The organism is Streptomyces sp. NK15101, from assembly GCF_020400725.1.
GTDB lineage: Bacteria > Actinomycetota > Actinomycetes > Streptomycetales > Streptomycetaceae > Streptomyces.
The window spans coordinates 1-57,671 of sequence record NZ_JAINVG010000003.1 but is presented as its reverse complement, the minus strand read 5'-3'; the positions used below and the strand labels follow the sequence as shown (position 1 = coordinate 57,671).

Below are 57,671 nucleotides of genomic sequence, written 5' to 3'. Positions count from 1 at the left end.
CGCCATCGGGGCGCGCGCGAAGTCGGCGTAATAGCCCTGGGACTCGCCGGTGAGCGCGGTGTGCAGGGCGTGGTGGAAGTCGTCGTTCCACTGCGCGTGCACACCGAGACCGCCGAGCGTGCGCGGGGTGGTCGTGCGCGGATCGGCGAGGTCGGACTCGGCGATCAGGAAGTGCTGGCGGCCCTGCTCCTTCGCCAACTCGTCCACGGCCGCCGACAGTTCCTCCAGGAAGGTCAGCGCCCGCGTGTCGGCGAGGGCGTGCACCGCGTCGAGCCGCAGCCCGTCGATCCGGTAGTCCCGCAGCCAGGCGAGCGCGCTCCCCAGGAAGTACGCCCGGACCTCGTCCGAACCCGGTGCGTCCAGGTTCACCGCCGCGCCCCACGGCGTGTGGTGGGTGTCCGTGAAGTACGGCCCGAAGGACGGGAGGTGGTTCCCGGACGGGCCCAGGTGGTTGTGCACCACGTCGAGGACCACGCCCATCCCGAGGCCGTGCGCCGCGTCCGTGAACCGCTTCAGCGCCTCCGGCCCGCCGTACGGCTCGTGGACCGCCCACGGAGCCACCCCGTCGTACCCCCAGCCCCGCACCCCGGGGAACGGGCACAGCGGCATCAGCTCCACATGGGTGATGCCGAGGCCCGCGAGCTCCCCGAGCCGCGCGGCCGCCGCGTCGAGCGTGCCCTCCGGGGTGAAGGTGCCGACGTGCAGCTCGTACAGGACGGCGCCGCGCAGCCGCAGCCGCGGGGACTCGTGGAGCCAGGTGTACGCCGAGTGGTCGACGACCGCGCTCAGGCCGTCGGGCCCGTCGGGCAGCCGGCGCGAGCGGGGGTCGGGCAGCACGGGCCCGCCGTCGAGCGAGAACCCGTACCGGTCGCCGTCCTCGGCGGGCACCACGCCCGTCCACCAGCCGTCCCGTTCGGCGTCCCGGTCCAGGGGGTGGGTGGAGCCGTTCAGCTCCAGCGTCACCCGGTCACGGGCGCTCGGCGCCCACACCTCGAAGAGCACGGGAATCCCCTCGTCGACGGTCCAGTCACTCCACCACCGCGACCATCCTGGCAGTCAGGACCCCGACTCGCCCGGCGCGTCCCACACGTAGTTGATCGCGCGCTCGAACGTCACGTAGCCCGCCCGGGCGAAGGACGCCGCCATCGGAACGTTTCCCAGGTCCGTCGCCGCACGGATCCGGGGCACGTCGGCGGCGGCCAGGACCCGGGTCCCCTCCGCCAGGATGTCGTCGATGTACCCGTGCCCGCGGTGGGCGGGCACCACACCGACGTACGCGATGATGTGGTGGTAGTTGTTCCGGGCGGGCACGACGAAGCCGACCGGCTCGCCGCTTCCCGGCAGTTCGGCGACGCGCCACCACTCGCGCGGCGAGGAGTGGAGCGCGAGCTCCTCGTCGAAGTGCAGCTCCGCCGCCTCCCGCGCCGAAAGGCCCGAGGCCAGATCGGCCCGGCCGTGCGCGTCGAGCGTGCCCTCCATCACCGGCGTCATCAGCGCGAGGAGGTCCTCGCGGTCCCTGACGGGACGGAACTCCAGCCGGTCCGTCGGCTCCGGCACGGGGGTGCCGGGGCGCCACTCCAGGCGCAGCCGCTCGACCAGCGGACGGGCGCCCGTGCGCTCCAGGACCGAGAACAGGGACTCCAGGAGCGACCGGGTCTCCGGGACCTCGCGCCAGTCCGCCGGCATGAACCGGCCGTACTCGGGGCGGCGCGTGCCCGCCGGGATCACCGCGGCCGTCGCCGTCGCCAGGAGCCGCAGGCCGACCTCGGCGCGCTCCTCGGCGGACAGCTCCGGCGCGAGGTCGAAGAAGTCGAGCGCCTGCGGTCCGGCGCCCGCCGTGTGCGTCCACCAGGCGAGCCGGCCGAGGAGCCGGTCGCCGTCGAGCGCCACCCACATCCACGAGGGCAGGCGACGGCCGGCGGCGAGGTCGTCGGCGAGCTCGTGGTCGAGCGAGTAGGTGAGGCGGAGGAAGAGGTCGAGCTCCTCCGGCCCGGCGAGCGGGCGGACGTACAGGTCGGGGACGAGGGAGGAGGAGACCGCGGCGGCGGGGTCGTGCGGGTCTTGCTCGTGGTGCTCGTGGTGCGGGTCTTGCTCGTGGTGCGGGTCGGGCTGGTGGTGCGTGGACGAAGAAGACGTGGTCACGTCCGGGTTCCCCCTGGGATCTCTGGTGCGAGGACCGCAGACCGTAACAGCGATCCCGCCCCGGCCGTTACGGAGTTTCCAGCTCAGCGGCCCTTCTGGACACGTCGGGGGCGACGGACCGACAATCTCGGGTGTGACGACCCCTTTCGAGCTTCCGGCGAACTCCCCTCGGCTGACCGACGCCGAGCGGGACCGCGCGCTGGTGCTGCTCCGTGAGGGTGCCGCCCAGGGCCGCCTCTCGCACGACACCTTCCTCTTCCGGATGGAGCGCGCGCTCCAGGCCCGCAGGCCGGACGAACTCGCCCTGCTCACCGCCGACCTGCGGACCGAGGGCACCTGGACCCGGCGGGTGGTCGGCGCGGTGGAGCGGATGTCCGCGTTCACGGCGCGGATCGGGCGGGCCTGGAGCGCGGAGCGGCTGCCGAAGCTGCTGCTGCCCCATCCCGGCCCGCACCCGCTGCGGATCGGGCGGGACCCGGTCAACGGGCTGCGGCTCAGCCACGAGACGGCCTCCCGGCTGCACGCCGAACTCTCGTTGCAGGGCGGCATGTGGGTGCTGCGCGACCTCGGCTCGACGAACGGCACCACCGTCAACGGGCGGCGGGTCACCGGCGCCGTGGTCGTGCGGCCGGGGGACGTGGTGGGCTTCGGCCAGATGTCCTTCCGGCTGTCGCACGACTGAGCCCCCGCATTCACCCGTTCGGCGGTATGCGACGGGCGGTGCGGCCCGCGCGGTGATGGGCTGGGCAGACGCGCGCCACGATCTCCGGCCGCGGCACCCACCGCCGATCGACAGGGGGCGAGATGAGCGACGCGTCGAACCGCGAGCCGGACCGGAGCATGCGGAGCGAGCGGCCGGAGGAGTCCGGGGACCCCTGGACACGACTGCCGCCGATGGCTCCGGCGAGACCTTCGGCCGCGGCCCCCGAGCAGCCGGCCCGGGCCGGCGGGCCACCGGCCGGCGCTCCCGGCGCTCCGCCCCGTATCCCCGGCACCGGCGGTCCGGCCGCCCCCGGACGCGTGCGGACCCTGGTCGACCCGGCCGCCGCCGGGCTCCTCCCGCCCGGCGGACGGACCGTCGCGCCGAGCCCCCTCACACCCGGCGCCACGCTGGACCCGCACGGGATCCACCGGACCCTGCGCGAGGAGTTCCCGCTCACGTACGACCCGCTGCTGCGGGCCTGGGTCCTCAGTCGGTACGCGGACGTGGCCACCGCGCTCACCGACGAACGCTTCACCCACGGGCACCGGCCCGGCGACCCGCCGTGCGCGCGGGCCCACGTCGACGTCGACGTCGAGGCCCTGCGCGCCGTCACCGAACGCACCGCCCACGTCCTGGCCCGCCGGATCGCCGAACGGTCCCAGGCCGACCTGGTCGCCGACTTCTGCCACTGGCTGCCGGCCGGCACCGTCGCCGCGGCCGTCGGCGTGCCCTACCGCGACATGATGCGGCTCGTCCGCGGCCGGGCGGCGGGCGCGCTCGCCGGGGAGTGCGGCGGCCAGATCGCCGTACGGGAGAAGGCGCTCGCCTCCTTCCTCGGCAACGTCCTCGCCGACCCCGACCAGGTCGCGGCCCTCCGCGACGCGCCCGCCGGCCTCGTCGCCCGGGCCTGGACCGAGTCGTTGCGCCGGGACCCGCCCGTGCAGATCGCGGTGCGCCGCACCAGCGCCGAGGTGCCGGTGAGCGGCGGCGTCGTCCCGGCGGGCGCGTCCGTCGCCCTGCTCGTCGGCTCGGCGGGCCGCGATCCGGAACGCTTCCGCGAGCCCGACCGCTTCGACCCGTTCCGCGACGACCCGGGCCAGCTCACGTACGGGGCGGGCTTCTGCCCGGCGGTCCTCCTCGCCGGGTTCGAAGCGGAATACGCCCTGCGCGCCCTCTTCGCGGCCATGCCGCGGCTGCGCCTCGCCGACGGTTTCCGTCCCACCTTCACGGGCCTCATCACGCGCGCCCCGCGGAGCCTGATCGTCCGCCCGGGCGGCTGAGCGTCCCCGACCGCTGTTAGGGTGACGTGCGCTCGTCAACGGGCGCCCGTTCCACCACTTTCCACGGGGATTCAAAAATGAAGATGCGTCATGTCCGCGCGATCGCCGTCTTCGGCATCGCTGTCGTCGCCCTGACGGGTGCCCGCGGCTCCCACGGCGCCAGCTGCGGCGGCAGCAGCAGCTCCGGCAGCCACAGCAGCGGCAGCGACCACAGCGACAACGACGGCACCACGGGCAGCAGCTCCGGCGGCTCCGTCTCCGGCGGCTCCGGCAGCTCGAACAAGGCCGTGCGCGACGTCACGATCGACGAGTGCAAGTACGACGAGGCCACCAAGAACCTCGTCGCCCGGGTCACCATCAAGAACGACGGCCTGCTGGACTACGACTACGACGTCACGATGAAGTTCACCGGCGACGCCGGCGGCACCGCCGTCCCGGCCACCGCGACGAAGACCGCCGTCGCCGTCGCGGCGGGCGCCTCCCAGAGCGCCGAGCTGACCACCCCGTACACGGGATCCGGCGACGGTTCCGAGTACACCAAGTGCGAGGTCACGCGGGCCTCCCGCTCCTGATCGGTTCCGGCTTCCGGTCAGGACCCGGTCCGCGGGCGCGGACCGGGTCCTGCCGGCCGGAGGGCCGGACCGACGCGAGCAGGAAGACGCCGGAGAGGATTCCGGCGGTGGCGGTGCCGGCCGTCCCGCCCCGTCACTCCGTCCGGGCCAGCAGCGCCACCGGCCGCTCCTCGAACAGTTCCGCCAGCTTCACCTCCGTCGCCGGGCCGCCCGTGAACTCCCGCACGCCGTCGAGCGCGTCGACCCACCGCCCCTCGGGCAGCACCAGCTCCGTGTCCTGCCAGCCGCCCGCCTGGGCGAGCCGCAGGGAGAGCCGGGTCACGGCCGTGACCACCCGGCCGGAGCGGGCGAAGGCCAGACAGTGCGCGGCCGCGGGGCCCTCCGCCGCCAGCGGGACGTAGGTGCCGTCCGCCCCGAAGGCCTCCGGGTGCGCGCGCCGCAGCCGCAGCGCCGCCCGGACCAGGGCCGTCCGCTCGTCCTCCGGGCCGACCGCGAACGGCGCCCGGTTGTCCGGGTCGACCAGCGCCCGGTACTCCCGCTCCGTGTTCTGGTACAGCTCCGGCACCCCCGGCATCGTCAGCTGGGCGAGCGCGGCCCCGAGCGCGTGCGCCCGGATGTGCGGCTCCAGCGCGAAGGCCGCCTCCGAGGCCGCCCGGAGCGGGATCCGGCCGGGCCCGGCCGCCGCGAACTCGGCCACCGCCCGCTCGTACTCCTCGTCCGGCTCCGTCCAGCTGGTCCTGAGCCCCGCCTCCCGCACGGACTTGAGGATCGCGGGCACCAGCCGGTCCGGGTCCGGGGCGCCGAAGCCGAAGGCCGTCTGCCAGGCCGTCCACGCCACGTGCGGATCGGGCGCGGGCACCCCGGCGACCTCCGCCAGGAGCTCCGCCCACACCTCCGGGCACTGGGCGAGCACCGCGATCGCGGCCCGGACGTCCGCGCTGCGCTTGGTGTCGTGCGTGGAGAGCACGGTGCCGGTCCCGGGCCAGTCCCGGGCGATCCGCAGGCAGTACGCGTGGAACTCCTCCACCGGCACCGCCGGGCGCCCCGCGTCGCCGCCGACCTCGTTCGCGGAGAGCAGCGGGGTGTACCGGTAGAAGGCGGTGTCCTCCACGGACTTGGCCCGCAGCGCGGACGAGGTCTGCGCGAACCGCGCGCGGAACGCCCGGTGTTCGGGCCCGTCGCCCCGTCTGCCGAGCGCCAGGTCCCGTACGACGTCGACCGCCGCCGCCTCCTCCGGCACCGCGAACGCGGCCTTCGCACCGCGCGCCGCCTCCGGGGTCAGCACCTCCTCGCCGCCGGTCCGGTAGGGGCGGTAGACGGGGACGCGGACGAGGAGCTCCCGGACCGCGGTGCGCAGCGCCCAGGGGGCGTGGTCCCGGAGCTCGGGGTCGGCGGCGCAGATCCGGCCGGCGATCCGGGTCAGCGCGGCCGTCTCGGCGGCCAGGTCATGGCCGACCACCTCGTACGCGGCGCGGTGCGCGGTCGCCTCCCAGCGGCCGCCCCGGTCCCCGGTCCTGCCCACGAACTCGCGGTAGAGGTCGGCCAGTTCGTCCGCCCCCACCGGGTCGGTGAAGACGCCGTCGAGCTGCCGCAGCGCGTCGTACCCGGTGGTGCCCGCGACCGGCCAGTCGGCGGGCAGCGTCTCGGGTCCCGTGAGGATCTTCTCGACCACCGTCCAGCACCGCCCGCCGGTCGCCGCCGCCAGGTCCTCCAGATAGCCCTGCGGATCGGCGAGTCCGTCCGGGTGGTCGATGCGCAGGCCTTCGACCACCCCGTCCGCGACCAGCTCCACGATCTTCGCGTGGCTCGCCGCGAACACCTCGGGGTCCTCCACCCGCACCCCGATCAGGTCCGAGACGGTGAAGAAGCGGCGGTAGCCGAGCTCGGTGCGGGCGAGCCGCCACCAGCCGAGCCGGTACCACTGGGCGTCGAGCAGCTCGTCGAGCGGCAGCCCCTCGGTGCCCGCGCGGAGCGGGAACTCCTGGCCGTCCAGGTGCAGGGACCCGCCGGAGACCCGGAACCGGTCCCGCACCTCCGGGAGCCGCGCGGGCAGCACGGGGAGCAGCACCCGGCCGTCCCCGGCGCGCCAGTCGATGTCGAACCAGCGGGCGTACGGCGAGTCGGGGCCCTCGCGGAGCACGGCGCGCAGCGCGTGGTTGTGGCGCGGGGAGGCCGCCATGTGGTTGGGCACCAGGTCCACGACGAGCCCGAGGCCGTGCGCCCGCGCGGTCGCCGCCAGGGCCCGCAGCCCCTCCTCGCCGCCCAGTTCGGCCCGTACCGAGCGGTGGTCGGTGACGTCGTAGCCGTGGGCCGAGCCGGGCACCGCCTCCAGGACGGGGGAGAGGTGCAGATGCGAGACCCCGAGGCCGGCCAGGTACGGCACGGCGCGCTCGGCGGCCGCGAACGGAAACTCCGGCTGGAGCTGCAGCCGGTAGGTCGAGGTGGGTGGAATGGGCGTCATGCGAACGTACGTACCCCGTCGGGAGGCTTCTGTGTCATCGCCCCATGCACCCGTTCGAGTGCATCGCGTTACGTTCGCGTGATGCTTCGGACGTATCGCGACACGCTGTCCCTGCTCGGCCCGGCCCTGCCGGTCGTCTCCTTCCTCGGCCGGCTGCCCACCGCGATGTGCCAGCTCGGCAGCCTCCTCCTGGTCGCCGAGACCAGCGGGTCGCTCGCCACCGCGGGTCTCACCGGCGGCGCGCTCGCCGCCGGACAGACCGCCGCCGGACCCGTCATCGGCCGGCTCGCCGACCGGCACGGCCAGCGCGGGATCGTCCTCGCGGCCTCCCTCGCCAACGCCGTCGCCGTCACCGCCCTGGTCCTCGCCGCCCTCGCCGGGGCCGCCACCGGCCCGCTCATGGCGCTCGGAGCGCTCGCCGGTGCCACCGTCCCGCAGGTCGGACCGCTCGCCCGGACCCGCTCCGTGGCCCTCGCCCGCCGCTCCGGCGCGGACGACCGGCTCGTCGGAGCGGTGCTCTCCTTCGAGGGCACCCTCGACGAGGTCTCCTTCGTCCTCGGCCCGGCCCTCGTAGGACTCGCCGCCGCCCTCGCCCACCCCGCCGCCGCGCTCCTCCTGGCGGCGCTGCTGCTCGCCGTCTGCGGGACGGCCTTCGCCCTCCACCCGACGGCCCGGGCCCTCGCGCCGGCCGTCTCCACCCGTACGGGTGCCGCCGAACGGACGCGGCTGCCGGGATCCGCCCACGCCCTGCGCGCCACGATGGTCCTCCAGGGCGCCATGTTCGGCGCCTCGCAGGCCGGGATCACCGCCCTCACCGAGGAGCTCGGCGCGCCCGCCCAGGCCGGGCTCGTCTACGCGGCCATGGGCGTCATGAGCGCGGCCGTCGGCCTCTCCATGGCCGCCGTGCCCGCCCGGATCGGACTCACGACCCGCTGGCGCGCCGCCACGGCCGGGCTCGTCGTCCTCTCCGCACCGCTGCTCCTGGTGGACTCCCTGATCGCGCTGTACGCGGTCGTCGTCGTCCTCGGCGCGGCCTACGCCCCGCACCTGATCACCGTCTTCGGGCTCACCGAGCGGACCGTGCCGGCCGCCCGGCTCGCCGAGTCGATGGCCTTCCTCACCAGCGGGATCGTGGGCGGCCAGGCCCTCGCCCTCGCCCTCTCCGGCCGGCTCGCCGAAGGCCACGGCGCCCCCGCCGCCTTCGCGGTGGCGGTGGGAGCGGCCGCGGCCTGCGCGGTGCTGTCCTGGACGGTGAGGGCCGCGTCTCCCGTACGGGAGCTCAGGCCGGCCGCCTGACCCCCGTACGGGAGCTCAGGCCGGCCGGCGCAGCACGGTCAGGCTGAGCGGCGCCAGCGTCACCCGCTCGCCGCCCTCGAGCTCCGGGCCCTCCCGCGGCGGCATGCCCTCCGGGTCCGAGGTGTCCACCACCATGCGCCAGCAGCGCCCGTGGCTGTCCGGCACCGCGAACTCCAGCTCCTTCGAGGAGGCGTTGAACATCAGCAGGAAGGAGTCGTCGGCGATCCGCTCGCCCTGCGGGCCGGGCTCCGAGATGGCGTTGCCGTTGAGGAAGACGGTCAGCGCCTGGGCGTGCGCCGCCTGCCAGTCGCGGGAGGTCATCTCCTCGCCCTCGGGCGTGAACCAGGCGATGTCGGTCAGCTCGTCGTGGGTGCCCTCCACCGGCCTGCCGTGGAAGAAGCGGCGGCGCCGGAAGACCGGGTGCTCCCGGCGCAGCCGGACCATCGCCTGGGTGAACCGCAGGAGCGTGGCGTCCGCCTCGCCGTTCTCCTTCGGCCACCGCACCCAGGAGACCTCGTTGTCCTGGCAGTACGCGTTGTTGTTGCCGCCCTGCGTCCGCCCGAACTCGTCGCCGTGGCTGAGCATCGGCACGCCCTGCGAGAGCATCAGCGTGGCGAGGAAGTTGCGCATCTGGCGGGCGCGCAGCTCGGCGATCCCGACGTCCTCGGTCTCGCCCTCCGCCCCGCAGTTCCAGGAGCGGTTGTAGCTCTCGCCGTCCCGGTTGCCCTCGCCGTTCGCCTCGTTGTGCTTGTCGTTGTACGAGACGAGGTCGCGCAGGGTGAAGCCGTCGTGGCAGGTGACGAAGTTGACCGAGGCGAGGGGGCGCCGCCCGTCGTCCTGGTACAGGTCGGAGGAGCCGGTCAGCCGGGAGGCGAACTCGGCGAGGGTGCGCGGCTCGCCGCGCCACAGGTCCCGCACGCAGTCCCGGTACTTGCCGTTCCACTCGGTCCACAGCGGCGGGAAGTTGCCCACCTGGTAGCCGCCCTCGCCCACGTCCCACGGCTCGGCGATCAGCTTCACCTGGCTGACCACCGGGTCCTGCTGCACCAGGTCGAAGAAGGAGGACAGCCGGTCCACCTCGTGGAACTGGCGGGCCAGGGTGGCCGCCAGGTCGAAGCGGAAACCGTCCACGTGCATCTCGGTCACCCAGTACCGCAGGCTGTCCATGATCAGCTGGAGCACGTGCGGGGAGCGCATGAGCAGCGAGTTCCCGGTGCCGGTGGTGTCCATGTAGTACCGGCGGTCGTTCGCGAGCCGGTAGTACGAGGGGTTGTCCAGGCCCCGGAAGGAGAGCGTCGGCCCCAGGTGGTTGCCCTCGGCGGTGTGGTTGTAGACCACGTCGAGGATGACCTCGATGCCCGCCTGGTGCAGCGCCCGGACCGCCGACTTGAACTCCAGGACCTGCTGGCCCCGGTCGCCCCAGGAGGCGTAGGCGTTGTGCGGGGCGAAGAAGCCGATCGTGTTGTAGCCCCAGTAGTTGGAGAGCCCCGCGTCCACGAGCCGGTGGTCGTTCACGAACTGGTGTACGGGCATCAGTTCGAGCGCGGTCACGCCCAGGTCCTTCAGATGGCCGATGACCGACGGGTGCGCGAGTCCCGCGTACGTCCCGCGCAGCTCCTCCGGAAGGTCAGGGTGCAGCATCGTCAGGCCCTTCACATGGGCCTCGTAGATCACCGTGTGGTGGTACTCGGTGCGCGGGCGCCGGTCGTCGCCCCAGTCGAAGTACGGATTGACCACGACCGAGGTCATGGTGTGCGGGCCCGAGTCGAGGTCGTTGCGCGCGTCGGGCCGCCCGAACGGGTAGCCGTACACCGCCTCGCCCCACTTGATCCGCCCCGACACCGCGCGCGCGTACGGGTCGAGCAGCAGCTTCGCCGCGTTGCAGCGCAGCCCGCGCTCCGGCGCGTACGGCCCGTGCACGCGGAACCCGTACCGCTGACCGGGCATCACGCCCGGCAGATAGGCGTGCCGCACGAACGCGTCGGTCTCGCGCAGTTCCACCGCCGTCTCCGAGCCGTCGTCGTGCAGCAGACACAGCTCGATCCTGTGGGCGGCCTCCGAGAAGACCGCGAAGTTGGTTCCCGCTCCGTCATAGGTGGCGCCCAAGGGGTACGCCTGTCCCGGCCAGACCTGCATGGATACGACTCTTCCTCTTCTGTCCGGGTTTTGTAGGTGTTCTTCGGCCAGATCCTGCCCGAAAGAGTGGCAACCTCCTAGGACTTCGCCCCGTCCTACCGGGTGACCGCAGACCAAGAGGGGGATAGAGGGGGAAATGTGTACGAAATAGCGCGCCGCCACCTGGGGAAGGTGGTGGCCGGAGCGGCCATGGCGGTGACGGGGACCGCCGTCGCGGTCGCGATCAGCCTGCCGGGCCCGGCGGGAGCGGACGAGGCGCCGGGCGGCCGCGGCGCTGCCGCGGCGGGTTCCTCCGCGGGGGCCGGAGCGACCGGTGCGGCGGGCGGGGCCGGTGCGTCCGGTGCGTCCGGTGCCTCCGGAGAGGGGGAGGGCGGCTCCGCGCCGCAGCCGGCCACCGTGGCCCCGCCCGCGGCCGAGGGGGAGAAGGGCGTCGGCGGCGACCCGCTCACGGACGACGAGCTCGCCCGGGCCGAGGCGCTGGCGCTGACCCCGCCCGCCGCCTCCGCCCAGCAGGACGTCACCGGCGGCCGGGGCCCCCAGCGCCTCGGCACCCGGCTCGCCGACCCGCGACCGGGCGACCCCGCGCGCCGCGCCGAGGTCCGCCTCTACGACTACGGCCGGGACGAGCTCGTCACCAAGACCGTCAACCTCGACACCGGCAAGGTCGAGAAGTCCGGAGCGCAGCGCGGGGTCCAGCCCTCCGCCCACCCCGACGAGCTGCGCGAGGCCCTGGAGCTGATCCTCGCGAGCCCGCTCGGCAAGGGCGTCGAGGAGGACTACGAGGACGCCACCGGCAAGAAGCTGACCTCCGGCGAGCAGCTGTGGTTCAACGGCGACGTGTACCGCCCCTACCGCGAGAGCGAGGTGCCCGAGCGGCTCGCCCGCTGCGGACAGCACCGGTGCGTCCGGCTCGTCACCAAGGTCCTCAACGGGCCCTGGATCGACACCCGGAACCTGATCGTCGACCTCTCCGCGAGGACCGTCACCCGCGTCGGCTGACCACCGGCCCGGCCACTCCACAGCCTCACGACACGTACGAGGGAGCACGTCCCCATGCCCACCCAGCGAATCCGGAGCCGGCGCACCCCCAAGCGGGGCGCCGTCCTGACCGCCGCCGCCCTGCTCGGCACCGCCACGGCCGCCGCCGGGCCCGCGACCGGCGCCACCGCCGCACCCAACCCGCCGGTCCCGACGCGCACGGCACCCGCCGTGCCCGACTGCTCGGCCGCGTACCGCATCACGCAGAAGCTCGACGGTGGCACCACCTGGCGCATGTGCTGGCGGTACGACACCGACGCCGGGCTCACGCTCGACCGCGTCACCTACCAGCCGCCCGGCGCCGCCGCGCCCATCCCCGTCCTCGACAGCGCCCGGCTCGCCCAGATCCACGTGCCGTACGACGACGGCGGCGCCGAGTACGACGACCTCACCGGAGCCGGCTTCGGCTACGGCCTGCAGAACCTCAAGCCGGCCGAGTGCCCCGGCGGCACCCTCACCACCGTCAAGGTGGCCGAGGTCGGCGAGGTCAAGGGTCTGTGCACCACCACGCGCGCACGCGGGCACGCGTACCGCATGGCCAGCGACAACGGCTCCAAGGTCTGGGCGGCCCAGGCCAAGGACCTGCTCGTCTACACCGTCAACAAGGTCGGCTGGTACGAGTACATCACCGAGTGGCGCTTCACCGCCGACGGCACCATCGGCGCCAACGTCGGGGCCACCGGCAGCCTCTCGCCCGTCGACTACAACGCCACCGACGGACGCGGCTGGCCCATCGGCAAGGGCGCCCGCGGCTACGCCACCAGCCACGCCCACAACGTCTTCTGGAAGCTCGACTTCGGCCTGGACGGCTCCACCAAGGACCGGATCGAACAGTTCGACTCCACCGTCACGGCGCCCGCCGCCGGCGGCGGCGGACCCACCGTGAAGACCAAGCGCACCGTCGTCACCAAGGAACTCGCCGGCGACGCCCGCAACATGCGCTGGTGGCGGGTGGTCAGCGGCACCGGCAAGAACGCCGACGGCCACGCCCGCTCCTACGAGATCGTGCCCGGCCACACCGACACCCACGCGGGCCGCGGCTTCACCAAGCACGACGTGTACTTCACCCAGTCCCGTCCCTGCGAGAAGTTCGCGAGCGACAACATCGGCGACTGCGCGCCCGGCGCCGGTGACAGCGTGGACAAATGGGTCAACGGTGAGACTCTGACCAAACCGTCCGTGTGGGTCAACATCGGGTTCCACCACATCGCCCGGGACGAGGACCAGCAGCCGATGCCGGTCCACTGGCAGGGCTTCCAGCTCGCGCCCAGGGACGTAACCGCTATGAATCCGCTCACTCCGGCCGATCTCGCCTCCCAGAACGGGCAGCCCGATCTGGGGAGTTGAGGAAGCAGCCTGACGATCCTGCTGCACCGCCTCCCGCTCGCGGAGTACCCTTCCTTGATCGTTGTCACATGGTCATCCTGTCCACCGGAACGGGTGTCCGGGAGCAGAAGGCGGTGCACGGGTGAGCTCGGGAGGTCTGGAGCTGCCCCCAGGCGACGCGGGTCACGAGGGGGGCCCGGCCGACCCGGCAGAGGCGCCGCCCGGAGCGGTCGCGCCGCCGGGCGTCGTCCTGCCGCCGGGCACGGCCGTGCCGCCCGGCACGGTCACCGTCGGGCGGCCGGTGGAGATAGGAGCGGAGCTCGACTGGGGCCCCGAGGCCTGGAGCGAGGTCCGCACCCGGGCCCAGCGCGCCGGCCGCGCCTACATCTGGCTGAACCTCGTCGAACAGCGGCTGCGGGCCGTGGTCGCCGCCGTCCTGCGACCCGTGTACGAACCGGTGCACGGCGAGGAGTGGGTGGTGGCCGCGGCCGGGCCCGCCGGTCAGGAGTGGGTCCAGCGGGCCGTCGCCGTCCGCGAGGTCTCCCGGCGCAAGGGCTACCTCCTCGACCCGGCCGACGACAACGTGCTGAGCTTCCTCACGCTGCCCCAGCTGCGCGAGCTGATGGTGCAGCACTGGCCCTGCTTCGAGCCCTACTTCGACGACCGGCGCGAGGTCGAACTCGCCCTCGACGAGCTGGAGGTCACGCGGAACGTGGTCTCCCGCAACCGGGCCCTCTCGCTGACCGTCCTCGCCCAGGCCGAACGGGCCTCCGCCCGCATCCTGGAGATCCTCGGCGGCGGCGCCGGAGTGCCGTCCGCCGACCGGCTGCCCGTGGACGCGGTCGAGGACCTCGTCGGCGACCGGTACGCGGACGTCGTCTCCGTCCACCCGGACCGGGTCCGGCTCCAGCGGCAGCTGCCCGCCGAGGACCTCTTCGGCGGCGCCCGCCGCCTCGACGCCACCGGCATAGGCCTCAACCTGCTGGTGCAGAACTTCTCCGGCCGCCGCATGGTCCGGCTCGCCGAGTCCGGCTGCCGGACCCGGCTCCTCTTCCTCAACCCCGCGAGCAGCGCCGTCAAGCGCCGCGAGCGGGAACTCGGCCTGAAGAAGGGCGAGCTGAGCCGCTCGGTCGAGATGAACATCCTGCACATGCGCCGGGTCCGCTCGAAACTGCGCGACCCGGGCGCCTTCCAGATCCACGTCTTCGACGAGACCCCGCGCTTCACCGCCTACCTGGTGGACGGCGACGGGCCGGACGGGGTCGGCGTCGTCCAGTCCTATCTGCGCCGGGCCCGGGGCATGGAGGCACCGGTCCTCGTCCTGCGCGGCGGCGGACGGAACGTCGTCCGGCACGGACAGTCCGCCCGTGACGGAGATCACGGACTCTTCGAGACGTACCGGGAGGAATTCGAGTCGGTCTGGCTCGACTCCCGGCCCGTCTCCTGACCCGTCCCCGGGGGCGGCCGGGGGCGTTGTCAGTGGTGCGTGCAAGGGTGGTCAGCACCACGGGGGAGATCACGTAAGGAGGACCCGATGGCTTGGCACGGCTCGACCCTTGTCGGCTTCGACCTGGAGACGACCGGCACCGACCCGCTGGAGGCCCGCATCGTCACGGCCTCGATCGTCGAGGTCGACGGCGACGGACAGGTCAGGCGACGGCGGGACTGGCTCGCCGACCCGGGCATCCGCATCCCGGAGCAGGCCTCCGCGATCCACGGCATCAGCACCGAGCGGGCGGCGGCCGAGGGCCGGCCGGTCCGCGAGGTCGCCGACGAGATCGCGAAGACCCTCGCCGCGTACTGGGAGGACGGCGTCCCGGTCGTCGCGTACAACGCCTCCTTCGACCTCACGCTCCTCGCCGCCGAGCTGCGCCGCCACGGACTGCCGTCGCTGGAGGAGCGGCTCGGCGGGACGGCCATCGGCCCGGTCGTCGATCCGTACACCATCGACCGGGCCGTCGACCGCTACCGGCGCGGCAAGCGCACCCTGGAGGCGGTCTGCGGGGAGTACGGCGTGGTGCTCGAAGCCGCCCACCAGGCCGCGGCCGACGCGCTCGCCGCCGTCCGGGTCGCCGTCGCGATAGCCGAGCGGCACCCGCAGGTGGCCGGCCTGGACCCGGCCGAGCTGCACGAGCGCCAGATCGGCTGGTACCGCGTCTGGGCCGAGGGCCTCCAGGCCTTCCTGCGCGGCAAGGGCGACGCGGAGGCGGTCGTCGACTCCACGTGGCCCCTGCGCGAGACGGTCGCGGCGGCGGTCTGACCCGCCGGGCGCATCAGCCGAGCGGCAGCCTCAGACGGGCGGCCACGCCGTCGACGGACGTGACGGTGGTCGTGCCGCTGTCGACGCCGGCGTCGGTGAGGGCGTCGGAGTAGAGCGCGTCCTTGCTGTTGACCACGAGCATGAGCCGGTGGCCCGCGGCCAGGTCGTAGCCCGCGGCCTGGAGCCTCCAGGTGACGGTGTGGTCCTCGCCGGCGGTCAGGTTCGTCAGGGTGAGGGGCTCGTGGGTGATGATGCGGGCCGTGTTGTCGGCGCTGACGTCGAAGAGATAGGCCACGATCGTCACCGAGGCGGCGCTGCCGCTGCGGACGGCGAGCCTGAGCTGGGGGACGCCCCGGATGCGGCGGGCCGCACCGTTCGCGGTCGCGTCCAGGGGGCCCGTGGTCCAGACGGCGAGGTGCTGCCGGTCGAACTTGTCCGTGGCGTAGGCCTTCGGGTTGCCCTTCCACTCGGCCTGGCCGGTGGCGATGATCGCGTCGACCGCGGTGGCGTCCGTGAGCTCGCCCGCGGTGAACTCCCGCTTCCAGCCGGTCTCCGCCTCCTGGGCGAGGCCGCCGTCACGGCTGTCGGAGCCGACCGACGTCAGGTACCAGTCCTCGGTGGAGGTGGTCACCTCCGACCAGGAGGACGCGGGCTCGCGGACGGCGGGCTCGGTGATGACGTTCTGGCCGGTCTCCGGGTCGGTCTCGGTCCGGTACGTGAACATGATCTGGTTGTGGACCGAGGGCCACTCGGGCACGCCGTTGGAGGCGCCGAGCACGTGGTGGTCGAGCCAGGCGAGGGCCTCCTCGACGGGCAGGTTCGGCCCGCTCCACGGGATCGAGAGACCGGCGCCCTCGGGAGCGGCGTGGTCACCGATCCACAGGTTCAGATGCTTGGGCACGGTCAGCCGCTCGAAGTGCTCGGCGACCTGGTTGACCGGGAAGAGCGTCTCGTGCCAGGTGTTCGAGAAGAACGTGGGGATGTTCCGGTCGTTGGTGACCTGGGCGTATTCGGCCGGCGCGCGCTCCGTGCCCCAGGCCACCACGGTGTCCAGGTTGCGTCCGGCCCTGAAGTCGGCGAGGAGCTCCCGGGTGGCCGCGTCGAACTTCCGCTCCTCGGGCCCGCCGGTGAAGTTCACCAGGGCGTCCACGGCCGCCAGGTGCCGGGTGTCGTTGTCGTAGAGGCTGGTGGCGAGATTGCCCCAGGTGCTGAAGGCGACGACGGCGTCGACGCGGTCGGCCGGGTCCTTCGCCGCGACGAGCTGGCTGATGCCGGAGCCGTACGACTCGCCGAGGAACGCGATCTTGCTCGGGGCGAGGTGCTGCTGCGCGTAGTCGATGACCGTGGAGCCGTCTGCCCAGTCCTTCGGTCCGGCGACGTCGATCGTGCCGCCGGAGGTGAAGAACGCGTCGCGGTGGCCGCCTCCGATCAACGGGTACGTCAGGCCGATGCCGCGCGGGGTGTACGCGAGGACGTGGTACCCGCGCTGCGCCAGCTGCAGGTACAGGTACGCGAAGATGGTCCAGCCGAGCGGTGTCCAGCCCGCCGGCACGATCACCACCGGGCGGGGTTCGTCGTCGTTGAGCTTGATCGTGAAGGCCGACAGCTCCACGCCGTTCGAGTCGATCCTCGGAAAACCGAAGGTCGCCTTCGCCCGCACCTGCTCCGTCAGCCGCTGGAGCTCGGGGGGCAGCAAAGCGCTGGTCGCCTCCCCCTTCAGCGTGGCGACCAGCGCCAGGGCCAGGTTGACGGCGTCCGGGTCGAGCTCGGTGGCGGAGGCGTAGATGCCGTGGTCGGCGAGCCGGGCCATCTGGGCGGGGGTTACCGCGCTGATCTCGTTGTCGTCCTGAGGGTTGCTCACGAGGCCGTCCTCTTCACTGTGGCCGACCAGTCGGCCGGCGCCGGGTACCGGGACGTCTTCGCCCCGCCTGCCTGAGGGCACGCGGGGCGAAGACGACGGCATCGTTCCAGCTCAGAAGGCACGTCGGCGTGGAAACCGGACACGGCTCCCGCTCCCCGTGACAGGGGCGGACTCACTCTCCGGGCGGGTTTGAAATCGGCCTCCGCCGGCCCCGCCCATGGAAACGGTCACCTTTCGCCGGCCGCCCGACGGAAGCGGTCACCCGGGATCAGCGACGATCGACCGGAACCGGACCGTCAGGAGTTCTCCTTGAGGAAGGACAGCAGCAGCTCGGAGACCTTCTCCGGCTGGTCCAGCTGCAGCCAGTGCCCCGCGTCCTCGACCCGCTCGTAACGCCAGCTCCCCGACACGTACTCGCCCGTCCCGGACATCGAACGCTCGGTCAGGAAACGGTCACCGGTCGACCACACGCCCATCACCGGGACCGTCTCCGGCAGCGGGACCACCGGAGCGTCGGCGCCGAACTGAGCCTCCGGCGGGATGCCCGCCCGGTAGATGTCCAGCGCGGCGGTCAGCGCGCCCGGCGCCCGCAGGGGCTCGATCACGGCCTCCGCGTCCGGGTGCTCGCCCAGCATCTCCCGCAGGTTGGCGAAGTCGTCCCGCGCGAGCCAGTCCTCGGCGAGCCCCGCCAGCTGGAACAGCAGCATGTACCAGGAGCGCTGCTTCTGCTCCCAGCCCGCCGACCGGATCGACGCCAGATGGCCCACGGACAGGATGCTCAGGCTCCGCACCCGGTCCGGGAAGAACTGGGTCACGGCCTGCGCGATGCCCGAACCCCAGTCATGGCCCACCAGATGGACCCGGTCCAGGTCGAGCCGCCCCAGGAGCTCGATCAGGTCGCCGACGTGCTTGCCCGGGTGGTACGCCGCCGGGCCGCCCCCGGGACGGTCCGAGGCGCCGAAGCCGCGCAGGGTCGGGGCGACGGTCTGGAAACCGGCCGCGTTCAGCGCCGGGACCTGGTGCCGCCACAGGTGGTGGCTGTCGGGGAATCCGTGCACCAGCAGCACGGCCGGTCCCTCCCCGCTCACCTCGACGTCGAGGGTCACCTCGGACAGTTCGACACGCATCTCAACACCCCGTTCGTCACCGGCCGGTTCGACGGGGAACATGATGTCAGAAGGGGTACCAGCGCACTTCGGGGTCGCCGTCCCGCAGCGAGGCCACCCGCCGCTCGAACTCGGCGAGCGCCTTCGGGTTCGTGGGCGCGTGCTGGGCCACCCACGCGCAGCTCGCGGTCTCCCGCGCCCCGCGCAGCACCGCGCACCCCTCCCACTCCCGGACGTCCCAGCCGTACGCCCCGGTGAAGGCCTCGTACGCCGCCGGGTCCAGGCCGTACCGGTCCCGGGAGAGGGCGAGGACCACGAGGTCGTGCTCGCGCAGGTCCGAGGAGAAGGTCTCCAGGTCCACCAGGACCGGGCCGTCGGGGCCGACGTGCACGTTCCGGGGGAGGGCGTCCCCGTGGATCGGGCCCGGGGCCAGGTGCGGGGTGAGAGCGGCCGCCGCCGGGGCGAAGGAGTCGCGCCGTTCCCGCAGGAACGCCGCGTCCGCCGGGTCGATCGCGTCCCCCGCGAGCCGCAGCCACCGCTCGACCCCGCCGAGCAGCTCACGGCGCGGGAGCGTGAACCCGGTCGGCTCGGGCATGGCGTGGACGGCTCGGAGCAGCGGGGCGAGATCACGGGGCTCCGTGGGCCGCACCGCCTCCGGCAGCCGGTGCCAGACGGTCACCGGATGCCCGTCCACCAGGCGCGGCTTCTCCTCGGCGGCCCGGACCGCCGGGACCCCGGCGGCTTCCAGCCAGGAGGCCAGCGCGAGCTCCCGCTCGGCCCGTTCGAACAGCTCCGGGCCCCGGCCGACCTTCACCACCAGGTCGCCCAGGGCGAAGACCGCGTTCTCGCCCAGGGCGAGCAGCCGCGCACCCGCGACCGGCAGCCCCGCCCCGCCCAGGATCTCCCGTGCCCGCGCCTCGTCCATCGACCTCTCCCTCACCCGTGTCTTTGCGCCAAAGTCTCCCATCCACGCAGCTCACCGCGCCCGTCGCCTTGACGGGCCGACGCACCGTCAGCACCATGGCGGGATTCCGGACGGCGGCAGCAGCGGTGTGGACGGGGGGCGGATCGTGAGCGCGGTGACCGCGACCGAGCGGCCGGAGGCCCCTCGATGAGCTCAGTGACCACGGTCAAGCGGCCCGGCCGTGCGCGCACACCCCGCGCCGCCCCCGCGGCACGGCCACGCGGCCCCGACTTCGGCGCCTGGTTCCTGGTGCTCCCGGCGCTCCTGCCGATCCTCGTCCTCAGCGTCGGACCGCTCCTCTACGGCATCGCGCTCGCCTTCACCGACGCCCAGTCCGGCCGCACCCAGGCCACCCGATGGGTCGGCACCCTCAACTTCCAGGACCTGCTGCACGACACCCTCTTCTGGGAGTCCTTCCGCATCGGCGTCGTCTGGGCCGTCGGGGTGACGGTCCCCCAGTTCCTGCTCGCCCTCGGCCTCGCCCTCCTGCTCGACCAGAAGCTCCGCTTCCGCTGGCTGGCCCGGGCCCTCGCCATCGTCCCCTGGGCGATGCCGGAGGTCGTCGTCGGCATCATGTGGCGCCTCGTCTACAACCCCGACGCCGGCATCCTCAACGAGACCCTCCGGAACCTGGGCCTCGGCGAGGGCCACGACTGGCTCTCCGGACTCACCACCGCCCTGCCCGCCGTCATCGTCGTCGGCGTCTGGGCCGGCATGCCGCAGACCACCGTCGCCCTGCTCGCCGGACTCCAGAACACCCCGCGCGAACTCCATGAGGCCGCCGCCCTCGACGGCGCCGGAGCCTGGCGCCGCTTCCGCGCCGTCACCTGGCCGGCGCTCCGGCCGGTGGCCCTCGCCATCACCGCCCTCAACCTCATCTGGAACTTCAACTCCTTCGCCCTGGTCTACGTCCTGACCAACGGCGGACCGGGCGGCCGGACCCGGCTCCCCATGCTCTTCGCCTATGAAGAGGCCTTCCGTTACGGGCAGTTCGGCTACGCCGCCGCCATGGGCTGCGTGATGGTCGCCGCCGTCTCGGTGCTCATCGCCCTCTCCCTCGTACGCCGACTGAAAGGGGACCAGGACCGGTGAGCGCCCTGCGGACGAGCGGGCCCGCGCGAGCAGGCCAGTACCTGGCCCTCCTCGCGTACCTGGTCTTCCTCGCCTTCCCCTTCCTCTGGCTGCTGTCCACCGCCTTCAAGCCCGCCCCCGAGCTGGCCTCGCTCCACCCCACCTGGATCCCGGAGGACCCCACCCTCGACAACTTCCGGCAGGCCTTCGACGAGCAGCCGCTGCTCGGGGCCGCCGCGAACAGCCTGCTCGCCGCGGTCTGCGCCGCCCTGATCGCGGTCGTCGTAGCGACCCCGCTCGCCTATGTGACGGCCCGCCACCGAGGCCGGCTCGCCGGCGCCGCCACCGGCTGGGTGGTGATCAGCCAGGCCTTCCCCTTCGTCCTCGTGATCATCCCGCTCTTCCTCGTCCTCAAGAACCTGCACCTGATCAACAGCGTCGCCGGGCTCGTCCTGGTCTACGTGGTCTGGTCGCTGCCCTTCGCCCTCTGGATGCTCATGGGGTACGTCAGGGCCGTCCCGGCCGAGCTGGAGGAGGCCGCCGCCGTCGACGGCGCCGGCCGGATCCGCACCCTCGTCTCGGTCACCGCCCCGCTGCTCGCCCCCGGCGTCGTCGCCACCGCCCTCTTCGCCTTCGTCACCGCCTGGAACGAGTTCTTCTTCGCGCTCGTCCTGCTCAAGTCCCCCGAGAAACAGACCCTGCCGGTCGTCCTCACCCACTTCCTCGGCGCCGAGGGCGTCGCCGACCTCGGCCCGCTCGCCGCCGCGGCCTTCCTCGCCACCCTGCCGTCCCTCGTCGTCTTCGGAGTCCTCCAGAGACGGATCACCGGCGGGATGCTCACCGGGGCGGTGAAGTCATGAGACGGATCCTCGCCCTCGCCGCCGCGCTCGCCCTGCTCCTCACCGGCTGCGCCGCCGGGGGAGACGGACCCGACGACGGGGTCGTCCGGCTCCGCTTCCAGTCCCTCGCCTGGCAGAAGGAGTCCGTCGACGCCAACCGGCAGCTGGTGAAGGAATGGAACGCCGCCCACCCCGACATCCGGGTCGAGTACGTCCAGGGCAGCTGGGACTCCGTCCACGACCAGCTCCTCACCTCCTTCGAGGGAGGCGAGGCGCCCGACATCATCCACGACGCCTCCGACGACCTGGCCGACTTCGCGTACGGCGGCCACCTCGCCGACCTGCGCCCCCTCCTCTCCGAGCGGCTGCGCGCCGACATCCCGGCCCGCGGCTGGGAGACCACCACCTTCGACGAGGGCGTCTACGGCGTGCCCTTCCTCCAGGAACCGCGCGTCCTCATCGCCAATCGGAAGATCCTGGAGTCCTCCGGCGTCCGCGTCCCCACCCCGGAGAAACCCTGGAGCTGGACCGAGTTCCGGCAGATCGCCCAGGACCTCACCCGCACCATGGGAGGCGGCCGCCACGCGGTCGCCTGGCCGCTCAAGGAGCCCGTCTCCGTCAGCCTCAACCTCGGGGTCTCGGCCGGCGGCCGCCTCTTCCACCGGGACCCCGACGGCCGGGTCACCGTCGACTTCACCGAGGCCGACGGCATCGTCCCCGGCACCATCCACGACCTGGTCGTCACCGACCGGACCGCCCCGCGCACCACGCTCGGCAGCGGCGGATCCGACACCCTGCCCGGCTTCTTCGCCGGCAAGTACGCCATGGTCCCCCTCGGTTTCGCCTACCGCCAGCAGATCGCGCAGCAGGCACCCAAGGGCTTCGAGTGGACGGTGCTGCCCGCGCCCGTCGGTGCCGAAGGCCTCGCCCAGGGCGTCTCCCCGCAGACCCTGTCCATCGCGGCGGACAGTCTCCACAAGAAGGAGGCGGCCCAGTTCCTCGACTTCTTCCTGCGCCCGGCGAACATGGTGCGGCTCGCGCGCGGCGACTGGATGCTGCCCACCGGCACGGCCGCGCTCGCCGACCCCTCCCTGCACACCGCCAGGGACGGCTGGGCGACCGGCGCGGCGGTGGCCGAACACCTGCGGCCCGCGCCCGCCCAGTCCGTGCGCGGCTACCCGGAGTGGAAGGACAAGGTCGCGACCCCGGCCTTCCAGGAGTACTACAGCGGCGCCATCGACGGTGCCGAACTCCGCAGACGCCTCGTCGAGGACGGCAACCGGGTCCTCGCCCGCTATCAGCGCAGATGACGGATTCGCGATTACGAAACCTTGTTGAATAAGTCACAGATGGGTGAAGGGTCTTCTCCGGAACCCCCGCATCCGACAGTGTTCGAACCGGCCACCGCGCCGCCCCCCACGCGGCACGGTGGCCGACTAGATTGAGCCCATGACGAAGACCTACGTGGCCCTGCTCCGCGGCATCAACGTGAGCGGGCACCGCAAGGTCCCCATGGCCGAACTCCGCAAGCTCCTCGAAGAACTCGGGCACACGGACGTCCGCACCTACCTCCAGAGCGGGAACGCCGTCTTCACCACCGACTCCGGCGCCGGCGAGGACGAGCTCAGGGGCTCGCTCGAAGACGCGATCGAGGAGCGTTTCGGCTTCCGCGTCGACTGCCTCGTCCGCGACGCCGACTACCTCGTCGCCGTCGCCGACGCCTGCCCCTTCCCGGCCGCCGAACTCGAAGGCAAGCAGCTCCACGCCATCTACTACTCCGAGGTCGCCGACCCCGAGCGGTTCGCCTCGATCGACCGCGAGGCCCACCTCCCCGAGGACTTCGCCCTGGGCGACCGCGTGCTCTACCTCTACACCCCCGAAGGCCTCGGGAAGTCCAGGCTCGGCGAGGCGGTCTCCCGCCCGTCCGTGGTGAAGGGCCTCGTCGCCACCGGCCGGAACTGGAACACGGTCGTCAAGCTCATCGAGATGGCGCGGGGCGACTGACCTCGAAGTGGCCCATTCGAAAGGGTGGGGAATGGCCCGTGGTGGCGGGCCAAATCATGGCTAGATTCAACGACATGACGATCGCAGAGACCACGCCCCGCCCCACCGTCGACTTCTACTTCGACCCCGTTTGCCCCTTCGCCTGGATCACCTCCCGCTGGATCCTGGAGGTCGAGGCCCACCGGGACATCGACCTCCGCTTCAAGGTCATGAGCCTGTACGTCCACAACGAGGGCAACACCCTGCCCGACTGGTACCGCGAGCTCGTCGACGCCTCCATCGGCCCGGTCCGGGTGGCCGTGGCCGCCGCCGCACAGCACGGCGAGGAGATCCTGCGCCCGCTCTACACCGCGTACGGCACCCGCATCCACGAGAAGAAGCAGAAGGACTTCGACGCCGTCATCGCCGAATCGCTCACCGAGCTCGGCCTCCCGCCGGAACTCGCGGCCGCCGCCCACGACCCGGCCCACGACGAGGCGGTCCGCCGCAGCCACGACGCGGGCAAGGACCCCGAGGCCGACGGCTACGTCGGCACCCCGACGATCCACGTCGACGGCACCGTCTGGTTCGGCCCGGTCCTGCGGGCGATCCCGCGCGGCGAGAAGGCGGCCGAACTCTTCGACGGCTTCCGGGTCCTCGCCGGCCACCCCGACCTGTTCGAACTCAAGCGGACCCGCACGGGGGGTCTGGACTTCAGCTAGTCGAAGGCGACGCACCCGATCGTCACGGGGACCCGGGGCGACCACCGGTCCGTGGCCTCGTCGTACCCGCGGGCATAGCCGTTGCTCGGGCCGGCGCAGGGGGCCTTCAGGCCGGTCGCGGTGTTGACCCAGCCTCCGGCGAGGTTCGGGTGGTTCTTGGAGAAGACCCACTTCTTGAAGGCGATGGTGCCGTTGTTGTACTTCACCACGAGGAAGACATGGCGGTTGAGCGTGAAGCAGCCGCCGTTGAGATGCAGACGGCCGCCGAACTCGTAGGGCGACAGCCACGGCAGGGTGGTCCCGCAATTCACGAGGGAAGGGGCGTTGGGCGTGCTCGCGGGCGCCGCCTGCGCCGATGCCGCGCCGGGGACGGCGAGGCTGATGGCGGCCGCTACGACCGCCGTCATGGCGGCGGTCGTGTGCCGCCGACGGTTCATTTTCGAATGAGTGAGGACAGTCATGTTCGTTCCTCTGGGCTGGATCCGAACAATCTTCTGTTCAGTCTAGTGACGACTACGGAAAGCCAGCAAATCGCGCAAAACGCCCATTGAATGTTCAATGGACGGGCCGTTCACGCTCAGTTGTCGCGAAAGTTCAAGACCAGGGCCGCAAGCGCTCCGTACGGTCGCGGCATGAACGAGATCCACCACCACCTCACGCTCTGTGCCGCCGAGGCAGGCCGGGTCGCCCGCGCCGTCACCGCCGAACAGCTCGGCGCCCCGTCCGTCTGTGCCGGCTGGACGGTCCGCGAACTCGCCAACCACCTGGTGCTGTACTCCGCCCACGGGCTCGAACACCGCGCCCTGCGCACGAAGCTCCCGGACGAGACCACCGAGCGGGACTTCACCGCCGACACCGACTGGGCCGAGCGGTACGCGGCCCAGCTCGACCGGGCCCTGGCCGCCTGGGAACGGCCCGGCGTCTGGGACGGGGAGGTCGACACCGGGTACGTCACGATGCCGGCCCCCGCCATCGCCTCGCTGCTCGTCAAGGAACTCGCCCTGCACGGCTGGGACCTGGCCCGCTCCACCGGCCAGGAGTTCACGGTCCCCGAGGACACGGCGGTCTTCGTCCTCGGAGTCGTGGAGGAGCACGCCGAGGTCTACCGCCGGTACGAGGGCTTCGCCCAGCCGGTCGACGTACCCGACGACGCCTCCGCGTTCGTCCGCGCGCTGGCCCTGAGCGGCAGGAACCCGAAGAGTTAGGCGGTCCGGGCGACCGGACGGCGTACCGCGCGGGCACCGTCGTACCGCTCCAGGAGCAGGCGCGCCAGTTCGGGGGAGGGCCCCAGGACGTCCGCCAGGACGTCGGCCCCGGCCGCGCCCGCCGCGATGCGGTCCGGGAGGCGGCCCGGGGCGATCACGTACGGGGCGACCGCCACCCGGCGGACGCCCGGTTCCGTCCGCAGGGACCACACGGCGTCCTCCGTGCGCGGAAGAGATGCGGAGGCGAACGCGGGCCGCACGGAGCACCAACCGGTGCGCCTCAGCTCCCGCGCCGTTTCTGCGATCACCGCGATCGCCTCCGGGTCGGTGGAGCCCGCCGAGGCCAGGACGACCCCGGTCGCGCTCTTGTCGGCGGGTGTGAGGCCCGCCTCGTACAACCGCCGCTCGACCGCCGCGATCAGCAGCGGCGACGGGCCGAGGACCTCCGCCTGGCGGATGCTCAGGGACGGCGGTGCCTGGCGGAGCACGGCGGGGATGTCGGCCTTCGCGTGGAAGGCCCGGGTGAGGAGGAGCGGCAGGGCCACGACCTCCCGCACCCCGTCGGCCGCGAGGCGGTCCAGCACCCCCGGCACCGACGGCAGGTTGAAGTCCAGGAACGCCGTCTCCACGCGCAGCCCCGGCCGCAGCGCACCGGCCCGGCGCACCAGCGCCTGGACGGTCGCCGCGTGCCGCGGATCGCGGCTGCCGTGGGCGATCACGAGGAGGACAGGGCGGTTCACGGTCCGGTCAGCCCTTCACGAGGAGGCCGCGGCGACGGAGCACCGCGCGCTCCAGCGGGCTGAAGACGAGCAGGTCGATGGCGATGCCGACGATCAGGATCAGGATGATCGCCAGGAAGATCCCCGCCATGTCGATGTTGTTGCGGCCGTTCTCCAGGAGCTGGCCGAGGCCCAGGCCCAGGTCCGGCGAGGACGCGATGATCTCCGCGGCCATCAGCGAACGCCAGGAGAACGCCCAGCCCTGCTTGAGGCCGGCCAGGTAGCCGGGGAGCGCGGCCGGCATCACGATGTACCAGGCGCCCTTGACGCCCGACGCGCCGAGCGTCTTGCCCGCCCGCAGGAAGAGCGGCGGGACCTGGTCGACGCCGGCGACGAGGCCGTTGGCGATCGACGGGACGGCGCCGAGCAGGATCACCGCGTACATCATGCTGTCGTTGAGGCCGAGCCACAGGACGGCGGGCGCGACCCAGGCCACCGAGGGCAGCGACTGGAGCCCCGCGAGGATCGGGCCGATCGCCGCGCGCACGAACTTCACGCGGGAGACGAGCAGGCCCAGCGGGGTGCCGATCGCGAGCGCCAGGACGAACCCGTACAGGGCCCGGGACACGCTGGTCCACAGGACGCCGAAGAGCGTTCCTTCCCGCCACATCACGGTGAGGCTGTCCCACACGGCGGACGGGGCCGGCAGCTTGTACTCGTCGGTGACCTTCAGGGACACCAGGAGCTGCCACACCACCAGGACGAGCACGACGGCGACGACCGGCGGGACCACCTTCTTGACCAGCACCTCGCGGACCGGGGTCCGCCGGACCTGCACGCTGTCGAGGGCGTCCAGGCCGGCTTCGAGACCGGCGAGGTCGTCGGTCTTCTGCTCCTTCGGGGCGGTTTCAGTGCTGGCCATGGCGGCGGATCTCCTCACGCAGGTGCTCGGTGATCTCGAGGGACAGCTCCGCGACGGCGGAGTCCTCGATGCGGCGCGGCTGAGGGATGTCGATGGTCCACTCGTGCGCGATCCGGCCCGGCCGGGACGAGAGGAGGACGACGCGCTCGGCCAGCCGCACGGCTTCGCGCACGTTGTGGGTGACGAAGAGCACCGACAGCTTCGTCTCCCGCCAGATGCGGGTCAGTTCGTCGTGCAGTACGTCCCGGGTGATGGCGTCGAGCGCGGCGAACGGCTCGTCCATCAGGAGCAGGTCGCTGTCCTGGGCGAGCGCGCGGGCCAGCGCGACCCGCTGCCGCATGCCGCCGGACAGCTCGTGGACCCGCTTGCCGTACGAGCCGCCGAGCCGGACGAGGGTCAGCAGGCGCTCGGCCTCGTCGCGGCGCTCGGCCTTGGGCACCCCGCGCAGCCGCAGGGCCAGTTCGATGTTCTTGCCCGCGGTGAGCCACGGGAAGAGGGCGTGCTCCTGGAACATCAGGGCCGGCCGGCCGCCGGGGGTCTCGATGGACCCCGCGGACGGCCGGTCGAGCCCGGCGACCAGGTTGAGCAGGGTGGACTTGCCGCAGCCCGAGGCGCCCAGGAGGGTGACGAACTCGCCGGGGGCGACATCGAGCGAGATGTCGTCGAGGACGAGCTGTCCGCCGGCGGGTCCGCCGAAGGACTTGGAGACATGCTCGATGCGGGCGGCATGGGTCACCGCCGCACGGTCCTCGGCCTTGGCGAGCGTCGCGGTCGTGGCCATGGTCGTCACCTCCTGGGGATCAGCTGCGGGCTGTTACTTCGCGCCGAGACCGGCGTCGGAGACCTCGGGCTGACCCGCGGCCTTCAGGACCTTGTTGAGCGGCTTCAGGTCGTAGATGCCGGACAGCTCCGGCTTCTCCAGGAGACCGGCCTTCACCGCGTGGTCGGCCTGGGCCTGCAGGGTGGCCGCCAGCGGGTCGTTCGTGAACTGGATGGACGGCCACGCGGCGTCGATCACCTTCGCGCCCAGCGCCTTGCCCGAGAGGTCCTTCAGCTTGGCGTTGGCCGAGGCCTTCGCCTTGTCCGGGTTGGCGTTGATCCACTCGTTGGTCTTCACCGAGCCGCGCAGGAACGCCTCGACGACGTCCGGGTGCTCCTTGAGGAACTTCTGCGACACGATGATGTTCGTGATGACGAACTTCTTGTCGGGCCACAGGTCGGACTCGTCGAGCAGCACCTTCGCGCCGTCGCTGACCAGCTTGGACGCGGTCGGCTCGGGCACCCAGGCACCGTCGATGGCGCCGGAGGCGTAGGCGTTCGGAGTGACCTTGTTGTCCGTGCGGACCACGGAGACGTCGCCCTTGCCGCTCTGGGCGTCGACCTTCCAGCCCTTCTCGGAGATCCAGTTGAGGAAGGCCACGTCCTGGGTGTTGCCGAGCTGCGGGGTGGCGATCTTCTTGCCCTTGAGGTCGTCCACGGTCTTGATCTTCGCCGGGTTGACCACGAGCTTCACGCCACCGGAGGCGGCGCCGCCGACGATGCGGAGGTTGGTGCCCTTGGTCTTGACGTAGCCGTTGATGGACGGCGAGGGGCCGATGAAGCCGATGTCGATCGAGCCGGCGTTCAGCGCCTCGATCTCGGACGGGCCCGCGTTGAAGGTGGTGGGCACCAGCTTGGTGCCGCCCAGCTCCTTCTGGAGGATGCCCTCCTGGTCGCCGACGAGCGCGGTGGCGTGCGTGAGGTTGGGGAAGTACCCGAGCCGTACGGTGTCGGCGGAGAGCTTCTCGCCCTCGGCGGCCACCTTCTTCGTGGCGTCGTCGTCGTTCTTGGCCTCGGAGCCGTAGCCGCAGGAGGCGAGGACGCCGATCAGCAGCGGCAGGGCGGCGGCGGCGGCCAGGCCGCGGCGCAGGGTGGTACGGGTGGTGGCAGGCACGGGTGGTCCCCTCGGTTCAACTTCTCAGCGAAGTCTGCGTTTATGTCTTTCGGGGTGGAGCGGGTGGAGCCGTGTCGCACCGCCGGGGCGGTGCACAGAGGTCAGCACGCACATCGCGCCACACCTCCCCGGCCCGCGCCGAGGGCACCGGAGCCCACCCGGCCGCCCTCCTTCGCGAAGGTGGCCCAGAAGTCCTGACCCGTCATCAGAAGTCCCACCCTTCTTCCTCGTCCACCGCGACGACGGCCTTGGCCGTGGCGAAGGACTCGCCCGCCATGCCGGCCGCGAGCGTGGTGCCGTCCGCGGGGTCGATCAGCAGGAACGAACCCGTACGGCGGGAGTCCGCGTACGCGTCGAGCGCGAGCGGCTCGGCGGTGCGGACCACGACCCGGCCGATGTCGTTGGCGACCAGCTGCCCGGGGTTCGGGTGCTGGGAGAGGTCGTCCAGGGTCAGCCGCGAGGGGATGTCCTTGACGATCGCCTTGACCGTGCGGGTGGTGTGCTTGAGCAGGACCCGCTGGCCGACGGCGAGCGGCTGGTCCGCCACGTGGCAGACCGTCGCCTCGACGTCCTGGCTGGTGGCCGGGGCGTCGCCGCTCGGCGCGAGCAGGTCGCCGCGGGAGATGTCGATGTCGTCGGCGAGCCGGATCGTCACCGACTGTGGGGCCCAGGCGATGTCCACGGACTCGCCGAGCGCGTCGATGGCGGTGATCGTGGACTTCTTCCCCGACGGCAGGACGGTGATCTCCTCGCCGACCCGGAAGGCACCGGCCGCGATCTGACCGGCGTAGCCCCGGTAGTCGGGGTGCTCGGCGGTCTGCGGGCGGATCACGTACTGCACGGGGAAGCGGGCGTGGCAGGCCGTCAGGTCGTGGCTGACCGGGACGGTCTCCAGGTGCTCCAGGACCGTCGGGCCGCCGTACCAGTCCATGTGGGCGGACGGCTCCACGACGTTGTCGCCGGCGAGCGCGGAGATCGGGATCGCGGTGATCTCCGGGACGCCGAGCTCGGAGGCGTACGTCGTGAACTCCTCGGCGATCGCGGCGAAGACGGACTCCTGGTAGTCGACCAGGTCCATCTTGTTCACGGCGAGGACCACGTGCGGGACGCGGAGCAGCGCGGCGACGGCGGCGTGCCGGCGGGTCTGCTCGACGACGCCGTTGCGGGCGTCGACCAGGACCACGGCCAGCTCGGCGGTGGAGGCCCCGGTGACCATGTTCCGGGTGTACTGCACGTGCCCGGGGGTGTCGGCGAGGATGAAGCGGCGGCGGGGCGTCGCGAAGTAGCGGTAGGCCACGTCGATCGTGATGCCCTGCTCGCGCTCGGCCCGCAGGCCGTCGGTCAGCAGCGCCAGGTCCGGGGCCTCCTGGCCGCGGGAGCGCGAGGCGTGCTCCACGGCCTCCAGCTGGTCGGCGAGGACCGACTTGGAGTCGTGGAGGAGCCGGCCCACCAGGGTGGACTTGCCGTCGTCGACGGACCCGGCGGTGGCGAAACGCAGCAGGGTGGTGGCCGCCAGCTGGTCGGACAGCTGCTCGGTGGACGTGCTCATTAGAAGTACCCTTCGCGCTTGCGGTCTTCCATCGCGGCCTCGGACAGCTTGTCGTCGGCCCGGGTGGCGCCCCGCTCGGTGAGCCGGGAGGCGGCGATCTCGGCGATGACGGCGTCCAGTGTGGTGGCGTCGGAGTCGACGGCGCCGGTGCAGGACATGTCGCCGACGGTGCGGTAGCGGATCAGCCGCTTCTCGACCGTCTCCGACTCCTTCGGGCCGCCCCACTCGCCGGCCGTGAGCCACATGCCGTTGCGGGCGAAGACCTCGCGCTCGTGGGCGAAGTAGATCTCGGGGAGCTCGATCTTCTCCCGCTGGATGTACTGCCAGACGTCCAGCTCGGTCCAGTTGGAGAGCGGGAAGACCCGGACGTGCTCGCCGGGGGCGTGCCGGCCGTTGTAGAGCTGCCACAGCTCGGGGCGCTGGCGGCGCGGGTCCCACTGCGAGAACTCGTCGCGCAGCGAGAACACCCGCTCCTTGGCTCGGGCCTTCTCCTCGTCGCGGCGGCCGCCGCCGAAGACGGCGTCGAAGCGGTGCTGCTGGATCGCCTCGGTCAGCGGGACGGTCTGCAGCGGGTTGCGGGTGCCGTCGGGGCGCTCGCGGAGCTTGCCGGCGTCGATGTACTCCTGCACGGAGGCCACGTGCAGCCGCAGTCCGTGCCGGTCGACGACCCGGTCGCGGTACTCGATGACCTCGGGGAAGTTGTGCCCGGTGTCGACGTGCAGCAGCGTGAAGGGGACCGGCGCGGGGGCGAAGGCCTTCAGCGCCAGGTGCAGCATGACGATGGAGTCCTTGCCGCCGGAGAAGAGGATCACCGGCCGCTCGAACTCGCCCGCCACCTCGCGGAAGATGTGGACGGCCTCGGACTCCAGGGAGTCGAGGTGCGACAGCGCGAACGGACTGTCCGTGGTGTCGTGGGCGTGGGCGACGGTGGTCACAGCAGACCCCTCTCGGTGAGCAGCGCGTGGAGCTGCGCCGCGGACTCCTGCACGGTCTGGTTCTGGGACTCGATCCGCAGATCGGGGCTCTCGGGCGCCTCGTACGGGTCGTCGACGCCGGTGAGGCCGCTGATCTCGCCCGCGGCCTGCTTGGCGTAGAGGCCCTTCACGTCACGGACGGAGCAGACCTCCACGGGGGTGGCCACGTGGACCTCGACGTAGGCGGTGCCCTCGGCCTGGTGGCGCTTGCGGACCGCCTCGCGGCTGTCGTTGTACGGGGCGATGACCGGGACCAGGACCTTCACGCCGTGCGAGGCGAGCAGCTCGGCGACGAAGCCGATCCGCTGCACGTTGGTGTGGCGGTCCTCGCGGGTGAAGCCGAGGCCCGCGGAGAGGAACTCGCGGATCTCGTCGCCGTCGAGGATCTCGACGGGGTGGCCCTCGTCGCGGAGGCGGCCGGCCAGCTCGTACGCGATGGTGGTCTTTCCGGCGCTCGGCAGGCCGGTGAGCCAGATGGTGGCACCGGTCACGTGGTTCTCCTGGGAGGTCTGAGGGGTGGGGGTCATCAGCCGTGCAGCCCGCACTCGGTCTTGGCGCGGCCCGCCCAGCGTCCGGCGCGGGCGTCCTCGCCCTCCAGGACGCGGCGGGTGCAGGGGGCGCAGCCGACGGAGGCGTACCCGTCCATGAGGAGCGGGTTGGTGAGGACACCGTGCTCCGTGACGTACGCGTCGACGTCGTCCTGCGTCCAGCGGGCGATGGGGGAGACCTTGACCTTCTGCCGCTTCTCGTCCCAGCCGACGACCGGGGTGTTCGCCCGGGTCGGGGACTCGTCGCGGCGCAGGCCGGTGGCCCAGGCGCCGTACGCGGTGAGGCCGTCTTCGAGGGGCTTGACCTTGCGCAGCGCGCAGCACAGGTCCGGGTCGCGGTCGTGGAGCTTCGGACCGTACTCGGCGTCCTGCTCGGCCACGGTCTGACGCGGGGTCAGGGTGATGACGTTGACGTCCATGACGGCGTCCACGGCGTCCCGGGTGCCGATGGTCTCCTCGAAGTGGTAGCCCGTGTCGAGGAAGACGACGTCCACGCCGGGCTTCACGCGCGAGGCGAGGTGGGCGACGACCGCGTCCTCCATGGAGGAGGTCACGCAGAAGCGGTCGCCGAAGGTGTCCACGGCCCAGCGGAGGATCTCCAGCGCGGAGGCGTCCTCCAGATCACGGCCGGCCTGCTCGGCGAGTGCCTTCAGGTCGGCCGCGGTCGCGTCCTGAGCGATCGTCATATCTCTTTCCTCCCAGTGGTGTTGCCCGAAGTCGCCGGGGCGAGGAGCCCCAGGAACTTCAGCTGGAAGGCTCGACTGCACGCGGCGCATTCCCACGCGCCGTGACCCTGCTCGTTCGGACGCAGGTCCTCGTCCCCGCAGTAGGGGCAGAAGAAGGGGGCCGCACGCTCGCTCACGGTGCCTCCTTGTTCGCTTCTCCGCCCACGCGGCGCAGAGGTGCGGCCTTCGTCGTCGGCTGCGGCCCGGCGGCCGCGTGCGCGTCGCTCACGACAGGGCCTCCTCCGACGCGCGGGCCGCCCAGGTCGCGAAGCGCTCGCCGGTCTCGCGCTCCGCCTGGAAGCGCTTGAGGACCCGCTCCACGTAGTCCGGGAGCTCGGCCGCCGTGACCTTGAGGCCGCGGACCTTGCGGCCGAAGCCGGCCTCCAGGCCGAGCGCGCCGCCCAGGTGCACCTGGTAGCCCTCGACGCGGTTGCCCTCGTCGTCCAGGACCAGCTGACCCTTGAGGCCGATGTCCGCGACCTGGATGCGGGCGCAGGCGTTCGGGCAGCCGTTGATGTTGATCGTCAGCGGCTCGTCGAACTCCGGGATCCGGCGCTCCAGTTCGTCGATGAGCGAGGAGCCGCGGCCCTTCGTCTCGACGATCGCGAGCTTGCAGAACTCGATGCCGGTGCAGGCCATCGTGCCGCGTCGGAACGGCGAGGGGGTGACCCGCAGGTCCAGCGCCTCCAGGGCGGAGACGAGGGACTCGACCTGCGCCTCCTCGATGTCGAGGACGAGCATCTTCTGCTCGGCGGTGGTGCGGACGCGGCCGGAGCCGTGCTCCTCGGCGATCGCGGCGATCTTCGTCAGGGTGGCGCCGTCGACGCGGCCGACACGGGGCGCGAAGCCGACGTAGAAGCGGCCGTCCTTCTGCTTGTGGACGCCCACGTGGTCGCGCCAGCGGCCGGCGGGCTCCGCGGGGGCGGGGCCGTCCGTCAGCTTGCGCTTCAGGTACTCGTCCTCCAGGACCTGGCGGAACTTCTCCGGGCCCCAGTCGGCGACGAGGAACTTCAGGCGGGCGCGGTTGCGCAGCCGGCGGTAGCCGTAGTCGCGGAAGATCGAGATGACGCCCTCGTAGACGTCCGGGACCTCGTCGAGGGAGACCCAGGTGCCGAGGCGGACGCCGAGCTTCGGGTTGGTGGAGAGACCGCCGCCGACCCAGACGTCGAAGCCGGGGCCGTGCTCGGGGTGCTCCACGCCGACGAAGGCGATGTCGTTGATCTCGTGCGCCACGTCGAGGAGCGGCGAGCCGGAGACCGCGGACTTGAACTTGCGGGGCAGGTTGGAGAAGTCCTTGTTGCCGACGATCCGGCGCTGGATCTCGTCGATGGCGGGGGTGCCGTCGATGATCTCGTCGGCGGCGATGCCGGCCACGGGGGAGCCGAGGATCACGCGCGGGGTGTCGCCGCAGGCCTCGGTGGTCGACAGGCCGACCGCCTCCAGGCGGTTCCAGATCTCGGGGACGTCCTCGATGCGGATCCAGTGGTACTGGACGTTCTGCCGGTCCGTGATGTCGGCGGTCCCGCGGGCGAACTCCTCGGAGATCTCACCGATCACCCGGAGCTGTTCGGTGGTCAGCCGGCCGCCGTCGATGCGGACCCGGAGCATGAAGTACTCGTCGTCCAGCTCCTCCGGCTCCAGCACGCCCGTCTTGGTGCCGTCCAGACCCTGCTTGCGCTGGGTGTAGAGGCCCCACCAGCGCATGCGTCCGCGCAGGTCGTTGGGGTCGATGGAGTCGAAGCCGCGCTTCGAATAGACCGTCTCAATACGTGTCCGCACGTTGAGACCGTCGTCGTCCTTCTTGAACTGCTCATTGCCGTTCAGGGGGGTGAAGTGCCCCACGGCCCACTGACCCTCGCCACGGTGGCGCCCGGCCTTGCGGCGGGCGGCGGCGGGAGTGGGGTTTTCCGGGGTGGCGGCCATGGCGTCTTGTCCTTCGGGACTGCGAGAGGGCGGCTCTGACCTGCACACTCGCGCTCAGGTCAGAGGGTGGCGCGTCAGTGCGCAGCAGGGTGGGGCAGAGTCGGGCGGTAAGGAGATCGCGGCGGTGCTGGTTCTCTCAGCGCGCCGGACAAATGGCGCTGGACATGCGGCCGAGGTCGACGTGCCGCCGACTCACCAAGGCAATTCCAGTTCCAGGCATGACGGAAGCGTGTCACGGGACTTTGGACCCAGTCCAGCATCGTCCAGCATTCGGACATAGTCGTCTCGCTGAGTGAGACAGTGTGCTCCAGGTCACGTGAAAGGGGCCCTGTTCAGGGCCCCTTCCGCGGCTCGGTGCGTACGGCCGGGTCGTACGGCTCAGGCGTGAGCCCCCGGCCAGGGGCCGGGGGTCTCCGACTCCTCGACCTCCTCGACCTTGGTGTCGAAGAGACGGAAGCCGCGCCGCTCGTAGTTGGCCATGGCGTGCGGGCCGTCGAGCGAGCAGGTGTGCAGCCACACCCGCTTCGTGGCCTCCCGCTCCGGCCAGCGCTCGGCCAGGTCCCAGGCGCGCGCCACCCCGTAGGAGAGCAGGTGGCCGCCGATCCGGCGGCCCCGGAAGGCCGGTATCAGGCCGAAGTAGATGATCTCCACCACGCCGTCGTCCTGGGGGTCGAGCTCCACGTACCCGGCCGGCGTCCCCCTGTCGTACGCCACCCAGATCTCGGCGCCCGGCTTCTCCACGATCTCCTGCCACTGCTTGTACGTCAGCGACAGCCGGTCGGTCCAGTGGATGTCACCGCCGACCGCCGTGTAGAGGAAGCGGCTGAACTCCACCGAGGGCACCTCGGCGCGCCGGATCGCCACGTCCTCGCCCTCCGGCGGGGTGGCGGGACGGAGGTCGGACGGGGAGGTCTGCTCGAGGGACCAGGTGGTGAGAGTGATGCTCATGGGCTCATCGCATCATGCGGAGTGCCGGATTCCCACTCTGTTCGGTATCGGCGGACAGGCTGTCCGCCATACGGACATGCGGGTTCGTCCCGCGTTCCGGCGCCCGAACGCCGAGGCGCACGACTCCGGCGTGACCTCGGCGCGGCCCCGGCATGACCTCAGAGGTAATCGACCCCCGCACCGCCCTCCCGGCAGGGTGAGCGCACCGGGACGGCACACGGCCGCACCCGGTGATCGACGACATGAGGGGTACGACATGGGTACGGGTCGGCGTGGTCTGGCGGGCATCGCGATGGCGACGGCACTCGTCGCGGGAGCGGCGGTCACCGTGACGACGGCTGAGGCGCTGCCGGGCGGGGCGGCCACGGCGGCACGGGACGACTGCCCGGCGGCGCGGGAGAAGGTCGAGCGGCTCGAAGGCCGCGTCACCCCCAACGCCTGCGCCTTCCTGGAGAGGCAGATCACCTTCGGCGAGATGCCGACCGGCACGCCGCCCGCGCCCGGCGACCTCGCCCACCCCCGGGTCGGCGCCTACCTCGACATCTTCGACCCCGAGGCCACCCTCTGGGAGGCCGGGAGCGCCCCGCAGCGCGGCCGCACCACGATCGGCACCTCCATCAACGGCTCCCTGCGCCTCGCACCCGACCTCGCCTACCGGGGCACGGACGTGGTCGCCGACGGCAGCACCGTGATGTTCGGGCAGTGGAACGAGGTCACCCTCAAGGGCCACACCGTCGCCTATCCGCAGATCGCGCGGAACGTCCTCGGCGACGAGGGGCGCACGCTCCAGGCCCGCCGCTACTACGACCGGGCCGTCCTCTTCCGGGACACCCTGCCCGGGGCGGCGCCCGCCCCCCTCTTCGAGGGCGTCACGGACGCGGGATCGCCCCGGGACGGCGAGCGGATCCAGGGCGGTGAGCGGATCCGAAACGGCGAGCGGATCCAGGACGGCGAGCAGCCCCGGCCCGGCTTCCGGGCCCGGGCCGGAGAGGTCACGGAGCGTCTCGCCGCCTGGAACGCCGAGGACGCCGACGCCCTCCTCGCCCGCACCCGGGGCGCGCGGCTCGGCGGACCCGGACTCGCCGCCCCGCTCGTCTCCGAGGCCGGCAAGCGCGCCTACCTGGAACGCCTCTTCGCCACCGCCGACCTCCGCCTCAAGGCGGGCCAGGTCGCCGTCGGCGAGACCACCGCCTACGTGGAGTGGCACGGGACCGTCTCCGTGCACGACGGCGCCGAGACCCGCACCGGCATCCCCTTCGGGATCGTGGAGCGCTTCGGCCCCGGCGGGGAGTGGGAGCTGTACTTCGACACCCTGCCGCTGGTCGCGGACCAGGCCGAGATCGACGCCCTCTTCCAGAAGCTCGCCTCCTGAAGCGCGCTTCCCGAGGCACGTCTCCTGAAGCGCGCTTCCCGAAGCGTGTCCGCAGAGCCCCGCCCGGCCCGCCGGTCAGGCGGGGTCCGCGGCGCGGACGGCGGGGGCCGTCGAGTGGGGGAGCAGGTCTTCCGGGCGCTCCGGGCGCAGTACCTCCACCGCGACCTCCTCCCGGAAGCGGTACGGGCGGTGTGCCAGGACCCCCGCCAGGTTCCGCCGCACCCGGGACATCTCCGCCCGTACGGTCACCGTCCGCGTACGGTCCCCGAACACGTCGTCCGCCAGCTCCGCCGCCGTCCGGCCGTCGCGGTGCAGCGCCAGTACATAGAGAAGCTCCGCGTGCCGGGGACTGAGCTCCTGCTGCCAGCTGCCCGCCACCCCGGACACGGACACCGTCCAGCGGCGCGGCCGGCTCAGGTCCAGGACGACCCGGCTCGCCGCCCCCGCGCCCGGCTCCTCGGGCAAGGCCTCCTCCTCGACCCGCAGCAGCCAGCCGCCCGGCAGCGGCTCCACCGCGCACACGCCGAGCGAGGGCAGCCAGACCCGGCCGGCCCGGAACGACTTCGGCAGCGGGATCCGCTCCATCGGCGCGAGGCCGGTCACCGCGGCCGTCCAGCCGTGGTCGTCCACCGCGACCGCCCGGCCGCCCACCCGGCACAGGATCGGCGCCGCCACCGCCCGCAGCCGCTCGATGGACCGGTGGTGCCGCTCCCGCATCTCGGCCTCGGCGAGCTGCGCCACCGAGCCGACCAGGGCCAGCATCGCCGGATGGAAGCTGGACGCGGGACCGGACACGTCCAGGATCCCCAGCAGCCGCTGGTCGCGCGGGTCGTGCACGGGCGCGGCGGCACAGGTCCAGTTGTGCAGCGACTGCACGTAGTGCTCGGCGGAGTGCACCTGCACCGCACGGCCCAGGGCGAGCGCCGTGCCCACCGCGTTCGTCCCGGTGGCGTGCTCGGCCCAGGCCGCGCCCTCCTCCAGGCAGATGCCGTTCGCCTGCCGCAGCACGGCGAGGTTCCCCTGGCGCCACAGCACCCGGCCGTGCTCGTCGGTGACCACCATGATCTGGAGGGAGGCGTCGGCGATGCCGGCGATGCCGCCGCTCAGCGTCTGCATCACCTCGGAGAGGAGCGTGGTCCTGCGCCGCTCCTCCAGCTCGTCCCGCCGGAGCAGCACGGTGCTGGTGCTCTGGTCCGGGTCGAGGCCGAGCCGGGCCATCCGCTGCCAGGAGGCGTCGATCACCGGCCGGGGCGCGATCGGCGGCCGCCGGCCGGCCAGGGTCTCCTCGCGCACTCGGTGCAGCAGCCGGCTGGCCTGGGCTGCGTCCATGGCGGCGAGCCGCTTCATGTCGAGCTGCGTGTTCTTCATCGGTCTCTCCCAGCCACCCGGGGTGCTGTATCGGTTCTGCACGGGGCAGATGTCCGGAGTGTCGGTGCCCATCGTGCCGTCCGGGAGCGTCCGGCGAGGCCCGGTTCGGGTAATCCTGCAACCCTTTGCAACTCTGGCGACCGACCGGCCCTTTGGGCGAGGCTGGGGACAGCGGCGGGTGGTGCCGTGTCGGCGCAGCACCACCCCCGCTTTTTCCGCGCGTGCCGACCTGACCGGCCCGGCACCCCCTCAGGTCCACCCCTCGCACGCGCGGTACAGCGCTCGACCGCTCACGCCGTGACGGTTCACACGGCGGCCCGCGCCCGTTCCACCACCGCCCGCAGGTCCAGCGTGTGCGGGAGCGTCCCGAAGGCCGCGCCGCCGTCCCCGCCGAGCCGCGCCGCGCAGAACGCGTCCGCCACCTCCGGCGGAGCCCACCGCACCAGCAGCGAGCCCTGGAGAACCAGCGCCAGCCGCTCCGCGAGCCGCCGCGCCCGCGCCTCGATCCCCTCCAGGTCCGCCAGTTCGACGAGGAGCCCCCTGATGGCCCGGTCGAGCCGGTGGTCGGCGCCCCGCGCCGCCCCCACCTCCCGCAGCAGCGCGTCGAGGGCGGCGGGCTCGGTCCGCAGCGCCCGCACCACGTCGAGCGCCTGCACGTTCCCCGACCCCTCCCAGATCGAGTTGAGCGGCGACTCCCGCAGCAGCCGGGGCATCCCCGACTCCTCCACGTACCCGTTGCCGCCCAGGCACTCCAGCGCCTCCGCCACCACCGGCGTACACCGCTTCGTCACCCAGTACTTCGCCGCCGGTACGGCGATGCGGAGGAAGGCCCGCTCCTGTTCGGGGTCGCTCCTGCCGTCGCTGCCGGCAGGGCGGCCGCTGCCGCTGCCGCTGCCGCCGTCGCTGTCGGTGGCGTCGTAGGCCGCCGCCAGCCGCATGCCGAGGACCGTCGCCGCCTCGGACTCGACGGCGAGATCGGCGAGCACGTTCCGCATCAGGGGCTTCTCGACGAGCAGCCCGCCGAAGGCCGAGCGGTACGAGGCGTGGTGCACGGCCTGCGCCACCGCCTGCCGCATCAGCGCCGCCGAGCCGAGGACGCAGTCCAGCCGGGTCGCCGCGACCATGCCCATGATCGTCCGGATCCCGCGCCCCTCCTCGCCGACGCGGCGCGCCCAGGTCGTCCCGTCGAACTCCACCTCGGCGGAGGCGTTCGACCGGTTGCCCAGCTTGTCCTTGAGCCGCTGGATCGCGAAGGCGTTGCGCGAGCCGTCCGCGAGCACCCGCGGCACCAGGAAACAGGTCAGCCCCGCCGGGGCCTGGGCGAGGACCAGGAAGGCGTCCGACATCGGCGCCGAGCAGAACCACTTGTGCCCCGTCAGGACGTACTCGCCGTCGGCCGCCAGCGGCCGGGCCTCCGTCGTGTTCGCCCGGACGTCGCTGCCGCCCTGCTTCTCCGTCATCGCCATGCCGAGCAGCGCCCCCGGCTTCTCCGCGACCGGACGGAGCTCCCGCTCGTACACGTGCGAGAGCGCCGCCGGTTCCCAGACCGCCGCGAGCTCCGGCTCGGCGCGCAGCGCGGGCACCGCCGCGTGCGTCATCGACACGGGGCAGCCGTGCCCCGCCTCCGCCTGCGACGCCACCATGAACCCGGCGGCCCGCCGCACATGACCACCCGGACGGCCCCACGCGTGCGTGAGCCCCGCCGACACGGCCTTCCCGAGGAGCCGGTGCCAGGCCGGATGGAACAGGACCTCGTCGACCCGCCGGCCGTACCGGTCGTGGGTCCGCAGCCGGGGCGGGTGCTCGTTCGCCTGCTCACCCCACTCCCGCACCTGCGCCGAACCGGTGGCCCGGCCCAGCAGGCTCAGGTCGTCGCGCGCCTCCGCCAGGAGGTCCGGAGCGAGGTGCCGCTCGACGGCCTCCGCCAGCGCCCGGTCGCTCGTGAAGACGTCATATCCGACCAGGGGCGGAGCCTGATTGGTCACGGTGTGGGTGCTCGCTGCCATGCCGATACGGTAAGCAGGTGCAGGCAGCAAGAGAAACACCCGATCGACCCGAGCGTCGCCCCTGGAGCAGGCTCCACCGCGCGCGTGTCCTCTACCGCAACGTCTCGAAGCGGAAGATGGCCTGGCTGCTCCTCAAGGACACCGTCAACTCGTGCATCGAGTACCGGATCCTCGGCCTCGCCGCCGAGGCCGCGTTCTTCACCCTGCTGTCGCTGCCGCCCCTGCTGCTCGGCCTGATCGCCGTCCTCGGCTACGCCGACGACTGGACCAACACCGACACCGTCGCCAGCATCCGGGAGAACATCCTCCGCGCGGCCGGCACGGTCCTCTCCGACCGGGGCGTCCACGAGATCGCCGAACCCCTCCTCGACGACATCACCCAGGGCAAACGGCCCGATCTGATCTCCCTCGGCTTCGCCATCGCCCTCTGGTCCGGGTCGCGCGCGGTGAACGTCTTCATCGACACCATCACCGTCATGTACGGCCTCGACGGGCACCGGGGCATCGTCAAGACCCGGCTCCTCGCCCTGCTCCTCTACATCGTGGCGCTGCTCATCGGAGCCGTCGTGCTGCCGCTGGCCGTCGTGGGCCCCGACCGGGTCGTCGAGCTCGTCCCCTGGGGCACCGAGGTCGTCGCCGTCCTCTACTGGCCGGCCGTCATCCTGCTCTCCATCGCCTTCCTCACCACGCTCTACCACGTCTCCGTGCCCGTCAGGTCGCCGTGGATCGAGGACATCCCCGGCGCCCTCGTCGCCCTCGGCATGTGGGTCCTCGGCAGCTTCCTGCTGCGCATCTACCTGACCAGCCAGGTCGAGGGCCCGACGATCTACGGCTCCCTGGCCGCGCCCATCGCCGTCCTCCTCTGGATCGGCATCTCGGCCTTCGCGGTCCTCGTCGGCGCCGCCGTGAACGCCGCCATCGACCGCGTCTGGCCCTCCGTCGCCACCGCCGCCGCCCGCGAGGCCAACGAACGGGCCCGCGCCATCCAGGCCGCCGAGCTCGTCGCCCGCGTGCGCGCCGAGGCGGAGGAGGTCGACGAGGACGACCCGGACATGCCGTCCGAGTTCCCCGAGCGCTGGTCCAGGTTCCTCCCCCCGGACGACGTGAGGTCCCGCCTCCACTCGGGCTGGGAGAAGGACTGACCGTCCTCCGGGACCGGGGCCCGTCCGGGCCGGGGAGCCGACCGCCGCCCCGCGCCTCTGGTCCCCGCCCCGGGGCCCCGGCCCTGCTGCTCACCGGAGTACTCACGGGTGCCGGGGCGAAGGGCAGGGGGGTACGCCTCCGCGGGGCCGGGGTCCGTCATCGGCGCGGGACCGCTCGTCCTCGGCCGCGTTCCTCGGGGGAGGTGCGGGCGGGAAACCCCTGAGACGCCTCGCCCCGGCCTCCGGTTCACAGACCGCGGTCCGACATGACCTTCCGCTCGGCCCGCTCCACGGTGATCCGGCCGGCCGGATCACCGCCGGCGCGCTCCACGGCACCGCGTACCAGGGCGAGATAGAAGAGGGTCGGAGCGCAGGGTGTCCACCGCTCTTCCGGCTCGTCCGCGATGAAGCCGAACACCGACTCCGGGTCCGCGTCCACGAACTCGAACCGGTCGTGCTCCCACTTGTCGGTGACACCGCGCGTCCAGCGGAGACGCAGCGCCGGCTCGTCGAGCTGGGGCGCCACCGCGCGGAAGAACGCCGCCCACTGGTGGTTGACCAGGTCGATCCCGAACCCGAGCAGCTCCACCTCGGCCTCGTCGTCGTGCACGGCGAGCTCCTCGAAGATGGCGCGGCGCGCCACCGCGTGCAGGCTGACGGGACTGCCGTCCCGGGGCAGATCGTGCTGCCGGGCCAGACCCTCGTTGGCGGAGGAGTTCCACCGCGCGCTGTTCGGCCCGGCGACCTGGGCGCTGCGCCGGGAGAACAGCATCTTGCCGTCCTGGCCGGTTTCCAGGGCCACGTTGACGCCGAAGCTGCAGTTCATCCAGGAGGGGGCGTCGGCCGGGTCGCCGCCCTCCAGATACTGCTGGCGCAGCGTGAGGCCGTTCCGTTGCCGCCGGTCCAGGTTGAGAGAGGTGGTGAGGAAGTCGAAGTAGTCGGCGTCCCGCATGGCGAGGGACACCACGGGCTCCTCGTCCAGGTGCGTACGGGTGACCACGACCCGCTCGACCGCGAAACGCGCGTTGTTCCACCGGTGCGGCAGCCCGCCGGCCTCCTTGCGCTCCTCCTCCGCCTCGATGGACCGCCGCCAGGCGGCGATCTCCTCCGGGAACTGCACACGCTTCGGCGTGTACTTGACGTGGACGTTCTCTTCGTCGATGGGCCGGATCCCGTCACCTTCGAAGAGATGGCAGCCTGTCGTCCGGCCGACTACGGTGAATCTGTCGCGCATCGCCAACTCCACTGATAAATAAGCCGTGATGGACACTCAGGGGGGTGCTGCCGATCTCATGGTACGAAACGGCGCGGTCGACCGGCCGGCGTTGCTGAGGGCCGAGCGACGATCCTCTTCCCTGGTGGGCACGATCGCCGTATCGGAGTACTTCCATCCGGACGCGGAGGAGCAGCAGGGGCTGCGCCGTCCGCAACTGGCGGAGGTCCGTGACCGCTTCACGGAGACGATGAGGGAGGGGCTGGGCTTCGGGGAGACCCTCCGGGTCGACCGGGGCGGAGCGACCCGGCGGCAGCTGTGGGCCGGGCTGGAGGAATTCCTGGCCGACGGTGCCCAGAGGAAGACCCTCTACTGGACGGGGCACGGCGTCCAGCGCGGCGACGAGGGCTACTTCCTCGCCTGTGCCGACTCGTGGCAGTCGGGCGAGTTCGACCCCGCCCGGGCCGTCCCCCTGCTCGAGCTGGTGGGACTCCTGCTGCGGCCGGAGTACGAGACGGACACCCTGCTGATCGTCGACGCCTGCTCCTCGCAGAGTTACAACTCCCTGGGCGAGGCGGTGCGGCACGCCGTGGAGCTGGATCGGGACCCCGCGGTGGTCCGGGCACGGGAAAGCCGACGAAAGGGCTTCGCCGTCATCGGCACCTCGGGGGCGGACGCACAGGTGCCGGCGGGCCGCTGGGTGACATGGCTGGAGGAAGCGCTGGCGAAGCCGGACTTCGTGGCGGACGACCAGGCCCGCCCGTTCGAGCCGTCCGCGCTGTATCTTCCGCTGCCTTATCTCTGCCGTGCCGTGGACGCGAGGGCCGCGGACGACGGTCTGGACGACCCCGCGCAGCGGCCGGACTGCCGGGAGGTCCGGGCGCTCCCCAACAACTTCCTCGACAACCCCCATTACCACCAGTCCGACCGACCGGTGTACACGCCGGCCGTGCTGACGCGGCGGAAGCCCTGGATCGAGGCCGATCAGTTCGGTCTCGAGGAGAACAGCCATCTCAACCGCCACTTCGCGGGCCGGCGGGACGCGCTGAGCCGGATCGTGCGCTGGATGGACACCCACCCGAAGGGGCTGCTCGCTGTGACGGGCCTGGCGGGCACGGGGAAGACCGCGCTGCTCGGCCGGCTGGCCCTCACCTCCCTTCCGAGCTGGCGGGAGGCCCTCGGCCAGGACCTCGACCCTGCGACGCTGCCCCGGGCGGGGACCATTCACGCGGCGCTGAGCTGCCGGGGGCAGTCCGCCCATTCGCTGGCCGCGCACCTGCGGGAGGTACTGGCGGACATCGACGGGGCACCGTCGCTGCCGGAGGAGCCGGTGACGTCTGAGAAGTTCACCGACGCGTTCGAGGAGCTGGTCGGCCGGGCGGGTTCGGTGAACCTGCTCTTCGACGCGCTCGACGAGGCCCTCCCGGACCAGGCGCACGCGATCGCCCGGCACGTCCTGGGCCCCCTGGCGAACACGCCCGGTGTCCGGGTGATCGTCGGTACCCGGACACAGCCCCGTCGGCGTACCACGGCGCCCGCGGAGGAGGAGTCGCTCCTGGACACCCTGGAACTCAGCGTCGAACCCGTGGTCCTCGGGGACGACGAGGAGGCGCGCGCGAGCATCACCGGCATGGTGCTGTCCGTGCTGGACACCGAGCACTCCCCGTACCGGGGTGAAGCGCGGCGGGAGGACCGCGACTGGACGGCAGAGATCGTCGCGGCGCAGAGTCACGGCTCGTTCCTGGTGGCCCGGCTGGTCGCGACCGGGCTCGCCCGGCGGACCACGGTCGCCGCCGAGACCGAACTGCCGGCGTGGCTGCGTGACGGCGGCATGGATCTGCGCACCCGCCTGGCGGAGGAGACGCGCCACCTGAGCGAGCAGCCCGGCGCACAGCGGGCCCACGAGGTGCTGCGGGCGCTCACGGTGATCCAAGGCCCCGGGCTGGCCCCGGACGCGACCTGGCTGACGCTCGCCAACGCGTTGCGCGAGGCCGACTCGCCGGAGCTCACGCTGGAGGATCTGAGACAGGTGTGCCGGAGCGCGGACGGCGGCATCGTCGCCACCCAGAAGGACGGCCCGCGGCGGACGGCCGGGCGGATCCGCCATCAGCTGGCCCATCCGAGTTACGGCGAGTTCTTCCTCTCCGATGCCGGGCTGACCGCCCGGGAGGCACACCGCAGGGTGCTCGACGCGCTGCGCGCCCGTGCCGGCGGCGACTGGAGGGGCGCCGACGAGTACACCCTCGAGTACCTGGGTGCCCACGCCGCCCAGGTGGGGTCGGACGCCCTGCGGGAGCTCTTCGAGGACGTGGGCTTCCTGCTGCGCACGAACCCCGAGGTCATGCTGCCACTCGCGGCGGGTCTGGCCCGGGACTGCGACGGCGCCGCGCTCTACGGCAGGGTCGCGAGCTCGTTCCCCCGCGTGTCCGGCCCGCTGCCGGAGTCGGTCCTGCTGGAGCGCAAGGCCTTGCTCAGCGCCACCGCCTTCGTCAGCCACCGTGACGCGACGTACCGGACGCTGCGGCACACCGACGGCTTCCTGCCCTGGCAGGAGTACTGGACCGATGTCCCGCCGGACCCGCCGGAGTGGCGGCGCGCGGCACCCGCGGGCGGCGCGCGGGCGCTGAGCTGGCGCGCCGGGACCGGAGCGGTGGGGTCGGCCCACGCGGACACCCTGACCGCCGGCGGACTGGGGGAGATCCAGGTCCTGCACCCGCAGTCGGGCGCCCGGCTGCTGACCCGCCGGCTGCCCCGGACCGGCGGGGAGCGCGGACGCCCGCTCAGCGAAGTGCGCGAGGTGGGCGCGGGAGTCCGCTGGGCCACCGTCGCCCGGGACGATCAGGCCGTGTACTTCTGGCGCGCGGGTGCCCGGACGCCCGATCAGGAGTTCCGGTGGGGCGGCAGTGTGCGCGCCCTGTCGGTGGCCGAACTGGAGGGCGAGCGCGTGACCCTGGCGGCCGACGGGAACCGGGTGTGGGTGTGGTTCTGGGAGAGCGGAACGCACCTGGACACGCGGCTGAAGGAGGTCCGTACGGCGGATGTGCGGCAGCTCGCGGCCCTCACCCTGGGCACGCGGATGTTCGTCCTGGCGGCGGGCACCGAGCGGGTGGAGCTGTTCGAAGTGGACCGCACCCGCAACGGTGACGGCGGTCTGCGTGCCTGCCGGACCGATCCCGGCGTGACCCTGGCGGCACCCGCGATGGCCGCCGCGGCGTTCACGGTCTCCCCCCGGGAGGGCTTCCTCGCCGTGGCCGACGGGACCGCTGTGTACGTCTGGCGGTGCGAGGCCGTATCCGGCCGGCCGGTCGTGGAGGAGGTGGCGACGTACCCCTCGAACGCGCGCGGCCTGGCCTTCGGACGGTACGGCGACGAACTGCTGCTCGCCGGATACGAGGAAGTGGCCGTCCGGATCTGGTCCGTCGAGCGGTCCGGACGCGAGGCCACGCTCGTTCTGAACGCCCCCCGGGAAGGCGCCATGGCGTTCGAACCGGACGGTCAGGGACTGCTCGCGGTCGCCGACGGCCCGTACATCCGGGTGGTGGACGTGGTCCCCGCGCTGGAGGCCGGCTACGGGATCCAGCGGCGGCCGAGCAACGAACGCCCGGTCCTTGCCCTGGCGGCCGCACCGGACGGTCCCCCGCTGCTGTGCCGGGCCTGGCACGACCGGATCCGGATCTCCCGGCCGAAGCAGGGGGATCCGGCCGCCCTCCCGGCCACGGACCTCGCCCACGACGGGTGCACGGTGACGGCGGTGGCCGCGGTGCGGGCGGCGGACGGCTGGACGGTGGCCGCCGCGGCCGGCCGGGCCGTACGGCTGTGGCGGCTCGACGACAGCCTGTCGGTCGTCACCCACCGGGACGTCCCGCTCGGCGGGGACGCCGGCCAGCCGGCCCGCGCGCTGAGCCTGGCGGGCGACCCGGCCGCCCTCACGCTGCGGCTGAGCGTGGCGGACGGCCGGCGGCTGGTACGTCACGAGGTCCCGGCCGATGTCTCGTCCGCAGGGATCGCGGGGCGCGCGATCCGGACCGACCGCGGGTTCTGCGGGATCGACACGAGGGTCCTGCGGGACGGTTCGTACTGGATGGCCGGCGACCTGAGTGACCAGCTGCGGGTCTGGACCGAGGGCGAGCACGGCGTCGAGCAGCGCGTCCTGCTCACGGCCGACCCCTCTTGCCTCGCCCTCGGGGAGCTGTACGACGACGAGGACGACGCCTCGATGCCCATGCTGGCCTGGGCGGACCACGGCAGCGTGTACCTCAAGGACTGTTCCGGCGAGAGCCTTCACCCCCCGGAGCGGCTGCCGGGGGACTTCCCCGACGTGACCTCCCTGGTGTTCGCCGGCCCCGTGGAGCGGCCCGTGCTGTTGCTCTGTACGCCGAGGACGGTGTCACGCGCGTGGGACGTCTGGTCCCGGGAATGGCTGGACGGGCCTGGGATCCCCGGGCGGGGGTACGACGTGCACGCCGTCCGTACGGCGATGGACCCGGAGGGTCTCGTGATGGCGCTGCAGGGGGAGGACCGTTGCGATCTGATCCGGCTGCCGCACATGTTCTCCGGTGCCGGGACAGGGGGAGGGTGAATGGAACACGATCTGGTGGTCTTCGTTCCAGGGTTTCTGGGCACCCGGTTGTGTCGGGACGGCCGGGACGTCTGGGCGCGATGCGGCGAGCGGTTGATCGGCTCGGAGGCTGCGGCGCTCACCGAGGTGGCCCTCCCGCCGGGGCTGGGGGACGCGCTGCCCGAAGGCCCCTTCCGGCTGGACGCCGGCGCGCTGCTGCAGGTCCCGGACTCCGTGCCCGGGCTGCTGTCCTGCATGGGCTATCCCGATGTCCGCGCCGCCCTCGGCGACCCGCTCGACGCGCAGTTCGTGCCGTTCGGGTACGACTGGCGGCTGTCCCACCGGCTGGTGGCCCGGCAGCTGAAGGCGTGGGTGGCGCGCGAGCTCGACCGGTGGCGTGCGGAGGTCGGCGCGTACTACCCGGACCGGACCGATGACCCGCGCGTCATCCTGGTCTGTCATGCGACGGGCGGTCTGATCGGACGGCACTATCTGGAGTGCGAGGGCGGTCGGGAGACCGCCCGGACCCTGGTCACCCTCGGCACCCCGCAACAGGGGCTGGCCCAAGCCGCTCGGCTGCTGGCCGGTCACGCGGTCCCCGGCGACGCGGGCCCCGGCGCAGCCGTGGCCGCCCGGCTGAACGAGGCGCTGCGCGACTGGGCGCTCAATCTGCCGGCGGTCGTCGAGATGCTGCCGGTGTATCCCGCCGTGCGGGTCGAGGGGAAGAGCCGCGAGCGGCAGATCACCGACAACCGCTACCCGGTTCCCGGGTTGCCGGGCGACGCCGTACGCGAGGCGCTGGCCTTCCGGGAGGAGTTCCGCTCGGTGTGCGACGAGCACCGGAGCGTCGGCCCCCTCCCGTACACCGTGCACTGCCTCGGCAGCGCCGACTTCCCGAGCCCCGAGGCGGTCGTGCTCTCCTCCGACGGGTCACGGATCGCCGACAGCCTGCTGGGGCCCGGCGACGGGACGGTGCCCCGCCGGTCGGCCGTCGCCGACTGGACCGGTGCGGACCCCATGCTGTGGACCGGTTTCCGGAACGCGGATCTGGCGAGCGGCCCCGCGCTCCGGGACGCGATGCTCGCGATCCGCGCGGGACGCCCGCCCGGCGGCACGCTCGCCGGTGAGGAGGGCATCGTCCTGCACTTCCCCCGGGACCCGGTCGCCGCCGGCCGCCCGTTCGTGATCGAGCTGCTGGGGCACGACTTGCCGCGGCGCAATCTGCGGACGTTCGCGTGGCGTTCGGGCCGTACCGACAGGCTTCCCGTCGCCTTCCGGCAGTACGAGCCCGACCGCTATCGGGCGGAACTGGAAGTCCCGCCCGGACGCTGGGTGGTCGAGGCGCTGGTCGACCGGCCGAAGGGGCGTGACCGGAGAGACGTGACGGTCGTGGCGGTATGAGGCGGGAGCTGGGATGACCGGAACCGACTCCCCCGCGTGGCCGCAGTGCGGGCACCTTGACACCGGGAAACGCTGCCGGGGGCACAGAGTGGGCTCGTACACGGCCTGCCTGGCGCATCTGGACGGCGTCGAACGGGCCGCCTACCTGGCCTCGTTGACCCCCGGCGCGAACCTCGACCACCGGGGCACCCCCTTCACCCAGAGCCTGCTCGACGAGCTCCTCGCACCGCTCAGGGATCCGGGGAGCGGGCGGGCGCGGGTGGGGGATGCGTCGTTCGACGAGGTGCGGTTCGCCGGGGACGCGGAGCTCGACGGGATCGACTTCGGCGGCTCCTGCTCCTTCGGATCAGCCGTGTTCGGCGGAGGTGTGTACGTCCATGACGTGCGCGCCGGGGGCGATTTCCGCCTCGGTGCGGCGCAGGTCGCGGGAGATGTGTGGTTCGACGACACCGAAGTGGGCGGTGACGCCTGGTTCTACGAGGCGCGGATCAAGGGGACGTTGCGGTTCTGCGTCCGAGAGGTCGGCCGCGGCGCGATGTTCAAGGGCATGACATGCGGGGACGCCTACTTCTCGGGTGTCCGGGTGCGCGGCGTCTCCTCCTTCAGCGGGGCGGTCATCGAGGGGGAAGCCGCCTTCGACGGCGCGGTCTTCGAGGACGGTGCCGACTTCGGGAAGGTCCGGATCGCCGGGCGGGCCTGTTTCGACGGCACGCATTTCCACCGGAGCAGAGCCTGCTTCGACGGGGCGGACATCGTCGGGGACATGCCCTTCGCCGAGGCTCACTTCGAGGTGGAAGCCACGTTCGACGGAGCCGCGATCGGCGGTGACCTGTCCTTCTCCGGGGCCCGGCTGGAGGCCGGCGTGGGTTTTCGGCGAGCGCTGTTCCGGCGTACCGCCCGGATCGGCCCGCTGGTCTGCCAGGGGACGGTGGACTTCTCCGGCGCCGTGTTCGAGGCCGCGGTGACGCTGGAGGCCGCCGCGCGGGAGGTGCGCTGCCGACAGACACGGTGGGCGTCCACCGCCGCGCTGCGGCTGCGGTGCGCCGGGGTGGATCTGAGCGACGCCGTGGTGGAGTTCCCCGTGACCGTCGTCGGCCGACCCCGTCCGTTCGTCTCGCCGGAGGGCGAGGTGATCGCCGAACCGGGGCTCACCGATGACCGGGTGCGGGTCACCTCGGTCAAGGGCGTGGACGCCGCGCACCTGGTGCTGGCCGATGTCGACCTGACCGGCTGCCTCTTCGTGGGGGCGGTGCACCTGGACCAGTTGCGGCTCGAAGGCCGCTGCCTCCTGTCGCCACCACCCGCCGGGCCGCGCTGGATACGCCGCCGGACCCTCGCCGAGGAGCACCACTGGCGGGCGACCCGGTACGGCGACGGCTGGACGTCCGCGCCACCGGGCGTCGAGACGCATGGACCCGGCGTGCTCGCGCCGGTCTACCGACAGCTCCGCAAGGCGCTCGAAGACGGCCGGAACGAGCCGGGCGCGGCCGACTTCTACTACGGCGAGATGGAAATGCGCCGCCACGACGCCGCGGCGTCCCGCGGGGAGCGAGCACTGCTGCGGCTGTACTGGGGCCTCTCCGGCTACGGCCTGCGCGCCGTGCGTGCCCTGGCCTGGCTGGTCCTGGCGATGACGGCCACCGTGTTCGCGATGATGCTGTGGGGGCTGCCGCGGGCCGATCCGGACCCGGTCAGTGCGGGGACCATCGACGGCCGCCGGGTGAACCTGACGACCAGGAAGCCGACACCCGTCAACCCGGAAGGGCCGTACGCGAAGCGACTGTCGGCCGAGCGGTTCGAGAAGTCCGTGAGGGTGGTGACCAATTCGGTGATCTTCCGGGCCTCCGGACAGGACCTGACCACCACCGGGACGTACGTCGAGATGACTGCCCGCCTCGTCGAGCCGGCCCTGCTCGGGCTTGCCGTCCTCGCCGTGCGCAGCCGCGTGAAGCGATGACGTGCCCGGGCGATCGCCGGGCGGGTGAGGGGCTGAATTTAATCGGTGGTGCCGTGCCCAGGGGTGGGGCTATGGTGCTGTCCATCCGTCCCCCGCAGGGGCGGTGTCGGTGCGTCGAGAAGAAGCAGGAGGTGAGGACATTGATGACTGTCACGGTGACGGGCTCTGCCCGCATTCAGGAGTTCATCGTTCCCACCCCTGTGGTCTCCGGCTGACACCCACTCGATCCGCGCGCTCGGAGCGCGCCGCCGGGGCCACCCTTCGAAGGGTCCCCCTTGTCTTTCCCGCTTTCCTCCGTCTCCTCTTCCTCCCTGCTCGACGCCCACGGCTGGGACTCCGGCTGGGCCGCCGACTTCGCGCCCCACGCCGCCCGGGGGCTCGTCCCGGGGCGGGTGATCCGCGTCGACCGGGGGCAGTGCGACGTCGCCACCGCCGAAGGGGTCGTTCGCGCCGACACGGCGTTCGTGACGCCGCACGATCCACTGCGGGTCGTCTGCACCGGTGACTGGGCCGCCGTCGACCCGGAGGGCGTCGGCGATCCCCGGTACGTGCGTGCGTGCCTGCCCCGCCGTACGGCCTTCGCGCGCTCCACCTCCTCCAAGCGGTCCGAGGGCCAGATCCTCGCCGCCAACGTCGACCACGCCGTCATCACGGTCTCGCTCGCCGTCGAGCTCGACCTCGGCCGGATCGAACGCTTCCTCGCCCTGGCCTGGGAGTCCGGCGCCCAGCCGACCGTCGTCCTCAGCAAGGCCGACCTCGTGCCCGATCCGGTCGGGCTCTCCTACCTCGTCGAGGACGTGGAGACGGTCGCGCCCGGCGTGCAGGTGCTGCCCCTCAGCTCCACCACCGGGGAGGGGCTCGACGTGCTCGCCGCGACGATCGCGGGCGGCACGACCGTGCTGCTCGGCGTCTCCGGCGCCGGCAAGTCGACCCTCGCCAACGCCCTGGTCGGCGAGGACGTGATGGACGTCCAGGCCGCCCGCGACGTCGACGGCAAGGGCCGTCACACCACGACCACCCGCAACCTCTTCGTCCTGCCCGGCGGGGGAGTCCTCATCGACACCCCCGGGCTGCGCGGCGTCGGACTCTGGGACGCCGAGGCCGGGGTCGGCCAGGTCTTCTCCGAGATCGAGGAGCTCGCCGGAGACTGCCGCTTCCACGACTGCGCCCACGAGTCCGAGCCGGGCTGCGCGGTGACGGCGGCGATCGAGGACGGCTCGCTGCCCGTGCGCCGCCTGGAGAGCTACCGCAAGCTGCTCCGCGAGAACCGGCGGATCGTGGCCAAGACCGATGCCCGGATGCGCTCCGAGATGCTCAAGGAGTGGAAGCGCGTGGGCGCCGGTGGCCGCGCGGCCCTGGAGTTCAAGCGCCAGGGCCGGCTGCGGTAGGCCGTGCGGGCGGCTCGCCCGTCGCCACCCGCAGCGCGGTGTCCGAAAACCGCGAGCCGGGTGGCGGCGGCTCCCGCACACTGGGGGCCATGAGGGACGACGACACCCGCTACGAGGCGGTCAGCAGCAGGGACGCGCGGTTCGACGGAGAGTTCTTCTTCGCCGTCCGGACCACCGGCATCTACTGCCGTCCCAGCTGCCCCGCCGTCACCCCCAAGCGGCAGAACGTCTCCTTCTACCCCACGGCCGCCGCCGCCCAGGGCCACGGCTTCCGCGCCTGCCGCCGCTGCCGCCCGGACGCCGTGCCCGGCTCCGCCGAGTGGAACGTCCGGGCCGACGTCGTCGGGCGCGCCATGCGGATGATCGGCGACGGCGTCGTCGACCGCGAGGGCGTGCCCGGCCTCGCGGGCCGGCTCGGTTACAGCACCCGGCAGGTGCAGCGCCAGCTCACCGCCGAGCTCGGCGCCGGCCCGGTCGCGCTGGCCCGCGCCCAGCGGGCGCACACCGCGCGGCTGCTGCTCCAGACCACGGGACTGCCCGTCACCGAGATCGCCTTCGCGGCCGGATTCGCCAGCGTCCGCCAGTTCAACGAGACGATCCGCGCCGTCTACGCCCGCACCCCCACCGCCCTGCGCGCCGAGGCGGGCAGCGGCGCGGGAGCCCGTACCGCGCTCGCCGCCGGGGTGCCGCTGCGGCTCGCCCACCGGGGGCCGTACGCGACCGGCGAGGTCTTCGACCTGCTCGCCGCCGAGGCCGTTCCCCGGGTGGAGGAGGTCGTCGGCGCTCCCGGCGCCCGCACCTACCGGCGCACGCTCCGCCTCCCGTACGGCACCGGTGTCGTCTCCGTCGACGAGCGCTCCGGCGGGCGCTGGCTGGAGGCCCGGATCCACCTGGCCGAGCTGCGCGACCTGACCACCGCCGTGCACCGGCTGCGCCGCCTCTTCGACCTCGACGCCGACCCGTACGCGGTCGCCGAGCGCCTCGGGGCGGCCCCCGCGCTCGCCGCCGAGGTGGCCGCCCGGCCGGGCGTGCGCTCCCCGGGCACGGCCGAGCCCGAGGAGTTCGCGCTGCGGACGGTCCTCGGCGCCGAGGAGTCGGCCCGGCTCGTCGAGCTCCACGGCACCCCGCTGGCCACCGCCTGCGGCACCCTCACCCATGTCTTCCCGGAGCCCGCCGCCCTGACGGAGCACCCCGTCGCGGGGCCGCTGGCCCGTGCCCTCGCCGACGGAGCCGTACGCCTCGATCCCGGAGCCGACCGCGACGAGGCCGAGCGCGCCCTGCTCGCCGTCCCCGGCGTGACCGCCGAGGCCGCCGCGCTGATCCGGATGCGGGCCCTCGGCGACCCCGACGTGCCCCCGACGGGAGCCCCGGAGGCGGAGGAGTGGCGTCCCTGGCGCTCCTACGCGGCGCGGTACCTGAGCGGGAGCGCGGGGCCTTCGGGGACGTAGTCAGCCCCAGATCACCGCGCCCGCCCAGGCGCCCACGATCAGCAGGCAGGCGAAGAGCTCGACGAGCACGCTCGTGCCGGCCGCCCGCATCACCGTCCGGGTCGCCGCCCTGGCCTGGCCGTGGCCGCCGAGGCGGAGCCGCTCCGAGAGGTAGATCCCGCCGACGAAGCCGGGGATCGCGCCGACCACCGGGAGCAGGACGAAGCCCAGGAGGGCGCCCACCCCCGCGTACGTCACCATGCGCCGGGTGATGCCGACGCCCCTGAGGCGGCGGGGCGGCAGCTGCCAGACGATCACCTGGGTGAGGAGCAGCAGGCCGGTCGAGGAGGCCAACAGGATCCAGGCCAGGTCCGTGCGCTCGTGCAGCGCCCACCAGAGCATCGCCGCCCACACCAGCCACGTCCCCGGCACGCCGGGCGCGAGCACCCCGAACAGACCGAGCAGCATCACCGTCGCGATCATCAGGAGCTGCCACACACCCACATTGCCCAGCGTGCACGACGAGCGGGATCTCCGCAGGTCGCGCGGGGCGGACGGGGTACGGGGCAGGGGTTCAGGGCGCCAGGGGGAGGGCGGCGGCCACGAGGTTCCGCTCCTTGCGGGCGATCAGCGGGAAGACGATCTTCAGGACGGCCTCGCCGTGCGGTGAGGAGAGGACGAAGGAGGAGTTCAGGATCCGTTCCCTGATCGCCGAGCGGACCAGGCCGTCGCGCGGGATCGTCATGGTGTGCTCGACCGGCTTGGCGAAGACCGGATCCGCCCGGAAGACGAGGAGCCGGCGGTCGGTCATCGCCAGGTACATCGGGACCGGAACCGGTATCACCGCCATCGCGCCACCGTTGAGGACGGCCGACGCCACGCCGAACGCGGCGGTCCGGCGTGCGGAGACCGTGCTCAGGTTGACGACGCACGTCACCTCCACCCGCTCGCCGGGCTCCAGGATCGGGGTCACGGTGGCCAGCAGGGCGCGACGGCGGCGTCCGTTCATGGGGGCGGAACTCCAGGAGACGAGAGGGCGGGAGGACGAGGGAGGAAGTGGAACCGGCCGCTCACCTTCCCATACGTCCCCGCGTCAGCCGCGGGCGACCCAGCCCTTCTCGTACGCGTGCCAACCCAGCTGCAGCCGGGTCGTCACCCCGGTCAGCTCCATCAGCCCCTTCACCCGCCGCTGCACGGTCCGCAGCCCCAGGTCCAGCTGCTTGGCCACGCTCGCGTCCGTCATCCCGGCGAGCAGCAGCGACAGGATCTCCAGGTCCATCGCGTCCGGGCCAGGCGCCTCGTCCTCGGTGATCTGCGCGCCCGCCCCGAGCCGCAGCGGCAGCGCCTCCCGCCACACCGACTCGAAGAGGCCCATCAGCGATTCCAGGAGCCCGCTCGCGTGCACGACGATCGCCGCCGGCTCGGCGCCCCGGCCGGTCAGCGGGACCATGGCCAGGGACCGGTCGGCGACGACCAGCTTCGTGGGGACCCGGTCGGCGACCCGGATCCGCTCCTCGCGGCCGAGCGCCGCGGAGAGTTCGAGCAGCCCCGACGGGAGCGTGAGCACCTCGCGCTCGATCACCACCCGGTAGCGGACCCCGCGCCCGGCCGCCTGCTCCTCGGCGTGGTTCTCCAGGCCGGAGACCGCGATCGGCTTGCCCGTCACCAGGGCGCAGACCTCCTCCTGGGCGCCCAGCTGCAGCTGGAGGAAGCGGTGGGTCACCGCGCTCGCGCCGACCACCACCTCCACCAGGTCGTGCACGGCGGCCTCCGCGGCCTCCGCCCGGTACTCCTCGGCGAGCAGCTTGGCCGCCAGCTCGGCCTGCTCCAGCTCGTGCCGCTGCTGGGTCAGCAGGGCGCCGAGCGCGACCCCGGGCGGCGCCGCGACCCACCGGCCGGTGCGGGCCGAGGACTGGGCGGCGAGTCCCTGCGACTCCAGACGGCGCAGCGCCCGTTCGGTCTCCTGCTCGGGCAGGGCGAGCCGGTGCGCGAGATCGGTGACCTCGGCCGCGCCCAGCGCGACCAGGGCGCGGTACGCGGACTCCTGGCGTTCGTCGAGTCCTATCGCTCCCAGCATGGATGCCCCACCCCTCGCCGTACCTCCGGCGGGCGGTCCCGGACGTTCCAGGGACGTTCACCGGAGGCATTCGTTCCGTTGGTGACCTGGCGGGAAACGGCCACGGCGTATTCCCGCCTCTCCCATCATCCCTGTACCGCCCTCACCTCTGCCAATGTGGCGCCACCGCAGCACCAACAGCCTCCGGAAAAGGCTGCCTTATGCCCTTTTTCCGGATTCAGATGGGGAGAGCGATGCGCCCGATTTCGCGTACGGTCCTGGGGGCGGCGACCGCCGTCGTCCTGGCCGTCACCGCGGTCGCGCCGTCCATGGCCGATGAGCCGCAGGACGACACGGCCGGCAAGCGACCGCTGGTCGGCAGCGAGGCCTCGGCCCGCGCCGGTGACGGAGCGAAGAGCGCCACGGTGACCCTGGTCACCGGCGACCGCGTCCTGGTCACCCGGGACGCCGAAGGGAACCCGGCGGCCACGGCCCTGCCCCGGGAGGACGGGACCGTCCCCCTGGTACAGACCCGCCGCTCCGGACCGGACCTGTACGTCTACCCCGAGGACGCCACCGCCGCGCTCGCCGCCGGCCGCGTCGACGAGGAACTCTTCAACGTCACCGGCCTGATCCGCCAGGGCTACGACGACGCCGCCACCACCACGCTGCCCCTCATCGCCGTCTACGGCTCCGACCTCGCCCGCTCCGTCCCCGCCACCCCCCGCGGCGCCAGGCGCGGCCAGGTCCTCAAGGCCGTCGACGGCGTCGCCCTCAAGGCGGAGAAGAAGCAGGCCGCCACCTTCTGGGCCGACATCGCCGCCCCGGCCGCCCGCTCCGCCTCCGGCCTGAGGAAGCTCTGGCTCGACCGCAAGGTCGAGGCCACCCTGGAGCAGTCGACGAAGCAGATCCACGCCCCCGAGGCCTGGGCCGCCGGCTACGACGGCAAGGGCACCAAGGTCGCCGTCCTCGACACCGGCGCCGACGCCGGCCACCCCGACCTCGTGGGCCGCATCGTCGCCTCGGAGAACTTCACCGACTCCGACACCACCGACGACCGCGGGGGCCACGGCACCCACACCCTCTCCACCGTCGGCGGCTCCGGCGCCGCGAGCGGCGGCAGGAAGAAGGGCGTCGCCCCCGGCGCGGACCTCCTCAACGGCAAGGTGCTGGGCGACTCCGGCTCCGGCGCCGCCTCCTGGATCATCGCGGGCATGGAATGGGCCGTCGCGCAGGGCGCCGACGTCGTCTCCATGAGCCTGGGCAGCTCCGTGCCCACCGACTGCACCGACCCGATGAGCGTCGCGGCCGAGGAACTCGCCCGGAGCGAGGGCACGTTGTTCGTCATCGCCGCCGGCAACTCGGGCCCCGCCCACGACACCGTCTCCTCGCCCGGCTGCGCGCCCGGTGTGCTCACCGTCGGCGCCACCGACCGCGACGACTCCACCGCCTGGTTCTCCAGCCGCGGCCCGACGATCGTGAACCACACCCTCAAGCCCGAGATAGCGGCGCCCGGCGTCGGCATCTCCGCGGCCGCGGCCGGCGGCCGGGGCGTCTACGCCTACCAATCCATGTCCGGTACGTCGATGGCCACCCCGCACGTCGCGGGCGCCGCCGCCATCGTCAAGCAGCGCCACCCCGACTGGACCGCCCGGCAGATCAAGTCCGCGCTCGTCGCCTCCGCCGACAGCGGGGTCCCCGGCGACGTCCGCGAGGTCGGCGGCGGCCGCCTCGACGTCAAGGCCGCCGTCGACCAGACCGTCCTCGGCTCCCCCGCCGTCCAGGGCGGCACCTTCGCCTGGCCGCAGGACGGGAGCGACCGCACCACGGTCTCCGTGCCGTACACCAACACCTCCGACGTGCCCGTCACCCTCGACCTGGCCGTCGAGAAGGTCACCGGCGACGACGGCTCCGCGGTCCGCGCCCCGATCGCCCGCCTCGGCGAGCGCACCGTCACCGTCCCGGCCGGCGCCACCGTCGGGGTCCCGCTCGACCTCGCCCCCGACGCCCGCCTGGAGCGCGCCCAGTACGGCGACGTCACCGGCCGCGTCGTCGCCACCGGCACGGGCGGCGTCCACGTCTCCACCCCCTTCTCGCTGTACGTGGAGCCCGAGACCGTCACCCTGCGCGTCAAGCTGATCGACCGTCAGGGCGAGCCCGCCTCCGGCGCCTCCTCCCTCGACGTCATCGGCACCGACGACGCCACCGGTGAGCGCCGCTTCAACGACGGGGCCGCCGACCAGGTCTACCGCCTGCGCCCCGGCAGCTACTTCCTCTCCTCCTTCGTCACCACGCCCGACGCCGGCGAGGGCGCCACGCTGACCGACTCGCTCAGCTACCTCGGCCGCCCGCAGCTGGAGCTGAAGAAGGACACCACGGTCGTCCTCGACGCCCGCGAGGCCCACGAGCTGACGGTGAGGACCGACCGGGCCTCCGAGCTCCGCGGCGCCACCCTCGCCTTCGCCCGCTCCTGGGACGACTTCTGGCTGCACGCCGGAACCGCCGCGGGACCGCGCACCATCCGCGGCTACTACGCCTCGGTCGAAGGCGGTTCCCGCGAGGGCGACTTCGAGTTCG

Annotated in this window: 48 protein-coding genes (1 of these 48 running past the window's edge); 22 read left to right on the top strand and 26 right to left on the bottom strand. The window is 72.8% G+C overall.

Annotated elements, in window-relative coordinates; genetic code table 11:
• On the bottom strand, positions 1–1,002 hold the 5' portion of the coding sequence (gene treZ, locus K7G60_RS02345) for a malto-oligosyltrehalose trehalohydrolase (RefSeq protein WP_225799072.1). 750 nt of this gene lie to the left of the window's left edge; 1,002 of the gene's 1,752 nt are visible here — the first part of the coding sequence; it begins with the start codon at positions 1,000–1,002; its stop codon lies beyond the left edge, outside the window.
• 54 nt (positions 1,003–1,056) lie between these two features.
• Positions 1,057–2,013 carry a GNAT family N-acetyltransferase gene (locus tag K7G60_RS02340; protein WP_225799171.1) on the bottom strand — a complete coding sequence of 319 codons (957 nt, stop codon included), beginning with the start codon at positions 2,011–2,013 and terminating at the stop codon, positions 1,057–1,059.
• A gap of 262 nt (positions 2,014–2,275) precedes the next feature.
• Between K7G60_RS02340 and K7G60_RS02335 the strand changes: the two genes are divergently transcribed.
• From K7G60_RS02335 to K7G60_RS02325, 3 genes are all read left to right on the top strand, one after another.
• A complete protein-coding gene (locus K7G60_RS02335) occupies positions 2,276–2,824 on the top strand; it encodes a DUF1707 and FHA domain-containing protein (protein ID WP_225799071.1) in 549 nt (182 codons plus the stop codon).
• Between the two features lie 122 nt (positions 2,825–2,946).
• Complete coding sequence (locus tag K7G60_RS02330; protein WP_225799070.1) at positions 2,947–4,125, top strand: cytochrome P450; 1,179 nt, start codon at positions 2,947–2,949, stop codon at positions 4,123–4,125.
• A gap of 77 nt (positions 4,126–4,202) precedes the next feature.
• On the top strand, positions 4,203–4,697 hold the full coding sequence (locus K7G60_RS02325; RefSeq protein WP_225799069.1) for a hypothetical protein: 495 nt from the start codon (positions 4,203–4,205) through the stop codon (positions 4,695–4,697).
• 133 nt (positions 4,698–4,830) lie between these two features.
• Here K7G60_RS02325 and treY read toward each other — a convergent pair whose 3' ends face one another.
• Entirely contained in the window at positions 4,831–7,149 is a 2,319-nt protein-coding gene (gene treY / locus K7G60_RS02320; RefSeq protein WP_225799170.1) for a malto-oligosyltrehalose synthase, read from the bottom strand.
• A gap of 90 nt (positions 7,150–7,239) precedes the next feature.
• Between treY and K7G60_RS02315 the strand changes: the two genes are divergently transcribed.
• The gene (locus tag K7G60_RS02315; RefSeq protein ID WP_225799068.1) at positions 7,240–8,454 is read left to right on the top strand and encodes an MFS transporter; all 1,215 of its coding nucleotides are present in this window, start codon (positions 7,240–7,242) and stop codon (positions 8,452–8,454) included.
• A gap of 15 nt (positions 8,455–8,469) precedes the next feature.
• Here the strand turns inward: K7G60_RS02315 and glgX are convergent, their stop codons facing one another.
• Positions 8,470–10,590, bottom strand: coding sequence for a glycogen debranching protein GlgX (glgX, locus tag K7G60_RS02310; protein ID WP_225799067.1), 2,121 nt, complete (start codon positions 10,588–10,590; stop codon positions 8,470–8,472).
• A 138-nt stretch (positions 10,591–10,728) separates the two neighbouring features.
• On the opposite strand from glgX, the gene K7G60_RS02305 reads away from it, so the two are divergent.
• From K7G60_RS02305 to K7G60_RS02290, 4 genes are all read left to right on the top strand, one after another.
• A complete protein-coding gene (locus K7G60_RS02305; RefSeq protein WP_225799066.1) occupies positions 10,729–11,589 on the top strand; it encodes a Tat pathway signal sequence domain protein in 861 nt (286 codons plus the stop codon).
• Between the two features lie 54 nt (positions 11,590–11,643).
• The gene (locus tag K7G60_RS02300; protein WP_225799065.1) at positions 11,644–12,975 is read left to right on the top strand and encodes a copper amine oxidase; all 1,332 of its coding nucleotides are present in this window, start codon (positions 11,644–11,646) and stop codon (positions 12,973–12,975) included.
• 121 nt (positions 12,976–13,096) lie between these two features.
• A complete protein-coding gene (locus K7G60_RS02295; protein WP_225799064.1) occupies positions 13,097–14,401 on the top strand; it encodes an SAV2148 family HEPN domain-containing protein in 1,305 nt (434 codons plus the stop codon).
• Positions 14,402–14,488: 87 nt separating this feature from the next.
• On the top strand, positions 14,489–15,214 hold the full coding sequence (locus K7G60_RS02290; protein WP_225799063.1) for a 3'-5' exonuclease: 726 nt from the start codon (positions 14,489–14,491) through the stop codon (positions 15,212–15,214).
• A 13-nt stretch (positions 15,215–15,227) separates the two neighbouring features.
• On the opposite strand, the gene K7G60_RS02285 is transcribed toward K7G60_RS02290, so the two are convergent.
• The 3 genes from K7G60_RS02285 to K7G60_RS02275 form a co-directional block, all read right to left on the bottom strand.
• Positions 15,228–17,075: an alpha/beta fold hydrolase gene (locus K7G60_RS02285; protein WP_225799062.1), complete on the bottom strand. Its 1,848-nt coding sequence runs from the start codon at positions 17,073–17,075 to the stop codon at positions 15,228–15,230.
• 296 nt (positions 17,076–17,371) lie between these two features.
• A complete protein-coding gene (locus tag K7G60_RS02280) occupies positions 17,372–18,202 on the bottom strand; it encodes an alpha/beta fold hydrolase (protein ID WP_225799061.1) in 831 nt (276 codons plus the stop codon).
• Between the two features lie 46 nt (positions 18,203–18,248).
• Positions 18,249–19,106, bottom strand: a complete 858-nt coding sequence (locus K7G60_RS02275) for a phosphotransferase enzyme family protein (RefSeq protein ID WP_225799060.1) — start codon at positions 19,104–19,106, stop codon at positions 18,249–18,251.
• A 186-nt stretch (positions 19,107–19,292) separates the two neighbouring features.
• Between K7G60_RS02275 and K7G60_RS02270 the strand changes: the two genes are divergently transcribed.
• The 5 genes from K7G60_RS02270 (at position 19,293) to K7G60_RS02250 (ending at position 23,760) form a co-directional block, all read left to right on the top strand.
• On the top strand, positions 19,293–20,237 hold the full coding sequence (locus tag K7G60_RS02270) for a carbohydrate ABC transporter permease (protein WP_225799059.1): 945 nt from the start codon (positions 19,293–19,295) through the stop codon (positions 20,235–20,237).
• Positions 20,234–21,076, top strand: coding sequence for a carbohydrate ABC transporter permease (locus K7G60_RS02265; RefSeq protein ID WP_225799058.1), 843 nt, complete (start codon positions 20,234–20,236; stop codon positions 21,074–21,076). Before K7G60_RS02270 ends, K7G60_RS02265 begins: the two co-directional genes overlap by 4 nt.
• Entirely contained in the window at positions 21,073–22,365 is a 1,293-nt protein-coding gene (locus K7G60_RS02260; RefSeq protein WP_225799057.1) for an ABC transporter substrate-binding protein, read from the top strand. The genes K7G60_RS02265 and K7G60_RS02260 overlap by 4 nt, the downstream gene beginning before the upstream one ends.
• Positions 22,366–22,504: 139 nt before the next feature.
• Positions 22,505–23,059 (top strand): DUF1697 domain-containing protein, encoded by a 555-nt coding sequence (locus K7G60_RS02255; RefSeq protein WP_225799056.1) that lies wholly within the window; start codon positions 22,505–22,507, stop codon positions 23,057–23,059.
• 74 nt (positions 23,060–23,133) lie between these two features.
• The gene (locus K7G60_RS02250) at positions 23,134–23,760 is read left to right on the top strand and encodes a DsbA family protein (protein ID WP_263985405.1); all 627 of its coding nucleotides are present in this window, start codon (positions 23,134–23,136) and stop codon (positions 23,758–23,760) included.
• On the opposite strand, the gene K7G60_RS02245 is transcribed toward K7G60_RS02250, so the two are convergent.
• Positions 23,757–24,167, bottom strand: coding sequence for a hypothetical protein (locus K7G60_RS02245; RefSeq protein ID WP_225799055.1), 411 nt, complete (start codon positions 24,165–24,167; stop codon positions 23,757–23,759). The genes K7G60_RS02250 and K7G60_RS02245 overlap by 4 nt on opposite strands.
• Positions 24,168–24,392: 225 nt before the next feature.
• Between K7G60_RS02245 and K7G60_RS02240 the strand changes: the two genes are divergently transcribed.
• Positions 24,393–24,965, top strand: coding sequence for a TIGR03086 family metal-binding protein (locus K7G60_RS02240; protein WP_225799054.1), 573 nt, complete (start codon positions 24,393–24,395; stop codon positions 24,963–24,965).
• On the opposite strand, the gene K7G60_RS02235 is transcribed toward K7G60_RS02240, so the two are convergent.
• The 12 genes from K7G60_RS02235 to K7G60_RS02185 form a co-directional block, all read right to left on the bottom strand.
• The gene (locus K7G60_RS02235) at positions 24,962–25,705 is read right to left on the bottom strand and encodes a sirohydrochlorin chelatase (protein WP_225799053.1); all 744 of its coding nucleotides are present in this window, start codon (positions 25,703–25,705) and stop codon (positions 24,962–24,964) included. The two genes, K7G60_RS02240 and K7G60_RS02235, sit on opposite strands and share 4 nt — an antisense overlap.
• 7 nt (positions 25,706–25,712) lie before the next feature.
• Complete coding sequence (locus tag K7G60_RS02230) at positions 25,713–26,606, bottom strand: ABC transporter permease (protein WP_225799052.1); 894 nt, start codon at positions 26,604–26,606, stop codon at positions 25,713–25,715.
• On the bottom strand, positions 26,593–27,387 hold the full coding sequence (locus tag K7G60_RS02225) for an ABC transporter ATP-binding protein (protein WP_225799051.1): 795 nt from the start codon (positions 27,385–27,387) through the stop codon (positions 26,593–26,595). Before K7G60_RS02225 ends, K7G60_RS02230 begins: the two co-directional genes overlap by 14 nt.
• 33 nt (positions 27,388–27,420) lie before the next feature.
• Positions 27,421–28,539, bottom strand: coding sequence for an aliphatic sulfonate ABC transporter substrate-binding protein (locus K7G60_RS02220; protein WP_225799050.1), 1,119 nt, complete (start codon positions 28,537–28,539; stop codon positions 27,421–27,423).
• 205 nt (positions 28,540–28,744) lie between these two features.
• The gene (locus K7G60_RS02215; protein ID WP_225799049.1) at positions 28,745–30,088 is read right to left on the bottom strand and encodes a sulfate adenylyltransferase subunit 1; all 1,344 of its coding nucleotides are present in this window, start codon (positions 30,086–30,088) and stop codon (positions 28,745–28,747) included.
• The gene (gene cysD / locus K7G60_RS02210) at positions 30,088–31,023 is read right to left on the bottom strand and encodes a sulfate adenylyltransferase subunit CysD (protein ID WP_190159578.1); all 936 of its coding nucleotides are present in this window, start codon (positions 31,021–31,023) and stop codon (positions 30,088–30,090) included. The genes K7G60_RS02215 and cysD overlap by 1 nt, the downstream gene beginning before the upstream one ends.
• On the bottom strand, positions 31,020–31,589 hold the full coding sequence (gene cysC / locus K7G60_RS02205) for an adenylyl-sulfate kinase (RefSeq protein ID WP_225799048.1): 570 nt from the start codon (positions 31,587–31,589) through the stop codon (positions 31,020–31,022). Before cysC ends, cysD begins: the two co-directional genes overlap by 4 nt.
• The gene (locus tag K7G60_RS02200; protein WP_225799047.1) at positions 31,589–32,296 is read right to left on the bottom strand and encodes a phosphoadenylyl-sulfate reductase; all 708 of its coding nucleotides are present in this window, start codon (positions 32,294–32,296) and stop codon (positions 31,589–31,591) included. Before K7G60_RS02200 ends, cysC begins: the two co-directional genes overlap by 1 nt.
• Positions 32,293–32,472 (bottom strand): hypothetical protein, encoded by a 180-nt coding sequence (locus K7G60_RS02195; RefSeq protein ID WP_030692687.1) that lies wholly within the window; start codon positions 32,470–32,472, stop codon positions 32,293–32,295. Before K7G60_RS02195 ends, K7G60_RS02200 begins: the two co-directional genes overlap by 4 nt.
• Positions 32,473–32,560: 88 nt before the next feature.
• Positions 32,561–34,258, bottom strand: a complete 1,698-nt coding sequence (locus tag K7G60_RS02190) for a nitrite/sulfite reductase (protein ID WP_225799046.1) — start codon at positions 34,256–34,258, stop codon at positions 32,561–32,563.
• Between the two features lie 136 nt (positions 34,259–34,394).
• Positions 34,395–34,478 (bottom strand): putative leader peptide, encoded by an 84-nt coding sequence (locus tag K7G60_RS39335; RefSeq protein WP_310887545.1) that lies wholly within the window; start codon positions 34,476–34,478, stop codon positions 34,395–34,397.
• Between the two features lie 158 nt (positions 34,479–34,636).
• Complete coding sequence (locus K7G60_RS02185) at positions 34,637–35,206, bottom strand: GNAT family N-acetyltransferase (RefSeq protein WP_225799045.1); 570 nt, start codon at positions 35,204–35,206, stop codon at positions 34,637–34,639.
• Positions 35,207–35,462: 256 nt separating this feature from the next.
• On the opposite strand from K7G60_RS02185, the gene K7G60_RS38750 reads away from it, so the two are divergent.
• The gene (locus tag K7G60_RS38750) at positions 35,463–36,578 is read left to right on the top strand and encodes a hypothetical protein (RefSeq protein ID WP_263985404.1); all 1,116 of its coding nucleotides are present in this window, start codon (positions 35,463–35,465) and stop codon (positions 36,576–36,578) included.
• 75 nt (positions 36,579–36,653) lie between these two features.
• Here K7G60_RS38750 and K7G60_RS02175 read toward each other — a convergent pair whose 3' ends face one another.
• Both K7G60_RS02175 and K7G60_RS02170 read right to left on the bottom strand, forming a co-directional pair.
• Positions 36,654–37,946 carry a helix-turn-helix domain-containing protein gene (locus K7G60_RS02175; RefSeq protein WP_225799044.1) on the bottom strand — a complete coding sequence of 431 codons (1,293 nt, stop codon included), beginning with the start codon at positions 37,944–37,946 and terminating at the stop codon, positions 36,654–36,656.
• Between the two features lie 305 nt (positions 37,947–38,251).
• A complete protein-coding gene (locus K7G60_RS02170) occupies positions 38,252–39,952 on the bottom strand; it encodes an acyl-CoA dehydrogenase family protein (protein WP_225799043.1) in 1,701 nt (566 codons plus the stop codon).
• Positions 39,953–39,969: 17 nt separating this feature from the next.
• Between K7G60_RS02170 and K7G60_RS02165 the strand changes: the two genes are divergently transcribed.
• Positions 39,970–41,094, top strand: a complete 1,125-nt coding sequence (locus K7G60_RS02165) for a YihY/virulence factor BrkB family protein (RefSeq protein ID WP_225799042.1) — start codon at positions 39,970–39,972, stop codon at positions 41,092–41,094.
• A 247-nt stretch (positions 41,095–41,341) separates the two neighbouring features.
• Here the strand turns inward: K7G60_RS02165 and K7G60_RS02160 are convergent, their stop codons facing one another.
• A complete protein-coding gene (locus K7G60_RS02160) occupies positions 41,342–42,328 on the bottom strand; it encodes a translation initiation factor 2 (protein ID WP_225799041.1) in 987 nt (328 codons plus the stop codon).
• Between the two features lie 124 nt (positions 42,329–42,452).
• Between K7G60_RS02160 and K7G60_RS02155 the strand changes: the two genes are divergently transcribed.
• From K7G60_RS02155 to K7G60_RS02135, 5 genes are all read left to right on the top strand, one after another.
• On the top strand, positions 42,453–46,886 hold the full coding sequence (locus K7G60_RS02155) for an ATP-binding protein (protein ID WP_225799040.1): 4,434 nt from the start codon (positions 42,453–42,455) through the stop codon (positions 46,884–46,886).
• A complete protein-coding gene (locus K7G60_RS02150) occupies positions 46,887–48,266 on the top strand; it encodes a hypothetical protein (protein WP_225799039.1) in 1,380 nt (459 codons plus the stop codon).
• An 88-nt stretch (positions 48,267–48,354) separates the two neighbouring features.
• A complete protein-coding gene (locus K7G60_RS02145) occupies positions 48,355–50,223 on the top strand; it encodes a pentapeptide repeat-containing protein (RefSeq protein WP_225799038.1) in 1,869 nt (622 codons plus the stop codon).
• A 275-nt stretch (positions 50,224–50,498) separates the two neighbouring features.
• Entirely contained in the window at positions 50,499–51,611 is a 1,113-nt protein-coding gene (gene rsgA, locus K7G60_RS02140) for a ribosome small subunit-dependent GTPase A (protein ID WP_225799037.1), read from the top strand.
• Between the two features lie 89 nt (positions 51,612–51,700).
• The gene (locus K7G60_RS02135) at positions 51,701–53,059 is read left to right on the top strand and encodes a DNA-3-methyladenine glycosylase 2 family protein (RefSeq protein WP_225799036.1); all 1,359 of its coding nucleotides are present in this window, start codon (positions 51,701–51,703) and stop codon (positions 53,057–53,059) included.
• Here the strand turns inward: K7G60_RS02135 and K7G60_RS02130 are convergent, their stop codons facing one another.
• The 3 genes from K7G60_RS02130 to K7G60_RS02120 all read right to left on the bottom strand — a co-directional run bounded on the left by K7G60_RS02130 (position 53,060) and on the right by K7G60_RS02120 (position 55,115).
• Positions 53,060–53,542 carry a DUF456 domain-containing protein gene (locus K7G60_RS02130; RefSeq protein WP_225799035.1) on the bottom strand — a complete coding sequence of 161 codons (483 nt, stop codon included), beginning with the start codon at positions 53,540–53,542 and terminating at the stop codon, positions 53,060–53,062.
• A 70-nt stretch (positions 53,543–53,612) separates the two neighbouring features.
• Entirely contained in the window at positions 53,613–54,047 is a 435-nt protein-coding gene (locus K7G60_RS02125) for a hypothetical protein (RefSeq protein ID WP_225799034.1), read from the bottom strand.
• Between the two features lie 84 nt (positions 54,048–54,131).
• Positions 54,132–55,115, bottom strand: coding sequence for a helix-turn-helix domain-containing protein (locus K7G60_RS02120; protein ID WP_225799033.1), 984 nt, complete (start codon positions 55,113–55,115; stop codon positions 54,132–54,134).
• A 233-nt stretch (positions 55,116–55,348) separates the two neighbouring features.
• On the opposite strand from K7G60_RS02120, the gene K7G60_RS02115 reads away from it, so the two are divergent.
• A partial coding sequence (locus tag K7G60_RS02115) for a S8 family serine peptidase (RefSeq protein ID WP_225799032.1) occupies positions 55,349–57,671 on the top strand: 2,323 nt, incomplete at its 3' end.

What these genes read in the sequence shown, in the direction of transcription:
- K7G60_RS02330 (WP_225799070.1), top strand. Translation starts at nt 2,947, where the DNA reads ATGAGCGACGCGTCGAACCGCGAGCCGGACCGGAGCATGCGGAGCGAG.
- K7G60_RS02325 (WP_225799069.1), top strand. Translation starts at nt 4,203, where the DNA reads ATGAAGATGCGTCATGTCCGCGCGATCGCCGTCTTCGGCATCGCTGTC.
- K7G60_RS02315 (WP_225799068.1), top strand. Translation starts at nt 7,240, where the DNA reads ATGCTTCGGACGTATCGCGACACGCTGTCCCTGCTCGGCCCGGCCCTG.
- glgX (WP_225799067.1), bottom strand. Translation starts at nt 10,590, where the DNA reads ATGCAGGTCTGGCCGGGACAGGCGTACCCCTTGGGCGCCACCTATGAC.
- K7G60_RS02300 (WP_225799065.1), top strand. Translation starts at nt 11,644, where the DNA reads ATGCCCACCCAGCGAATCCGGAGCCGGCGCACCCCCAAGCGGGGCGCC.
- K7G60_RS02290 (WP_225799063.1), top strand. Translation starts at nt 14,489, where the DNA reads ATGGCTTGGCACGGCTCGACCCTTGTCGGCTTCGACCTGGAGACGACC.
- K7G60_RS02280 (WP_225799061.1), bottom strand. Translation starts at nt 18,202, where the DNA reads ATGCGTGTCGAACTGTCCGAGGTGACCCTCGACGTCGAGGTGAGCGGG.
- K7G60_RS02275 (WP_225799060.1), bottom strand. Translation starts at nt 19,106, where the DNA reads ATGGACGAGGCGCGGGCACGGGAGATCCTGGGCGGGGCGGGGCTGCCG.
- K7G60_RS02270 (WP_225799059.1), top strand. Translation starts at nt 19,293, where the DNA reads ATGAGCTCAGTGACCACGGTCAAGCGGCCCGGCCGTGCGCGCACACCC.
- K7G60_RS02260 (WP_225799057.1), top strand. Translation starts at nt 21,073, where the DNA reads ATGAGACGGATCCTCGCCCTCGCCGCCGCGCTCGCCCTGCTCCTCACC.
- K7G60_RS02255 (WP_225799056.1), top strand. Translation starts at nt 22,505, where the DNA reads ATGACGAAGACCTACGTGGCCCTGCTCCGCGGCATCAACGTGAGCGGG.
- K7G60_RS02250 (WP_263985405.1), top strand. Translation starts at nt 23,134, where the DNA reads ATGACGATCGCAGAGACCACGCCCCGCCCCACCGTCGACTTCTACTTC.
- K7G60_RS02245 (WP_225799055.1), bottom strand. Translation starts at nt 24,167, where the DNA reads ATGACGGCGGTCGTAGCGGCCGCCATCAGCCTCGCCGTCCCCGGCGCG.
- K7G60_RS02240 (WP_225799054.1), top strand. Translation starts at nt 24,393, where the DNA reads ATGAACGAGATCCACCACCACCTCACGCTCTGTGCCGCCGAGGCAGGC.
- K7G60_RS02230 (WP_225799052.1), bottom strand. Translation starts at nt 26,606, where the DNA reads ATGGCCAGCACTGAAACCGCCCCGAAGGAGCAGAAGACCGACGACCTC.
- K7G60_RS02225 (WP_225799051.1), bottom strand. Translation starts at nt 27,387, where the DNA reads ATGGCCACGACCGCGACGCTCGCCAAGGCCGAGGACCGTGCGGCGGTG.
- K7G60_RS02215 (WP_225799049.1), bottom strand. Translation starts at nt 30,088, where the DNA reads ATGAGCACGTCCACCGAGCAGCTGTCCGACCAGCTGGCGGCCACCACC.
- cysC (WP_225799048.1), bottom strand. Translation starts at nt 31,589, where the DNA reads ATGACCCCCACCCCTCAGACCTCCCAGGAGAACCACGTGACCGGTGCC.
- K7G60_RS02200 (WP_225799047.1), bottom strand. Translation starts at nt 32,296, where the DNA reads ATGACGATCGCTCAGGACGCGACCGCGGCCGACCTGAAGGCACTCGCC.
- K7G60_RS02190 (WP_225799046.1), bottom strand. Translation starts at nt 34,258, where the DNA reads ATGGCCGCCACCCCGGAAAACCCCACTCCCGCCGCCGCCCGCCGCAAG.
- K7G60_RS39335 (WP_310887545.1), bottom strand. Translation starts at nt 34,478, where the DNA reads ATGCCTGGAACTGGAATTGCCTTGGTGAGTCGGCGGCACGTCGACCTC.
- K7G60_RS02185 (WP_225799045.1), bottom strand. Translation starts at nt 35,206, where the DNA reads ATGAGCATCACTCTCACCACCTGGTCCCTCGAGCAGACCTCCCCGTCC.
- K7G60_RS38750 (WP_263985404.1), top strand. Translation starts at nt 35,463, where the DNA reads ATGGGTACGGGTCGGCGTGGTCTGGCGGGCATCGCGATGGCGACGGCA.
- K7G60_RS02175 (WP_225799044.1), bottom strand. Translation starts at nt 37,946, where the DNA reads ATGAAGAACACGCAGCTCGACATGAAGCGGCTCGCCGCCATGGACGCA.
- K7G60_RS02170 (WP_225799043.1), bottom strand. Translation starts at nt 39,952, where the DNA reads ATGGCAGCGAGCACCCACACCGTGACCAATCAGGCTCCGCCCCTGGTC.
- K7G60_RS02160 (WP_225799041.1), bottom strand. Translation starts at nt 42,328, where the DNA reads ATGCGCGACAGATTCACCGTAGTCGGCCGGACGACAGGCTGCCATCTC.
- K7G60_RS02150 (WP_225799039.1), top strand. Translation starts at nt 46,887, where the DNA reads ATGGAACACGATCTGGTGGTCTTCGTTCCAGGGTTTCTGGGCACCCGG.
- K7G60_RS02135 (WP_225799036.1), top strand. Translation starts at nt 51,701, where the DNA reads ATGAGGGACGACGACACCCGCTACGAGGCGGTCAGCAGCAGGGACGCG.
- K7G60_RS02125 (WP_225799034.1), bottom strand. Translation starts at nt 54,047, where the DNA reads ATGAACGGACGCCGCCGTCGCGCCCTGCTGGCCACCGTGACCCCGATC.
- K7G60_RS02120 (WP_225799033.1), bottom strand. Translation starts at nt 55,115, where the DNA reads ATGCTGGGAGCGATAGGACTCGACGAACGCCAGGAGTCCGCGTACCGC.